At 61.6% G+C, this 57034-nt stretch carries 44 protein-coding genes, 1 tRNA gene and 1 pseudogene; 22 read left to right on the top strand and 24 right to left on the bottom strand.

The annotated features are described in order from the left end of the window. From FYJ85_RS23375 to FYJ85_RS20265, 8 genes and pseudogenes are all read left to right on the top strand, one after another. A pseudogene (locus FYJ85_RS23375) lies at positions 1 to 373 on the top strand (hypothetical protein); the annotation flags it as partial. A 168-nt stretch (positions 374 to 541) separates the two neighbouring features. Then, a complete protein-coding gene (locus FYJ85_RS20295) occupies positions 542 to 1576 on the top strand; it encodes a LacI family DNA-binding transcriptional regulator (RefSeq protein WP_154420543.1) in 1035 nt (344 codons plus the stop codon). A 67-nt stretch (positions 1577 to 1643) separates the two neighbouring features. Next, on the top strand, positions 1644 to 2366 hold the full coding sequence (locus FYJ85_RS20290; protein ID WP_154420542.1) for a type II secretion system protein: 723 nt from the start codon (positions 1644 to 1646) through the stop codon (positions 2364 to 2366). Between the two features lie 57 nt (positions 2367 to 2423). Beyond that, a complete protein-coding gene (locus FYJ85_RS20285) occupies positions 2424 to 3962 on the top strand; it encodes a glycoside hydrolase family 5 protein (RefSeq protein ID WP_154420541.1) in 1539 nt (512 codons plus the stop codon). A gap of 33 nt (positions 3963 to 3995) precedes the next feature. Then, complete coding sequence (locus FYJ85_RS20280; protein WP_154420540.1) at positions 3996 to 4712, top strand: DUF1559 family PulG-like putative transporter; 717 nt, start codon at positions 3996 to 3998, stop codon at positions 4710 to 4712. 153 nt (positions 4713 to 4865) lie between these two features. Next, positions 4866 to 7190 (top strand): discoidin domain-containing protein, encoded by a 2325-nt coding sequence (locus FYJ85_RS20275; protein ID WP_206213350.1) that lies wholly within the window; start codon positions 4866 to 4868, stop codon positions 7188 to 7190. Positions 7191 to 7661: 471 nt separating this feature from the next. Next, a complete protein-coding gene (locus FYJ85_RS20270) occupies positions 7662 to 9008 on the top strand; it encodes an MFS transporter (protein WP_154420538.1) in 1347 nt (448 codons plus the stop codon). 77 nt (positions 9009 to 9085) lie between these two features. After that, the gene (locus tag FYJ85_RS20265; protein WP_154420537.1) at positions 9086 to 10336 is read left to right on the top strand and encodes a hypothetical protein; all 1251 of its coding nucleotides are present in this window, start codon (positions 9086 to 9088) and stop codon (positions 10334 to 10336) included. On the opposite strand, the gene ilvB is transcribed toward FYJ85_RS20265, so the two are convergent. Then, positions 10323 to 12065, bottom strand: a complete 1743-nt coding sequence (gene ilvB, locus FYJ85_RS20260; RefSeq protein ID WP_154420536.1) for a biosynthetic-type acetolactate synthase large subunit — start codon at positions 12063 to 12065, stop codon at positions 10323 to 10325. The genes FYJ85_RS20265 and ilvB overlap by 14 nt on opposite strands. Positions 12066 to 12456: 391 nt before the next feature. Further along, on the bottom strand, positions 12457 to 12768 hold the full coding sequence (locus FYJ85_RS20255) for a hypothetical protein (protein ID WP_154420535.1): 312 nt from the start codon (positions 12766 to 12768) through the stop codon (positions 12457 to 12459). 129 nt (positions 12769 to 12897) lie between these two features. On the opposite strand from FYJ85_RS20255, the gene FYJ85_RS20250 reads away from it, so the two are divergent. After that, positions 12898 to 13788 carry an N-acetylmuramoyl-L-alanine amidase family protein gene (locus FYJ85_RS20250; RefSeq protein ID WP_177995012.1) on the top strand — a complete coding sequence of 297 codons (891 nt, stop codon included), beginning with the start codon at positions 12898 to 12900 and terminating at the stop codon, positions 13786 to 13788. Between the two features lie 73 nt (positions 13789 to 13861). Next, positions 13862 to 14122 carry a glutaredoxin family protein gene (locus FYJ85_RS20245; RefSeq protein ID WP_154420533.1) on the top strand — a complete coding sequence of 87 codons (261 nt, stop codon included), beginning with the start codon at positions 13862 to 13864 and terminating at the stop codon, positions 14120 to 14122. Between the two features lie 45 nt (positions 14123 to 14167). On the opposite strand, the gene FYJ85_RS20240 is transcribed toward FYJ85_RS20245, so the two are convergent. Beyond that, entirely contained in the window at positions 14168 to 14641 is a 474-nt protein-coding gene (locus FYJ85_RS20240) for a MarR family winged helix-turn-helix transcriptional regulator (RefSeq protein WP_154420532.1), read from the bottom strand. Next, positions 14631 to 15953, bottom strand: coding sequence for an MATE family efflux transporter (locus FYJ85_RS20235; protein WP_154420531.1), 1323 nt, complete (start codon positions 15951 to 15953; stop codon positions 14631 to 14633). Before FYJ85_RS20235 ends, FYJ85_RS20240 begins: the two co-directional genes overlap by 11 nt. Positions 15954 to 16156: 203 nt before the next feature. Here FYJ85_RS20235 and FYJ85_RS20230 point away from each other — a divergent pair, with 203 nt between their 5' ends. From FYJ85_RS20230 to FYJ85_RS20215, 4 genes are read left to right on the top strand one after another with little or no spacing between them, the layout of a single operon-like run. Continuing rightward, positions 16157 to 17194, top strand: coding sequence for a LacI family DNA-binding transcriptional regulator (locus FYJ85_RS20230; protein WP_106051623.1), 1038 nt, complete (start codon positions 16157 to 16159; stop codon positions 17192 to 17194). After that, complete coding sequence (locus tag FYJ85_RS20225) at positions 17191 to 20964, top strand: discoidin domain-containing protein (RefSeq protein WP_154420530.1); 3774 nt, start codon at positions 17191 to 17193, stop codon at positions 20962 to 20964. The genes FYJ85_RS20230 and FYJ85_RS20225 overlap by 4 nt, the downstream gene beginning before the upstream one ends. A gap of 11 nt (positions 20965 to 20975) precedes the next feature. Continuing rightward, positions 20976 to 21707: a prepilin-type N-terminal cleavage/methylation domain-containing protein gene (locus tag FYJ85_RS24245; RefSeq protein ID WP_158703662.1), complete on the top strand. Its 732-nt coding sequence runs from the start codon at positions 20976 to 20978 to the stop codon at positions 21705 to 21707. A gap of 2 nt (positions 21708 to 21709) precedes the next feature. Further along, complete coding sequence (locus FYJ85_RS20215) at positions 21710 to 22678, top strand: glycoside hydrolase family 130 protein (protein WP_154420528.1); 969 nt, start codon at positions 21710 to 21712, stop codon at positions 22676 to 22678. Between the two features lie 123 nt (positions 22679 to 22801). Here FYJ85_RS20215 and FYJ85_RS20210 read toward each other — a convergent pair whose 3' ends face one another. Next, positions 22802 to 25879: an alpha-mannosidase gene (locus FYJ85_RS20210; protein ID WP_154420527.1), complete on the bottom strand. Its 3078-nt coding sequence runs from the start codon at positions 25877 to 25879 to the stop codon at positions 22802 to 22804. 373 nt (positions 25880 to 26252) lie between these two features. On the opposite strand from FYJ85_RS20210, the gene cysK reads away from it, so the two are divergent. Then, positions 26253 to 27179 carry a cysteine synthase A gene (gene cysK / locus FYJ85_RS20205; RefSeq protein ID WP_106051637.1) on the top strand — a complete coding sequence of 309 codons (927 nt, stop codon included), beginning with the start codon at positions 26253 to 26255 and terminating at the stop codon, positions 27177 to 27179. Between the two features lie 124 nt (positions 27180 to 27303). Here cysK and FYJ85_RS20200 read toward each other — a convergent pair whose 3' ends face one another. The 18 genes from FYJ85_RS20200 to FYJ85_RS20115 all read right to left on the bottom strand — a co-directional run bounded on the left by FYJ85_RS20200 (position 27304) and on the right by FYJ85_RS20115 (position 46251). Beyond that, positions 27304 to 28854: an ArnT family glycosyltransferase gene (locus FYJ85_RS20200; protein WP_154420526.1), complete on the bottom strand. Its 1551-nt coding sequence runs from the start codon at positions 28852 to 28854 to the stop codon at positions 27304 to 27306. 103 nt (positions 28855 to 28957) lie between these two features. After that, the gene (locus FYJ85_RS20195) at positions 28958 to 30049 is read right to left on the bottom strand and encodes a sialidase family protein (RefSeq protein ID WP_154420525.1); all 1092 of its coding nucleotides are present in this window, start codon (positions 30047 to 30049) and stop codon (positions 28958 to 28960) included. Continuing rightward, positions 30018 to 31298 (bottom strand): hypothetical protein, encoded by a 1281-nt coding sequence (locus FYJ85_RS20190; protein ID WP_154420524.1) that lies wholly within the window; start codon positions 31296 to 31298, stop codon positions 30018 to 30020. Before FYJ85_RS20190 ends, FYJ85_RS20195 begins: the two co-directional genes overlap by 32 nt. Positions 31299 to 31301: 3 nt before the next feature. After that, positions 31302 to 32045: a helix-turn-helix domain-containing protein gene (locus FYJ85_RS20185; protein ID WP_154420523.1), complete on the bottom strand. Its 744-nt coding sequence runs from the start codon at positions 32043 to 32045 to the stop codon at positions 31302 to 31304. 110 nt (positions 32046 to 32155) lie between these two features. Then, positions 32156 to 33517, bottom strand: a complete 1362-nt coding sequence (locus FYJ85_RS20180; protein WP_206213349.1) for an MATE family efflux transporter — start codon at positions 33515 to 33517, stop codon at positions 32156 to 32158. 4 nt (positions 33518 to 33521) lie between these two features. Next, on the bottom strand, positions 33522 to 34349 hold the full coding sequence (locus FYJ85_RS20175) for an Mrp/NBP35 family ATP-binding protein (RefSeq protein ID WP_177995004.1): 828 nt from the start codon (positions 34347 to 34349) through the stop codon (positions 33522 to 33524). 85 nt (positions 34350 to 34434) lie between these two features. Beyond that, entirely contained in the window at positions 34435 to 34770 is a 336-nt protein-coding gene (locus FYJ85_RS20170) for a NifB/NifX family molybdenum-iron cluster-binding protein (RefSeq protein WP_158703667.1), read from the bottom strand. Between the two features lie 105 nt (positions 34771 to 34875). Next, the gene (hpf, locus tag FYJ85_RS20165; RefSeq protein WP_106051651.1) at positions 34876 to 35232 is read right to left on the bottom strand and encodes a ribosome hibernation-promoting factor, HPF/YfiA family; all 357 of its coding nucleotides are present in this window, start codon (positions 35230 to 35232) and stop codon (positions 34876 to 34878) included. Between the two features lie 52 nt (positions 35233 to 35284). After that, a complete protein-coding gene (gene lptB / locus FYJ85_RS20160; RefSeq protein ID WP_106051653.1) occupies positions 35285 to 36028 on the bottom strand; it encodes an LPS export ABC transporter ATP-binding protein in 744 nt (247 codons plus the stop codon). 116 nt (positions 36029 to 36144) lie between these two features. Next, the gene (locus tag FYJ85_RS20155) at positions 36145 to 38691 is read right to left on the bottom strand and encodes an LptA/OstA family protein (RefSeq protein WP_154420521.1); all 2547 of its coding nucleotides are present in this window, start codon (positions 38689 to 38691) and stop codon (positions 36145 to 36147) included. Positions 38692 to 38709: 18 nt separating this feature from the next. Beyond that, a complete protein-coding gene (locus tag FYJ85_RS20150; RefSeq protein ID WP_106051657.1) occupies positions 38710 to 39228 on the bottom strand; it encodes a KdsC family phosphatase in 519 nt (172 codons plus the stop codon). After that, the gene (kdsA, locus tag FYJ85_RS20145; protein WP_106051659.1) at positions 39212 to 40024 is read right to left on the bottom strand and encodes a 3-deoxy-8-phosphooctulonate synthase; all 813 of its coding nucleotides are present in this window, start codon (positions 40022 to 40024) and stop codon (positions 39212 to 39214) included. The genes FYJ85_RS20150 and kdsA overlap by 17 nt, the downstream gene beginning before the upstream one ends. A 1-nt stretch (position 40025) precedes the next feature. Further along, positions 40026 to 40763, bottom strand: coding sequence for a 3-deoxy-manno-octulosonate cytidylyltransferase (gene kdsB, locus FYJ85_RS20140; RefSeq protein ID WP_154420520.1), 738 nt, complete (start codon positions 40761 to 40763; stop codon positions 40026 to 40028). A 47-nt stretch (positions 40764 to 40810) separates the two neighbouring features. Further along, positions 40811 to 41818 carry a bifunctional heptose 7-phosphate kinase/heptose 1-phosphate adenyltransferase gene (locus FYJ85_RS20135; RefSeq protein ID WP_106051663.1) on the bottom strand — a complete coding sequence of 336 codons (1008 nt, stop codon included), beginning with the start codon at positions 41816 to 41818 and terminating at the stop codon, positions 40811 to 40813. Next, positions 41815 to 42276, bottom strand: coding sequence for a hypothetical protein (locus FYJ85_RS20130; protein WP_106051665.1), 462 nt, complete (start codon positions 42274 to 42276; stop codon positions 41815 to 41817). The genes FYJ85_RS20135 and FYJ85_RS20130 overlap by 4 nt, the downstream gene beginning before the upstream one ends. Before the next feature lie 67 nt (positions 42277 to 42343). Further along, entirely contained in the window at positions 42344 to 43033 is a 690-nt protein-coding gene (locus FYJ85_RS20125; protein WP_106051667.1) for a zinc metallopeptidase, read from the bottom strand. Positions 43034 to 43072: 39 nt separating this feature from the next. Next, on the bottom strand, positions 43073 to 43879 hold the full coding sequence (locus tag FYJ85_RS20120; protein ID WP_106055657.1) for an alpha/beta hydrolase: 807 nt from the start codon (positions 43877 to 43879) through the stop codon (positions 43073 to 43075). A 5-nt stretch (positions 43880 to 43884) separates the two neighbouring features. Next, positions 43885 to 46251, bottom strand: a complete 2367-nt coding sequence (locus tag FYJ85_RS20115) for an alpha-L-rhamnosidase-related protein (protein WP_154420519.1) — start codon at positions 46249 to 46251, stop codon at positions 43885 to 43887. 311 nt (positions 46252 to 46562) lie between these two features. Between FYJ85_RS20115 and FYJ85_RS20110 the strand changes: the two genes are divergently transcribed. The 5 genes from FYJ85_RS20110 to FYJ85_RS20090 all read left to right on the top strand — a co-directional run bounded on the left by FYJ85_RS20110 (position 46563) and on the right by FYJ85_RS20090 (position 54938). Further along, the gene (locus tag FYJ85_RS20110) at positions 46563 to 48242 is read left to right on the top strand and encodes a glutamine--tRNA ligase/YqeY domain fusion protein (protein ID WP_106051671.1); all 1680 of its coding nucleotides are present in this window, start codon (positions 46563 to 46565) and stop codon (positions 48240 to 48242) included. A gap of 1 nt (position 48243) precedes the next feature. Beyond that, positions 48244 to 49557, top strand: coding sequence for a YihY/virulence factor BrkB family protein (locus FYJ85_RS20105; protein WP_106051673.1), 1314 nt, complete (start codon positions 48244 to 48246; stop codon positions 49555 to 49557). Further along, the gene (locus FYJ85_RS20100; RefSeq protein ID WP_154420518.1) at positions 49554 to 51866 is read left to right on the top strand and encodes a DUF5060 domain-containing protein; all 2313 of its coding nucleotides are present in this window, start codon (positions 49554 to 49556) and stop codon (positions 51864 to 51866) included. The genes FYJ85_RS20105 and FYJ85_RS20100 overlap by 4 nt, the downstream gene beginning before the upstream one ends. Next, the gene (locus FYJ85_RS20095) at positions 51866 to 54361 is read left to right on the top strand and encodes a PA14 domain-containing protein (RefSeq protein ID WP_154420517.1); all 2496 of its coding nucleotides are present in this window, start codon (positions 51866 to 51868) and stop codon (positions 54359 to 54361) included. The genes FYJ85_RS20100 and FYJ85_RS20095 overlap by 1 nt, the downstream gene beginning before the upstream one ends. Positions 54362 to 54862: 501 nt before the next feature. After that, positions 54863 to 54938 (top strand) — tRNA-Arg (locus FYJ85_RS20090). A gap of 152 nt (positions 54939 to 55090) precedes the next feature. Here the strand turns inward: FYJ85_RS20090 and FYJ85_RS20085 are convergent. After that, positions 55091 to 55417: a hypothetical protein gene (locus FYJ85_RS20085; RefSeq protein WP_154420516.1), complete on the bottom strand. Its 327-nt coding sequence runs from the start codon at positions 55415 to 55417 to the stop codon at positions 55091 to 55093. A gap of 237 nt (positions 55418 to 55654) precedes the next feature. Between FYJ85_RS20085 and FYJ85_RS20080 the strand changes: the two genes are divergently transcribed. Both FYJ85_RS20080 and FYJ85_RS20075 read left to right on the top strand, forming a co-directional pair. Beyond that, on the top strand, positions 55655 to 56299 hold the full coding sequence (locus FYJ85_RS20080) for a YagK/YfjJ domain-containing protein (RefSeq protein WP_154420515.1): 645 nt from the start codon (positions 55655 to 55657) through the stop codon (positions 56297 to 56299). Between the two features lie 19 nt (positions 56300 to 56318). Beyond that, positions 56319 to 56987, top strand: coding sequence for a hypothetical protein (locus tag FYJ85_RS20075; protein WP_154420514.1), 669 nt, complete (start codon positions 56319 to 56321; stop codon positions 56985 to 56987). The last annotated feature ends 47 nt before the right edge of the window (positions 56988 to 57034 follow it).

Genomic DNA, 57034 nt, shown 5'->3' with positions numbered 1-57034 from the left:
CCCGCTGTTCACCGGCGCCGACGCGCTGATCAGAAACGGTTCCGCCTGCTATCCCGCCGAACGCGCCGTCAACCGCGAGTGCCGCGTATTCCTCGGCATGAAACACGGCAGGGTGTCGTGCCGGGAGGCTACCTCCGGCATGCCGGGTGTCAGGCGGCGGATTCTCCTTCGGGGAGTCGCAAACGCACGCGTGGTGTTCCGTCCGGAGGCCGGTCACGTCGACTCGGTCCGCTTCTATCCGCCGGAGCAGCACCGGACCGTGCTTGAGCCATCCGTGCTGAAAGCCCGGCTCGAATATGACGGTGTCGGGCCGAAATATGTGCTCGAAAACGTTACGGGCGACTTTCATATCGCGTGGGCCGAAGAAAATTGAAATCCGCGGGGGAGCGGCGGGAAGGTTTCCGCTTTCCCCGTTCCCCCGTTTCATTTTCACGAAAAAAATCCGGAAATCATTCACCGGGCTCTTGACATTCCGCTTCTTTTTTGGTATAATAAATAACGTGTTCAATAAACGTGTTATCTAAACAGACGGAGAAGCCTGATGCCCGACCCTGCGAAAAAGAGCTGCACCATCCGCGAACTGGCCCGCCATGTGGGTCTTTCGACCTGCACCGTGTCGCGGGTCCTGAACCACCGCAGCGGCGAACTGCCGATTCCGGAAAAGACGCAGGAGAGAATCCGCGAAGCGGCACGGGCGCTGAATTACGTTCCGAACGTGAACGCCCAGCGTTTCTTCAAACGCCGCAGCAATGTCATCGGACTGCTGGTGCCGCCTCAGGAGGAGATGGGACACAACGCCTTCAACGACACACACTTCGTCGAGATCCTCTCCGGCATCGAAAAGGCGCTCTGCCGGACCGGCTACAATCTGCTTCTGCTGTTCAACCGCCCGGAATTTCAGGAGAACAACCACTATGCCGGGCTGTTCCAGTCGGGCTTTCTCGACGGACTTCTGATCTGGGGCGTTCACCGCTCCGACCGCTACTGGAACGAACTTGCCGCATTGAGCGGGCCGCGGATTTTCCTGACTTCGCTGCCCGGAGCGGAAGGCAGCGCCTCGCTTTCGTTCGTCGCAAGCGATTACGAGCACTCCGCCTTCGGCATCGTCTCGCACCTGCGTGAGAAGGGCCGCCGCAGCTTCTGCTGGCTGGCGGGGAAGGAGGACACCTCGATCATTCCGCAGCTCGAAGCCGGAATCCGCCGGGCCGGGGTCCGGATTCCGCCGGAGGCGATCCGTTACAGCGACTATACGGAAGCCGACGGAGAGCGGCTTGCCGCCGAACTGCTGGCAACCGGCCGATACGACGCGGTCGTCGCAACCGCTCCGCAGCTGGCGCGCGGCGCCTCGCGCTGCATCGCCGCCCGGTATCCTGCCGCCGCGGTCGGATGCTTCGACGGCCAGAGCAGCACCCGTCTTGCCACAGACCGTTTCATCACCGCACTGACCAATGATTATGAGATCGGTGTCACTGCCCTTGAAAAGCTCGTCGCCCGGATTGAAGGCGGCAAAGAACCCGTTCAACTCAAAATACCGGTCACATTCGCCTTTTCCGAAACCACCGGCCGTGCGGAGTGAGTTCCGGTATTTTTTTGCCGCTCAAGATAACGCGTTTCCTAAACCACATCGAAAGGATGGGACGAACATGAAAAGAACCCGCTTCACCCTGATCGAACTGCTCGTCGTCATTGCGATCATCGCAATCCTCGCGGCGATGCTGCTGCCGGCGCTGAATCAGGCGCGCGCCCGGAGCCGCGACATCACCTGCGTCAACAATCTCAAGCAGATCGGGACATTTCTGGCCATGTACATCGACGGCAACAACGATGTTGTTCCCGCCTCCAACTGCAATCTCGGGCTTGGCTCCTGGAGCGGCAAATGGCTGGATATGCTGATGTCGATCTACAGTCCGGGCATCGAAATTACAGATTACTGCTTCGCCCCCAAAGACTCCAGCGGCATCAACAGGCCCATCGGACCGTTCGCCTGTCCGAGCAGCACCGAGCCGTATACGCCGAGCACTCTTCAGAACCATTACGGGATCAACCGGGTCGGCGGCTATGCGTCCCTGACCAACGATCCCGGCGGAAACGTTAAAATCGGAGCAATCCGCAATCCGAGCGGCCGCGCCGCGGTCTTCGACGTGAACAAGACCGGCTCGTGGGACGATCCGGCCGCAATCAACCGCGAAAACATGACCAACCGCTACTGGCGTCATCGGAACGGAACAGGCGGAAACATCGGATTTGCCGACGGGCACGTCACCCCCATGTCGGCAAACGACATTCCGGAAGGCGGCAACCTGGCCGAAGACGAAGGCGGCAGCTTCTGGTGTACCTCCTGGAACGGAACCACCGGAAAACCGTGACCGCAGCTCAAGTATTTCAAGCGCAACCAATAGCCTCTCTTCCCGGAAGGATGATAAATGAATCAGATATGCAGGATATTTTTCTGCGCCGCAATCTTTGTTCTGGCAGCAGCGGTTTCGGCGGAGACATGTCATCAAATCGATCTCGGGAAAGGGGGAAGCTGGAACTGGATCGATTCGGCAAGCGTCAGAAATGAGAACGGCTTCGATGTGCTTGCGATCGACGTGCCGGCGTCACTTCGACCGCAGAGCGTCCGCCATGCTGTCTCGATGCCGTTCGATGTTGCGGCATACCGCGGCCGCTCCCTGCGGCTGACGGTTGAATGCCGGGCGGAAAACGTCTCCGTTCCGCGTCACGCCTGGAACGGAGTCAAATTTCTGCTGCATTACCGCAAGGACGGGCGCGACGTCTGGCGCTCTCCCTCCGGTCTTCGGGGAACATTCGGCTGGAAGAAACTGGAAATCTCCTTCCTCGTCCCGGAAGGAGCGACGGGCGGAAAACTGATGCTGGGGCTGGAGGAGAGTTCTGGCAGGGTTGAATTCCGTAACCTGCAGACAACCGTCAAGGATATTTCGGAAATTTTTCCGCCGCAAAAGCTGCCGAACAACTACCGGGTGCAATATTCGGAACAGGTGAAATCCATTCCGCCGCTGCGGGGAGCCATGTCTCCGGCTGCTTTGCGGGAAGGCGACCTGGAAGAGCTTCGCTCATGGGGAGCCGCCCTGATCCGCTGGCAGCTTGTCCGGAACTGGGGCCAAAACGACACAGACCGGGATGTCGCGGAATATCTCCGGTGGGTGGATGCCAAACTGATTGAACTGGAGCAGGTTCTGGATCGTGCGGAAAAGCTCGGGCTGCGGGTGATTGTCGACCTCCATTCTCCGCCCGGAGGCCGTTCGCCCGACCTCGGAATGCTTGACAGCCCGGAACATTTCGATGCCTTTCTGAAAACCTGGAGAAAAATCGCCTCCCGGCTGAAAGACAAACCGGCATTGTGGGCCTACGATCTCGTCAACGAACCGATGCAGTCACGCCCCTGCCGCATTGACTACCTGACGGCGCAAAAACTTGCGGCGGAGGAAATTCGCAGGATCGATCCGGCAACCCCCATCATCGTCGAATCAAACGACTGGTGCTCGCCGCAGGCGTTCCGCTACCTGTCCCCCCTGCCGCTGGACAACATCATCTATCAGCTTCATATGTATTGGCCGGGCGGGTATACGCACCAGGGAGTAAACAACAATTGGGGAGTCGCGGGAAAAGACGGCATGGCGAGCTATCCAGACTCCGCCTGCAACCGGCAGGCGCTGATCGAACATCTGCGACCGGTGCGCGACTTCCAGCAGCGTTACGGAGCGCGAATCTACGTCGGCGAATTCTCGGCGGTCCGGTGGGCCCCCGGCGCGGAACGCTATTTAGAGGACTGCATCTCACTCTTCGAGGAGTACGGCTGGGACTGGACCTACCACGCCTTCCGCGAATGGAACGGCTGGAGCGTCGAACACACCGAGAATCCGCAGGACAACGAACCGGCCCAGACGGATACCGCCCGCAAAAAGGTGCTGCTCAAATATTTCAAACGCAACCAACGGTAAGCGGGCATACTTTGCTCCGCGGAAAGGACAGAAATGAAAAGAACCCGCTTCACCCTGATCGAACTGCTCGTCGTCATTGCGATCATCGCAATCCTCGCGGCGATGCTGCTGCCGGCACTGCAGCGTGCACGAGCGGCCGCCCGGACTTCGACGTGCATCGGCAATCTCAAGCAGATCGGTCTCGGAGTATTCATGTACACCGATGACAACAGAGGCAACATGCCGGCTGCCTCGGAAACGGTCGAACCAGGAAACGGCGGCCGTTTCGAAGGGAAATATCTGATGTTCACCCGATATGCGGGGCTGGGGCTCATTGCCGCCAATGGTTACCTGGGAGCTCCATTGGTTCGGATCACCGGCGGAATTATCATCAATCGGCCCAAAGTGCTCTACTGCGACAATGCCGCTCCTCTCATCCCCTGGAACACCGACAGCGCAAATAACTCCTACCAGGCGCATTACGGCTTTATCCGCGATAATTATTCAGTCAATGCATATGGGCTCAAATTCGACCGGCCGCTCAGCCGTCTTGCCAGCCGCAGCGCACTTTCCTGGTGCCTCTGCGCCGGTTCCTATGGCTTCCTCTACCCCGATGGGCTCCACAACGGCAGTCTGCCGGTCCTGCACGTTTCCGGCGACGTCCGGAACCACAGCTGGAACTCATTCGACGACAAGGATCATCCGATCATCGGCGGAAACGCTTATTACTATCGGACCCAGGTTATTCTGCCGAAACTCGACACACTGTAGGAGCTGAGAAAGATGAATCGACCGTACGTATTGTTCCTGTTTTCTTTGATTTGCATCATTTCCGTTTTTCCGGCGGCGCTTGCCGCCGCCGAAACCGGACCGGCCTGGAACTTCGGAGGCTCCGGCCGTCTTTCCGGCTGGAGCCCGCGAGATATGAATCAAACCCGATTCACCGCTGATGCGATATCATTTGTCAGCGGCCGCGACAGCTCCATCGTCTCTCCGGACGTCATGTTCTCCGCCGCGCAGTTCCCGATCTGTGAAATCGTGATGCGTGCCGACCGCAAAACGGTCGGGGAGCTGTTTTTCGCCGCTCCGACAGAGGTTTTTTCGCAGCAGAACAGTCTGCCGTTCCAAGTGGAGCCCTCCACGGAATTCCAAGTTTACCGGATTGACTGCCGCAACAATCCGCTCTGGACCGGAACCGTCGCACGGCTGCGGTTCGATCCGGCCGCGTCAAACGGCATCAGGATACAGGTCAAGTCGATCCGTCTGCTACCGGCGGACGGCGAAGAGATGCTGTCCGCGGAATATGTCGGCATGGCCTCAGCCACCGCGGGACAGGACGATGACGCATATCGGGAAACCACGCTCACCGGCATTCCGCAGCCTCCCCCCGCCGTGACGTCGAAGCTGCCCAACCAGCTCGGCTTCACGGGCCCGGTCGCCGGGCTCCGGGCGCGCACCTCACGGGAAATCCCTGCCGGAAATATCTTCGGCGCAGCCATCTGCGGCAACGAATTCTTTGCCAATACTCCTGAAACCAAGGGAGCTCTCTGGTCCGCCTGCTGGCTGAACGACGGCGAAGAGCTCGCCGATGTCCACAACACCGTCTACTCCTCCGCCATGCACTACTCCCCCGAAGTCGAAGAGTGGTGTATGATCGAACTGAAAAAACACGAACGGATCAGCCGGATTGCCCTGAAGCCGCGCCACGGCAGCAATCTTGACGGATTCCCCGTCGATTTCCACATTCTCTGCAGCAATGACGGCAGCAGCTGGACCCGGGTCGCGGAGATGGAAAATTGTCAGGCGCTGCCCGCGGGCAAAGATTCCTTCGCATTCGATTTCGAACCGATCCCGGTAAAATTCGTGAAGGTCATTGCGACCCGGCTTCGTGCGGAAGGGGAACGCCGATACTATTTTCAGCTGCGGGAGGTCGAAGCTTTCGGTACGGACGGCGTCAATTATGCGGCAGCCGGCCGCGGCGGTACGGCCACGGCCGGTAATCCGCTCGGAAGCGGCACATTTGATTATCGGAAATTCTATGACGACATCTTCGACAGCGGTGCGCAATGGCTGTTTGTATCCAATAACTCCTTCCTTTCACGACACCGAACCGGAAAGCCGCCCTGCACCCGCGCGGAAATTCCAAATGCGGAGTATCTGCAAAAGAACGGAGTCAAATTGATCTACCGTTTCCTTCAATTGCCTTCGTTCGGCGAATACCGGGCCGCACCGGAACGTGTCGTACGGGAATATGTCGAAGCGGTTGCGGCCGTTGTCGGGGAACTCCGGGGAAAAGTCGCCGTCTGGTCCCTGGCCAACGAGCAGAATTTTTACGGCGACACCGTCTCTCCGGACGATCTTCCCGGTTATCGGGAATACTATGTGGCGCTGGTCGGCGCGGCGGCGGAACGGGTCCGGCAACTCGACCCGCAGACACCGATTGAGATTGAAACGGCTCTGTTCGACTTCGGCTGGACGGAGGCGGTTCTGGCCGCCGGACTGGCCGGCAAAGTGGACCGGATCGGCGTCCATATCTACAAGGAGCTCCGGGGCCGGGACACATTTCCGGAAGCGGCCGGGGCCGTCAGCAAAGACGGAAAACGTTCGTACACGGAGCCATACCGCGATTACGGCGAACAGATCACCGCCTTTCGAAAGCTGCTCGGGAAATACAATCCGCGGCTCGAAATCAACGTCAGCGAAACCGGCGTCAACACCGGAGACAATCCCGCGGGCGGCTCCTATTACGTCTCGGCCAAATCCCAGGCGAAATTCCTGGCAAGGCTCTACACCTATCACCTCTTTTACGGAATCGGCCCGACCTGCTGGTGGTCGCTCGAACCGGTGAAAACCGGCGAATATCAATGGGGACTCATCCTGCCGGACGGACAACGCAAGGAGGCATGGTACGCACTCCGCAATGTTGCAGCCGTCCTCGACAACTCCTGCCGGCCGAGCGAAGAGCTCTCATTCCGGGTGGACGGAGAAACGGACGCCTTCGTCGGCCGAGTCCTGCGCAACGATTCGGGTGAATACATCATCCCCTACTGGGCCGCCGTCAAAATGCGGGACGGCAACACCGGCAAAGCCGTCGATCTCATCGTTTCCGGACCAAAGCTGCGGCATATGGAAGCGGTCGATACGCTTTCCGGAACCGTTCATCCGGTCCGGTTCGAACAGGAAGGCGAAGGCTATCGGCTGAAAAACATGATTCTCCGCGACTATCCGGTCATCCTCCGCATCCGTTGACGAAACAGATCAGGCGGGGAACGAAACTTCCCCGCCGGAAGGAAATTACGGAATCGGTCCGGCGTTGTTCCCCCCCGGGGCCTCCGGAGCCGTTCCCGATGCGGCGCAAGCCGGTCGAGAAAATTGTGCGAGATGGGCGAACCTGGGAATATATTCACTTCAGAGCGGCCCCGGAGTGCCCGGAATATGTTTCTGCCCCGCCACCGTAAGCACAGGGAACAATAACAGGCTTTCTTCTGCGGAAGACCGGCTCCGGTTCCGAATGCGTGCATGGCTCCCTTCCTGTCCCTCCCCGCGATCTCTTTCACGATTCGCCGCGATGAACCGCATGAATTTTCAGCAAAGGGCACCGGCCGGAAATGTGACGGCATTCACATTTTTATCCGGCCCGAACCGCGAAACGCAAATTGACTTCCGGCGCACTCTCCGGTAATATATAAGGCAAAGCAATCCTTATTCCGGAGCCCTGTCATGCACTGGTTTGCAATCAACTGCAAGGCGGAGTCGGTCGCCGCGCCCCTGTCCGCTCCGGCCGAACCGACTCCCGCGCTGCGGCGCAAGGCGGAACGTGCCGCCGTCGTCTCCTCCTGCTGCGGCTTTCTCGGCGAAGTCACGCTGACCGACAGCGCGGTCGTCATCCTCTTCGCCGGAATGCTCGGCGCGGGCGACACCCTTTCGATGCTCACCACCTCCGTCCTGCCGCTGCTGAACGGCTGCTGCCTGATTCCGATGGCCGCGCTCGTCGCGGCGGCCGGAGAAAAGCGCGTGATCCTGACGGCCTGCATCCTGGCGTCTGCGTCCTATTTCGCAGCGGCCTCGGCCCCGTGGTTCGGCGCCTGGAGCGTGACGGTCCTCATCACGGCGATCCTCTGCTTCGCGCTGTCGCTGACCGGATTCATCGCCGGCTGGTTCCCGCTGCTCGACACCTTTCTGACCCGGGAACGGCGCACCGGCTTCTTCTGCAACATGCGCTTCTGCCACCAGCTGACCGCGACGCTCTTCCTCTTCGCGGTCGGAGCCGCAATCGGCGGGCAGCCGTCGGCCGGAACACTGCAGGGCGTCCTTTTCCTCGCTGCGATCATCTTCACCGGCCGCGCCGCCGCCATCGCCCGGATTCCGGATTTCCGAATTCCCGAACGCGGCACGGCCGGATTCCGCACCGGCCTGGCCCGCGCAATCGGCAACAAGGCACTGACCGGTTTTTCGACCTATCTCTTCGTCCTGAATCTCGCCGCCTTCGGGACGGTTCCGCTGATGATCCTCTGCCTGAAAAACCAGCTCGGCGCGCCGGACAACGTCATCGTTTTCATTTCCGGCGCCGCCCTCTCCGGCATGCTGGCAGGCTATCTCTGCGCGGGGAAGCTGCTTCGCCTGGCCGGTCCCCGGAGATTCTATCCGCTCTTTCACGCGCTTTTCTTCGCCGTCAATTTCATGCTCTTCTTCATCGGCCACGGCGGCGCGGCGGCCTGTCCGGTCATCGCGGGCCTGCTCTTCCTGTACAGTCTCGGCATCGCCGCCGTCTCAATCGCGGCTTCGGCAGAAATGATGGCGCTCGCCTCCCCCGGCAACAAGGTCATGGCGATGGCGCTCTCCGGAGCGTTCTCCTGCGGCGGCTCCGGGCTGTCGCGATTCGTCACCTCGCTGCTGCTCGGCGGAGAAATGCTCGCGCCGGAGTGGATGCTCGGAACGATGACGGTCAGCCGTTACCAGAGTCTGCTTCTGCTCTACTGCTGCGGACTCCTGTTCGCTGCGGTCTTTCTCGCGCTCGTCCCGGCCGTCTTCCCGAAAGGAGAATATGTGTATCCCGGCGCCGTCTGACCCGCTCCGGCTTGCAAAACCCGGAAGCACGGGCTATCTTATGCGATACGAGATCAACCGAACGGGAGAAGACGACCTTGGAGGAACAGCCGGAACCCCGGAGTGAAAGCGCCGATCTCTGCCCCTGCTGCGGCCGCGCCTGCGGCGGCGTCAAGGTGCGGCATGTGACCGGATGCGTCTTTCTGCTCTGTGCAGTCGAGTGGAATAAATACCGCATCGCCGGATGTCCGGCATGCGTCAGACGGGCCTTGAAGCGCCATCTGCGGAGAAATCTCCTGACGGCCAACCTGCTCTGGCCGTTTCTGGTCCTGCCCTCCGTCCTGGCGGCGAAGCGCGGGCTCGACGAACCGGGCCCCTCCCCCGAATGGCAGAAGCTCGTCGACGCGGTCGACCGCCTGAAAGCCGGAATCGCCCGCAATGCGGGAGGAGCGGCTGACGAGCTCCCGCCGCTGCCCGTTGCACCGGAGACGCGCCATTCCGGCGGGGAACCGTTCCGGCCGTCACGCGGTCCATTCGGCAAAAAATGCTTCATCGGCCTTCTGCTGTGGATGCTGCTCGTCCTGCCGGCCGGCAGCTTTCTCTATGCGCTGGCGAGTTATGAACTGCCCTGGGCGGCGGTCGGCCTTCTCGCCCTCTTCGTTCTCGCCGCCCTGAACGGCGGAGGGATCTCCGTCATCGCCCGGTCCTGCCGCTGCCGGTCGCCCATCGGCCTCCGGATCGCGGCGCTGGCGCTCGGCGCCTGGTCGGTCTACCTCAGCTGGGTCGGCTGGGTCTGGATTCTGAATGAATTCTGGAGCCTCGGGCTTATCTTCGATCCCCTGAGGCTGTCGCGGGTGATGCGCTTTGTGGCGGAAGACGGCTTCCGCGCCATGGGGGACCGGGTCGTCAGCGCCTGGGAGTGGTATCTGTTCTGGGCCGCCGAAGCGGGCGTCCTGATCCTGACTCCGGCGGCGATGGTCTGGAACACGCTCAAGTCCGCGCCGGTCTGCCGCTGCGGCCGTCCGTTCGTCCGTTTCTTCTCCCTGCGGCAGCTCAATTTGCCCCCCGACCTCAAAGCGTTCCGGAAACAACTTGAATCCGGGGAGTTCGGCGTGCTGACGGAGCTGCCGCTCCGCACGGGGAATCCGTTCCTCGAAACGGAGATCCTGCATTGCGAAGCCTGCAACGACGACTATCTGCCTGTGGTGCGCATCGTCACGGAAACCCTCGACCCCCGGGGCGAAATCGTCCGGAACAGCGCACCGTGCGCCGCTCCGGTCTTCTGCGGCGCGGCGGCCGTCACCCGGCTCGCCGAACGCCGCGCCGCGCCGGACGTCACTCGGTCATGATGTCGCGACAGGTTTTTCCGCCCGGAATCATCGGCAGCACGTGGTCCTGATAGACGGTGTGGCAGTCGAGCAGAAACGGCCCCGGCGTCTCGAGCATCTCGCGGATCGCGTCCTCAAGCTCCGCCGCATCGTACACGTCGCGCCCCGGAATCCCGTAAGAGCGTGCGATGCCGACGAAGTCCGGAAACGGCCGCCCTCCGCCGACACGCAAATCCGTATTGCCGCGGCGGCTGCCGAAAAAACGGTCTTCCAGCTGGGCGACCATCCCGAGATGCTGGTTGTTCAGAATCACCATTTTTATGCCGATCCCCTCGGTGGAAACCGTCCCGAGCTCCTGAATGTTCATCTGGAACGAGCCGTCGCCGTCGATGTTGACGACCGTCGCCTCCGGCAGGGCGAGCTTCGCCCCCACGGCGGCCGGGAGCCCGAAGCCCATGGCGCCGAGTCCGCCCGAGGTCAGCAGCCGGCGCGGCCGCGTATAAGTGCCGAACTGCGCCGTCCACATCTGATGCTGCCCCACGCCGGGGACGAAGATCGCCTCCTCCCCGCAGAGCCGCGAAAGCGCCTCGACGACCTGCTGGCCTTTCAGTCTGCCGGGTTCGCGCCGGTATCGGAACGGCTGCTCCCGCTTCCAGCCGGCGATCGTCTCCAGCCACGCGCTGCAGCCGGTGTCGAACGGCTCCCGGTTCAACAGCGCAAGCGCCTCCTTCACATCGGCGGCAAGGCCGAGGCCGGCACGGACATTCTTATTGATCTCCGACTCGTCGATATCGATATGGACGATGAAAGCGTGTTCAGCAAACCGGTCCGCGCGGCCGGTCGAACGGTCCGCGAACCGTGCGCCGAGCACCAGCAGCAGGTCGCATTCGTTCACCGCGTAATTCGCGTAATACGAACCGTGCATGCCGAGCCACTTCAGCGAAAGCGGGTGCGTCTCCGGAAACGAGCCGATTCCCATCAGAGTCGTTGCCACCGGAATCCGGTATGAATCGGCGAACCGGAACAACTCCTCCGACGCGCCGGCCGCGATGACTCCGCCCCCGGCCACGATGCAGGGGCGTTCCGAACGGCGGATCGCCTCGCGGATCTCCGCGATTCGTTCCGCAGCGACCGGCGGAGGCAGCTTCTCCCGGCGCGGTTCCGGATGATCGTCGAACCGGAATGCGGATATCTGCTGCTGAATGTCTTTCGGGATATCGATCCAGACCGGTCCGGGGCGGCCGCAGCGCGCCAGGCGGAACGCCTCGACCAGGACCGGCGCGATCTCTCCGGCATGAAGCACCAGGCGGCTGTGCTTCACGATCGGGCGAGACATGCCGATGATGTCGGTCTCCTGAAACGCATTCTTTCCGATCAGGCCGCTTTCGACCTGCCCGGTGATGATCACCATCGGAATGGAGTCCATATAGGCATCGGCGACGCCGGTCAGCAGATTCGTCGCGCCGGGACCGCTCGTCGCCATGCAGACGCCGACACGGCCCGAAGCGCGCGCATAGCCGTTCGCGGCGAAAGCGCCGCCCTGTTCGTGGCGCGGCAGGACCACCCGGATTGATGAATCCGCCAGCGCCTGGTGAAACTCGATCGCCGAACCGCCCGGATAGGCGAAAACCGTTTCCACACCAAGCTGTTCGAGAGTGCGGACCGCAATTTCCGCTCCCTTCATCAACCGGGCGGGGGCGGGTTCCGCCGGTCTGAAACTTCCGTCATTGTCATATTGAATCGCTTCCATGGCCGTAACTCCTCATCAGTTCGCCGTTTGTCTGCAGAATGGGTACAATTCCCCCCGGCAAGACACACCGCGACACGCGGGATTCCGGGACAACATGGTCCCAATGGGAAATCAGGAACGAACGCCGGGAGGGGTTCTCAGAAGAGGGTGCAACGGACGTCGCCGCTGCTGCGAGCCCGGCCGCATCTCCGAGTTATGCTGCGGCCGGGCCGGTAACAGTGACTGTTTCGGCCAATAAAAGCTGTGTGCGGAAAAGATTCTTCATGATGGAGTCAATATAATGTCGCGGTGCGGCTTTTGCAAGTCCGCCGCGAAAAAAAATTGAAAACGAAACCGCTTGGCGCACATTTCATGCAAGATCCGGGTTACAGCAGCGCCGCAATCCGCTTCTTCAGCACCTCCGGCCGCATCCTGAGTTCTCCGTAAAGATCGTCCCCGCCGGAGAAATCAAAACCGGAGTGGCTGGATTCGAGGCAGCGGAGAACCGGGCCGCCGATACCGCGGACCGCCTCCGGCTCATACTCCAGCCGAAGCTCCAGCGCTCCGGCGATGCAGCTCGGCGTCCCGCAATCCCGCCGTCGCTCAGGAAAAGCGCGGTTACGTTCTCAAGGCTCTTTCCGAAGAAATGGTTCAGCGCCCACGCTTCGTCGAGGTTTTCCCCGTCCGCCGGGCTGATATCGGACCTGGACGGCGTCTCGCCCATATCCCTTCACCTCTCCTTTCCGGTTTCATGCGGTAACAGCATAAGATAATCCGGCGCAGCCGGTTTTCAAGTTTGCTTTCGCGCCTCCGGCATGATATACTTTATCCGGTCAACCAGATGGAGGATGATATGCAAACACCCGGACCCGGATGCCGCGGCCTCCTGCCGCTTTTTCTCTTCGGACTCCTGCTGCTGTTCCCCGCCGGATGCAGCTCGGACCCGTTTCTGCACAAGAAAGGACGCAACTGCCTGAAGCTCGAACCCGGCAGACGCGAAGGCCGCATCAACGGCACGCTCGTTTATCTGACCACGCCCGCGGGCGCCGGCGGAGAAGTGACCGGGACCGATCGGAAAACCGTCATCGAACCGCTGCTTTCCATGACGCCCCGCCTCAAACGTCCGCTCCGCACCATCGTCATCGACCCCGGTCACGGCGGCCGGGAGATCGGCGCGCCGGGAACGCTGCACCAGGAGAAGGAGCTGAATCTCGCCCTCGCCCGGAAGCTCCGCGCCGAACTGGAGAAGCGCGGCTGCCGGGTCATCATGACCCGCGACGACGACCGGTTCCTGCCGCTCAACGCGCGCGGCGACCTGCCGGGTGAACGCGATGCGGATCTGTTCCTGTCGATCCACCACAACTCCGCGCGCGACAAAACGGTCTCCGGCGCCGAGATTTACCTGCTGACGCCGGACGGCGTGCCGAGCACCAACGACCCGGCGGACAGCAGACCGCCGGCCGTGCCGCAGGCGGCACGTTCGCTCTGGAACGATATGATTCTGGCCCGTGAAATCCAGTCGCGCCTCATCGAGAAATCCGGGCTGCCGGACCGGGGCATCCGGTTCGCCCGCTTCCGGGTGCTGGTCCGTTCCGCCTGCCCGGCCCTGCTGGTCGAAGCCGGATTCATCTCGAATCCCGAAGAGGAGAAAAAGCTTGCCGACCCGGCCGCGCAGCAGCGGACGGCCGAAGCGATCGCCGACGGCGTCGACGCTTTCCGGAACCGCGCGAAGATCGGCGGATAATCGCCTCCCGAACTTGTATTTCACGGAAAGTCATGCTATGATAAAAGCAACCTTTAAGAAGAGGAGGTGCAATATGGTACTGCAGGTTTACGGCTGGGACCAGTGTCCCCATACAAGACATGCGGTGGAATGGCTCAAGGAGCACAACATTCCATTCGATTATCATGAGATTGAGGAGGAATCCCGGAACGTCATCGAAAAAGTCATCGATGTGAACGGCGGCGACGACTGGGTTGTCCCGACCCTCGAATACAACGGCAAATGGCGCCCGGGCGAAGTGTTCAATCCCGAAAAGCTCGAGAAAGACCTGAAAAACCTCGGCGTCATTCCATAAACGGATTCCGGGACCAGGGGAAACGCATCGCTTTCCCCTCCCCGGCTATTCGCCGCTGCCGTTTTTACTTTCGCTTTCGAGGCTCTTTTCGAACGCTTCCTGATACTTCACGGAGTTCTCGACCAGCGCTTCGAGTTCTTCGCCAGTCAGCGCTTCCATCGCCGCCAGCTCGAACCCCGTCACCACATCGAGAACCTCGGCGGCAAACGCCTGCCCTGCCGGAGTCAGCGTCACGATCTTGCGGCGGCGGTCGGTCTTATGCGGTGTGCGGCACAGATAGCCGCGCTTTTCCAGCTGGTCGAGCGTCAGCGTCATCGTCTGGCGCAACATATTGACCTGATCGGCCAGCACGGCCGGCTCCCCGCCCTCCGGATGGCGCTGCAGATGCTCGAGCACCCAGAGCGTATTGATTGAAATATCCCATCTTTTCAGCAGCCGGCAATAGTTGCGGTCGAGCTTGAACCAGCTGTCCATGAACCGCCTGTGCTGCCGGATCGCGTATGTTCTGTCAACACCCATTCAAAACCCTCATGCTGTTCCCTTCCCGGCGCCGCCGCAGGAAGAACAGCAGCAGCCCGAAGAGAAAAATCCGTGACACCGGCATCGCCGCCCAGACTCCGTTGAGTCCGAAAAAGAGCGGCAGCACCAGCAGACACAACGGCAATATACAGAAGGAATCGCCGTAAATCAAGATCGAAGCCGGAATAATCCGGCCCGAAGCCTGAAAATAAACGCTGCCGACCCGGACCACGCCCAGCAGCAGGAACGCGGACGACCCGATCAGAATTCCGTGCGCCGCCTCCTCCGCCGCCTCGCCGGAGAGCCCCATGCTCCACGGCACGAAGCGGCAGGCGACCATGGAAGCGAACATCATCACAATGCCGAGCAGAAAGGCCGAAACCATTCCGTAATTGCCGATCCGGTGTCCGCGTCGGCAGCGGCCGCCGCCGAAGAAGTAACTCACCAGCGGCTGAACTCCGGCCCCCATGCCGGTCATGAGCATCGAACCGACCGATTCGACCGTGCTGATGACCGTGTAGGCGGCGAGCGCCACTACGCCGCCGTAGGCGAGACTCTGCCAGTTGTGGAAGAACAGCATCGCGCCGATCGAAAGCTGGTTGCCGAACGTCGGAATGCCGAGCGAAAGAATCCGGCCGCACTCCCGCGAAAGCCGCATCTCCCGGATGCGCACGCCCAGCCCCGCATAGCGCGTGAAAAAATAGCCCAGCGAACAGAGCATCGCCATCCCCTGTGCGAGCACCGTCGCCACGGCCGCGCCGACCAGCCCCCAGCCGAGCCCGATCATGAAAAGCGCATCGAGCCCGATGTTGCCGACCAGCCCGACCACGACCAGCCACATGGCCAGAATCGGCCGTCCGTCGTTGCGGATCGCGGTCATCAGCCCCATCGCCACCATCTGCATGACGCCCGCGCCGAGCAGGATCGCCGTATAGCTGTACGCCCCCGGCAGCAGCTCCGGCGTCGCGCCGGAACCGGTCAGGATCAGACCGAGCCAGGGAATGACCAGCAGCGGCAGCAGAACCCCCGCGAGCAGCTCCATCAGCAGCATCCGGTTGAAAAAACGGTTCGCCTCGGCAGCATTCCCGCAGCCGCGTTCCCGGGAAATCAGGATTCCCGCACCGGTGCCGATCATGTCGCCGATGCCGTAGACCAGCATCACGACCGGGAAGGCAAGCGAGATCGCCGCCAATCCCTCTTCGCCCACCGCGATGCCGACGAAAAAAATATCCACGATGCTGTATACCCCTGCAATCAGCATCCCGAGCATCGACGGAGTGATGTAACGGAAAAACAGCTTCAGGTCGCTCATGACTTCCTCTCATTCCCAAATAGTAAATTTATTTATTATATCGTTTCGTAATATAATTTAATTGATGATAAAGTCAAGCACAATCAATAAAATAACGATTCTTTATTTTTTTTCGAAAATAAATTTTTTCACACTTGCTTTTTTGACGATTCTGTATCATAATTAATTTACGAAAATAAATCAACAGGGGGTCGCCCGGAATCATGGCCAGACATAAGAAAGAGATCAACATCAAACTCGTGGCGGAAGAGGCGGGCGTTTCGCTCGCCACCGTGTCGCGGGTCATCAACAACCGGACCGATGTGAGCGAAGCGATGCGCCGCAAAGTCTCGGCGGTAGTCGAGAAGTTCAACTTTGCGCCGACCAAGGGGAGCGAGCGGCGGATCAACATCGGCGTCATCGTCGTCATGGACACCTCGCTCGTGAACGAGTATATCTCGCAGGTGCTCGACGGCGTGGCCGATTACAGCGACGGCGGGTTGCTCGACGTCACGGTGATTTTCTACCGGATCACCCCCGATGCGAAGCCTCTGCTGCAGCTGATCCGCGAACGTCGCTGCGACGCGGTCGTGCTGTTCCCGCCGGAACGGGTCACCGACCAGCTGCCGCAGCTCATCGAATCGGAGATTCCGGTCATGCTGGTCAACGGCAGCACGAACGCCCCGAAAATGGGCTTCCTGAACAACGAATCCTACACCGGCGCCGTCAAGGCGATGGAGTATCTCGCCGAATGCGGACACACGAAGATCGGCTTTCTCTGCAACGCGCTCGAGAACAGCGAGAACCACCAGCAGCGGCTGCAGGGCTACCTGGACGTCATGGCGAAGATCAGCCCGGACCGCAAATCCGGCTGGATCATCCCGCACCAGCCGACGCCCGAGACCACCGAGGCCGGTTACAACCAGTGCACGCAGCTCCTGCTGACCTGTCCGGAAATCACCGCGGTCTTCTGCACGAACGACGAAATGGCGGTCGGCGCGGTCAAGGCCTGCTGGGATGCGAATCTGCGCGTGCCGGAGGACATCTCGATCATCGGCTTCGACGATATTCCGTACGGCCGCTACCTGCACCCGGCGCTGACCACGGTCCGGCAGCCGCTGACCGAGTTCGGCTACCGCGCGGTCAAGTACCTCGATGAACTGCTGAAGAACCAGCGTGCCGGTCTGCCCTGCGAAACGCTGGATACAAAACTGATCGTTCGCGATTCCGTCATGAATATAACCGGGGAGAAAAAACAATGAGACCATCCGCATACCTGACTGCCGGAGCGCTTCTGTTCGGAACCGCTCTCGGCGCGGCAGACTTCCTGCTGACCGACAACGAACGTCCGGGCTGGGGTTCGAACACCTTCCCCGCCGGCGAACCGCGCCTGAAAACCGGGGCGACCCTGTCGGTCGTCACGGACGGGGCATTCGCCTCCAGCCCGGAATTCGCCAAAACCGCGGCCCGGCCCGACGGGACCTTCCGGGCGCTGCTGGACGGGCGGCGCGGACCGGAGGGCGACTGTCAGGGATTCGGCTCCTGGCAGCCGAAGACCCGTTTTGAAAGTTTTGTGATCGACCTCAAAAAGCCGTACGGCCTGACCCGGGCGGCGGTCTGGGCGCAGTTCAATAAAACCCAGAAATCCGGCGATGTCGAAATCCTCGTGAGCTCAGACGGCAAAACCTTCGTTCCGGCCGCCTCCGGCGCATTCGCGGACGGGCTGTCGAGCGAAGCGAATAAGCTCGGCATTCCGCTCGAACTCCCATTCTCCGAACCGGTCACGGCGCAGTATGTGCAGTTCCGGGTCAAGGTGCGCGACGGTTCCCCGCAGCAGGTCATCAGCGAAGTTGCGGTCTGGGGCAACGAGGCCGGAAGCGCGCAGGCGGCTGAAGCGATTGCCGTTCCGGTCGCCCCGGATGTGAAGATCAGCGAAAAACGGCTGAGCGGCAACCCGGCCGGCAACACCTTCCCGGCCGGAGAAGCGGCTCTCGCCACCGGCGCGACACTCAGCTGGGTCACAGACGGGCCATATGCGACGAAGTCCGAAGAGATGCTGAAGACCGGTTCGCGTCCGGACGGCACCTGCCGCGTCCTGCTCGACGGACGGCGCGGCACCGACGGGAACTGCCAGGCGTTCGGCAACTGGGGCGGCCAGTACTATGCAACCTTCACGCTCGACCTGAAGGACACCTATCTCATCACCCGCGCGGCAATCTGGTCGCAGCAGACGAAAACGCAGGGCTTCGAGACCTTCGAGCTTCTGCTGTCGGCGGACGGGGCGAAATTCGTTTCGGTCGGCAGCATAAACTGCCCGGAAGGGCTTCTGAACCAAGCTGAAAAACTTGGTGAACCGGTCGAACTCAAACTCGAAAAACCGGCGGCGGCGCGCTATGTCCGGTTCCGGGTCAAAAAGCATCCGGCCCGCATGCAGATGATCCTCTCCGAGGTCGCGGTCTGGGGCGACCGGCTGCCGCAGGGAGCTGACCGGACCGCCTACCTGCCCGAGAACCAGCGTCCCGAAGTCGCCGTGACGGGAAGCGGCATCGGCTCAAGCGCCCTGACGCTCGACTGGAGCGGCTTCGGCTCAGCCTCGCAGGTGAAAAGTTACCGGGTCTACCGCTCGCAGAAACCGTTTTCGAAAATCACCGAAGAAGGCGTCGAACGGATCGGCGAATATCCGGCCGCGACCGTCAGAACCGTCGTCTATCCGCTGACGCCCGGAGAGACCGGCAGCTACGGCGTGACGGCGGTTTACGACGACGGCGAATACCCGGTCGTCAAGCCGTTCACCTGGACGGCGCCGGGACCGATCGACGTGAAAACCTTCGGCGACATGCTGGCCATCAATCACTTCTGGGGCGGCGGCGGAGCGCGTCATGCCAAGCGCACCCGCGAATGGGAAACCGTTGCGCTCGATCTGCTGGCCGAAACGCCGTTCAAAACGATCCGCTGGTGGGAGAGCTACCCGGAAATCCTCAAAATGCTCTACGAGCGCGGCATCGCGGCGACGACCTTCTCCGGCAAGCGCAATTATGCCAACGGCGGCCGGATGGGCGTCCACCTCTACGGAGCGGGTAACGAGCCGCACCTGCACGGCATCCGGGGGGCCGACTATGCAAAGCGCGTCGCCGACATCAACCGGGAGCTGAAGGCGGATGTGCCGCACGCGCTGCTTTATGCTCCGACCGTCTGCCTCGACGGCCGTTCGCTCGACTTTCTCGAGAAGTTCTACGCGGCGGGAGCAAAAGAGCATTTCGACGTGCTCGACATTCACAACTACCTCGGCAACACGGCCGACTTCGTCTATCCGCCCGGCTATCCGTCCGGCAGCCCCGAAGGACTTTTCGAACGCATCGCGAAAGTCCGGGAGATCATGGCGAAGTACGGCGACGCCGGCAAACCGATGATCACGACCGAATTCGGCTACACCGACTGCAACGTCGCCAATCCGGTCGGGGAGATGACGCCGGAACGCAAGGCCGCGTTCCTCGTGCGCGGACTCATCATCCAGCACGTGCTCGGTTTCCGCCGCGTCTTCGTCTACAGTTTCTGGGACGAAGGCGAGGACCCGAACTACACCGAACACTCCTTCGGCATGCTCGATTACAAAGGGCAGAAGAAACCGGCTTACTACGCCAGCCAGGTGCTCGGCCGCGAACTCGGAAAATGCGTTTACGATTTCCCAATGAAGGGTTCCGATGAGGTGAATTACGGTTACGTCTACCGGAATCCGGAAACGGACCGTTTCGTCACCGTCGTCTGGAACGGCGCTTCCGAAATGGCCGGAACCTTCCGCACCCGGCCGGGAACCGTCACCGTCGTTTCGATGACAGGTGAAAAAAAGGAGATCCGGACCGCGCCGGACGGCTCTTTCCGCACGGTCTTCGGCCCCGCCCCGGTCTATCTCGAAAGCGCCGCTCCGGCGGAGCTGGTGAAAACGGTCGCGGTCGAAGAAAAAACCGCCTCCGACCGCGTCGGTCTCAAGCCCGACTCTCCGGTCGTGGTGACCGGGCCGGGCCGGAAGTCCGAAATCGGAGCGACGCTCACAAATCCGACCGCCGAAACGCTCGAGGTTCACCTTTCGCTCGAAACTCCGGAGGGAAAGGCGCTCGCCTCGAAAACCGTGAAGCTCGCCCCCGGCCAAAGCGAACGCGCCGTGCTGGCGGTACCGGCCCCGGCCGGGCTGATTCTCGACCGTTACGAACTTGCGATCAACTATGAGGGAAAGTACGAAAGCCGTTCCGACAAGACCACGCTCTTCGTCCGCCGCCTCGCGGAGAAGCCCGGCGTGACGACGGGAAAGATGTACGGTTATCAAAACGACGTTTATGTGCTCTCTGACGACACGCTTGAAGTCACCGTCGATCCGCAGCGCGGCGGACGCATCCTCGAGATTTTCGACCGGCGGACCGGCGCCAACCAGATCACCGTCCCGTACGACCGCCTCGGCGGACTGCACAACATCGCGTTCTACTACTGCATCTGGGATGAAGTCAGGGCGCCGAACGGCAGCGGCATCGGCCGCAATACGCCGTACAAAGTCCGGCTCCTGCCGGACGGCATTGAAATGTCGGCCGAAAACCCCGGCAATCTCGCAGCAGTCAAGACATTGACCCTGAAGGGAAACGGTGTTCTCGACCTGAAAGTCCGGCTTGACAGCCGCAGCAGCCGGGAGCTGGCCTGCTCGTGGTACATGCACCCGGAATACACGGTCGGAGGCGAAGCGGTCAGCCACTCCGATCTGCTGACGCTGCCGATCGGCGGCAAAGAGCTCGAAATTCCGTACTGGACCGGTCTCGGCGACCGGACGACACCGGAATTCTCCGATGGTTACTGGCTGCTGACCAGCCCGTCGAAACATTACCGGATCCGCCAGGATTTCTCCCTTGACGAATTCCGCAAGCCGCGCCTCTGGTTCGGCATCGGCTGCTGCAACTTCGAAATGGAGAGCAGCAGGGATCTGAAGCTCGCTCCGGGCCAAAGCTGGACCGGTGATCTGAAATGGACGTTTTCAACCCTCAAACAATAAAGGAAGCCGTTATGAAAAAACAATTCACTTTGATCGAGCTTCTCGTGGTGATCGCGATCATCGCCATCCTCGCCGCGATGCTGCTGCCGGCACTCCAGCAGGCGCGTGAACGCGGCAAAAACATCGCCTGCGTCAACAACCTGAAGCAACAGGGGACCGAAGTCACGATGTACATCAATGACTATCAGGGCTACATTGTTCCGGCCAAGACGAAAACCCTGCCGCCCGGTCAGGGCGGCACCAACTGGAATCACAATTATGCGCGGCTTCTCGGCATTCTTTACCAGCAGAGGAGCACAAACGATCCGAACCGGTTCCGCCCCTCCACCTACAGCTGCCCGTCCAACAACGAAAAATACGGGGAAAACGATTACTCGTGGTGGTCCAGGGGATACGGGTTCAACGCCTTCAACAAAGCCGTCAACGGCGAAGCCAATGCGGGACTCATGACCGCCATCGACGGAAGCGGCGCGATCCAGCATTCGATTCCGCGTAAAATCAGCGCGGTTCCCAGTCCGGGCTCCGTTATGGCGATCTGCGATATCCGCAATGACATCGTCTACTATAACAGCGGTTCGGTCAATCCGGCCAACGGCTATATCCGTCACGGACAGGGAGGCAATGTCTGCTACCTGGACGGGCATGTCAAATCGCACAACGCGGCGGCTTATAAGGAACGTCTGCTGAAAAGCGACGGAAAACCCGAGTCCATCGCCTATTACAAGCATACAGGAAACGATTGATCATGAGTATTGAAATCTTCGCGCCCGCCCTCCCCTCGATCCCGTGGCAGGAGCGTCCGGCCGGCTCGCGTGAAACCGTCTGGCGGTACAGCGGCAACCCGGTCATCGGCCGCGACGCGACGCCGACCTCGAACAGTGTGTTCAACAGCGCAGTCGTACCGTTCCGGGACGGGTTCGCCGGCGTTTTCCGCGCCGACGACCGCCGCCGCTACATGCAGCTGCACACCGGTTTCAGCAAAGACGGCATCGACTGGGAGCTCACGCCGGAACCGATCCGCTTCCTCCCGGAATGCCCGTCGGCGGGGAGCTTCACGCAAGGATACGATCCGCGCGTTCTCTGGCTTGAGGACCGCTGGTACGTCATCTGGTGCAACTGCGTGAACGGGCCGACCATCGGGCTCGGGTACACCTTTGATTTCAAGGAGTTCCATCAGCTGCCGAACGCATTTCCGCCGTTCAACCGCAACGGCGTCCTGTTCCCGCGCAAGATCGGCGGGAAATATGCGATGCTGAACCGTCCGAGCGACAACGGGCACACGCCGTTCGGAGATATCTTCTACTGCGAAAGTCCGGATCTCCGGCACTGGGGCTATCACCGTCACGTCATGTCGGCCACCGACGGCTGGCAGGCAACCAAAATCGGCGCCGGCCCGATCCCGATCGAAACCAGTGAAGGGTGGCTGCTCTTCTATCACGGCGTTTTGACCAGCTGCAACGGTTTCGTTTACAGCTTCGGCGCCGCGCTGCTCGACCGCGAAGAACCGTGGAAGGTACTTGCACGCTCAAAGGAGTACCTGCTCGCCCCGCGCGAACTCTACGAGTGTGTCGGCGATGTTCCGAACGTAACCTTCCCGTGCGCCGCCCTATGCGACGCCCCCACCGGACGCATCGCGCTCTACTACGGCTGCGCCGACTCGGTCACCGGCCTCGCCTTCTGCCGCGCCGATGAAGTCATCGCCCGTCTTCTCTGAACTTCCCTTTCTCCATGTTCAAAGGGAGGAACCGCTTCCCGGCCGGCGGAACGCCCGCGCCGGGAAGAAGGAGACGGGGGAGAACCAGGCGCCTCCCCCACTCTCCCCGTCCGCCGTCAATGGTCAGCGAACCTTGAACGTGCGGATTTCGAACGGCTTGAACTCGAGTTCGACCGCGTCTCCACGGAATTCAAAACTGCCGAGCTCCTCCCATTCGATCAGGTTTGTTTCGACCAGCTTCACACCGCTGAGCGTCGTGCGAAGCGTCGCGGCGGTTGCGCTGCCGGCCGTTTCGACGAGGCGGATCACGAGATCGTCGCTCTTCTCGGCTTTCTTGACGACTTCGAGCGAAACACTTCCGCCGGAAACCGAGAACGGAGCGGCAACCTTTGCGGCGCGGCCGGGAAGCAGAATCGGCGCCCGGTTCAGCTGCACGGCCTCGCTCCAGACGTTCGACTCGGTCAGGCTGCCGGTATGCGGCAGATAGGCATAGGTGAAAACCTGCCTGCCCTGGTCAGCTTCCCAATCCGGATATTTCGGAGAACGCAGCAGACACAGATCGAGGTTCCCCTGGTTCGTCCGGTAGCCGTATTTGCAGTCGGTCAGCAGCGCCGCGCCGTAATTCGACGCGGAGAAGTCGACGTACCGGTGGCCGACCACCTCGAACTTCGCCATATCCCAGCTCGTATTGCCGTGGGTCGGCCGCTTCGCATAGCCGTACTGGATCTCGAACGCGGCCTCGGAGGTCTGCACAGCAACCGGGAAGTTGACCCGCAGCATCCGGCGGCTCTCATGCCAGTCCACCTCGGTCACAAAGTCGAGCCGCTTCGAATTGACGGCCAGCCGGACCTTCTGGCGGATAAGCGAAGCTTCGCCGATCTTCCACTCGAACGACATGGTCGACTCAACCGGGCCGGCCGCGACCTTCGAATGCGACACGAGTTCGGCGCCGGTCCGCTGCTCCTGATCGTAGAAAACATCGACGTCCCACGCTTCGAAGGTGTTCGGGCGGTCGACATAGAGATTGAACACGTTGCCGTTCTCGCCGGGACGCAGCGTTTCGCGCCCGGTCTCCTTGTCGAAAGCGCGGACAAGCTCGCCGCGCGCATCGAACTCATAGCGGATCAGCGTGTTTTCGAGGATCAGGCTGCCGTTCTCAAGCACCTGCGGCGACAGCTTCTTCCCGCGTTTCCAGACGGCAACACCGGAGGCCGGAACCGTCCCGAGCGCCCGGAGCCCCTGTACTTCGACCGCATTGCCTTCGGAATCGATGACTTCACAATCCTCCCATCCGGCCGGCAGATCGATCACATTCGTATACGGCGTCGAAACCGTATTGACGAGCGTCAGCGCATCGGCCTCCGGCACGGTCACGGCTTCTCCGGCGCGGCGGATCAGCCGTTCGCAGAGCTCGAACAGCGCCGCATGTTCCTTCTCGGTCACCTCGTAGACCTTGCGGATCGAGGAACCCGGGATGATATCATGGAACTGATTGATGAGAAGCGTTTTCCACGCTTTGTCAAGCTCTTCGGCCGGATAGTCGGCCCGCGGCGCCATCGAGCAGAGGAATTCGGTCGCCGCCAGAAGCTGCTCAAGCTTGCGGTTGTTGCGCTTCGTGCGCGACTGGGTGGTCAGCGTGCCGCGGTGCATCTCGAGATAAAGCTCGCCGACCCAGCGGCAGAGCTTGCGGTTCCTGACCGCATCGCTCGCGGCCAGCCGTTCGAAGAACTTGTCGGCCCGCCCGAAGCTGACCTTCGGCATGCCTTCCATGTTTCCGAGCAGCAGCGCCCGCTCGATATGCTCCTCCTTCGGGCCGCCGCCGCCGTCGCCGATGCCGAAGAGGCTGATGAACTCATCGAGCAGGTCGGACTCCTTGAAGCGGTTCTGCGCCGCAACCAGCTCCTCCGGGACGACGAACGCGTTATAGGTGTCCTCCGGCGGGAAGTGGGTCAACACTTCGCTGCCGTCGATGCCCTCCCAGAAGAAGGTGTTGTGCGGGAAGCGGTTGAACTGGTTCCACGAAATTTTCTGGGTCAGGAAGAAGTCGCAGCCGGACTTGCGGATGATCTGCGGCAGGGCCGCCGAGTAACCGAATACGTCCGGAATCCACAGATTCTTCACGTCGAACCCGAATTCGTCCATGTAGAAGTTCTTGCCGTGCAGGAACTGGCGGACCATCGACTCGCCGGAGATCAAATTGCAGTCGGCCTCGACCCACATGCCGCCCTGCAGCTCCCAGCGGCCTTCGGCGATGCGCTGCTTGATCTTCTCGTAAAGCTTCGGGTAGTGCTCCTTCACAAACGCATAGTGCTGCGGCTGCGAGGCGCCGAACACATAGCCCGGATATTTATCCATCATATCGAGCTGGTTGGCGAAGGTGCGCGCACACTTGCGGACCGTCTCCCGGACCGGCCAGAGCCAGCCTGTGTCGATATGGGCGTGCCCGACCGCGCTGACCTTCAGCGCCGACGCGAGCGCCGGCAGCGCCAGCATCTTCGCGAGCGGTTCACGGGCCTTCGCGGCATTGGCCGGATCGTCGGCATAGAGATTGACCGTCTCGTTCATGGCCGCGAGAAGCCTGCGGCGGCGGTAATCGTTTTCGGGAAGCGTATCGTAGTAATTCAGAAGCAGTTCCATCTCAATGCGCAAATGCCAGAGCTCGGTATTGAACAAACCGATCCGCATGACCTTGACCTTGCCCGGGAAATACCCCGCCGGCTTCTCGATGAGCCGGTGCGGCTCCTCATCCATATAGACGCCGAAGATCGAATTCGCGGCCGCTTCGATCCAGAGGTCGACGGCGCCGCCCCTGCGCAGCGACTCCGGAACCTGGAAGAACTCCTTCGTGTAGTGCGTATTGAAGAGGCTGTTGCCGGTCGTCGCGCAGAGCGGAAGCCCGTCGGCGTCGAAGATCAGGCTTTCGCCGGAGAGGTTCAACTGGAGGGCGACGGGACGGTCCTTCCACGACTCCGGCAGCTGCGCCTTCAGCCGGAACCAGGCGCTGTCCCATGCCTCGCCCCAGTCGCCGCCGACATCGATCGGCCGGTACTCGAGTGTTTCGCGCTCCTCCCAGCGAACCGGCTCGGCGGTACGGGCGAACTCCGCCGCCGGAATGATCGTCTCAGACAAAAGATCGGGTTCGCAGCGCCGCAGAAAACGGCGGCAGCGATCCAGATACAGCTTCATTTCTTCCTGTCGCATCCGACTTTCCTTTCCTTGAAACACAAAAATACAACCGATTGCATTTGTATTTATAACATATCATCGCTTCGAAAAAATACAATCCCCGGAAACAGCGAAAAAACGCAAAGCGAAAGCGGCAATGCGCAACCGGGAAGAATTGGCCGCCCCCTTTCCCCGGCGAAAAAAAACGCGGTCCGGGTGATTGCGGACTGCTGCATCACCGGCAGATCCGGTTTCCTTCAGGACCTCGATCCGGCCATACCGCGCCGGAAGGGCTCCTGTCTGCCGGCCGACGGCGCAAGGATACGGCTCCGGGTTGTAAAAGCGGCGGGGATGCGGTATATTAGAATATTTCCCGAACAGCATTCCACGATTCAAGGAGGGTGAGAAGATGGGGCACATCGCAAACAACGCCGCCGAACTGATCGGACATACGCCGCTCGTGCGGATCAACAAGCTCAACCGCGGCAACGCGGAAATTCTCGTAAAAGTCGAATCCGCCAATCCCGGCGGCAGCGTGAAGGACCGCGTCGGCCTCGCAATGATCGCGGACGCCGAAAAACGCGGGCTCCTGAAGCCCGGCAGCCTCATCGTCGAACCGACCAGCGGCAACACCGGGATCGGGCTCGCCCTCGCGGCGGCGGTCAAAGGATACCGGCTGATCCTGACCATGCCGGACACCATGAGCATCGAACGGCGCAAGCTCCTCGCGGCCTACGGCGCGGAGGTCGTGCTGACCGACGGCGCGCTCGGCATGAAGGGGGCCATCGCCAAAGCGGAGGAGATCCGCGATGCGAATCCCGGCAGCTTCATCCCGCAGCAATTCGCCAACCCCGCGAATCCGGCAGTCCACAAGGCGACGACCGGACCGGAGATCTGGGCTGATGCCGATGGAAAAATCGACGCGTTCATCGCCGGAGTCGGCACGGGCGGGACCATCACCGGAGTCGGCAGCTATCTGAAGGAGCGCAATCCGGCCGTCAAACTCATCGCAGTCGAACCGGACACCTCGGCGGTCCTCTCCGGCCGTCCGGCGGGACCGCACAAAATTCAGGGAATCGGCGCCGGCTTCGTGCCGGATGTGCTCGACCGCAAGCTGATCGACAGAGTCGTCACGGTCAGCGCGGAAAAAGCCGGGGAAGTTGCCCGGGAGTGCGCGAAAAGCGAAGGACTCCTGATCGGCATCTCCTCCGGCGCGGCGCTCGCCGCCGCCCTCGAAATGAGCCGGCAGCCCGAATGGCGCGGAAAAACCCTCGTCGTCCTGCTGCCGGATTCCGGCGAACGCTACCTGTCGACCTGGCTTTTCGAAAACATTTAGAGTTTATCCCTGAATAAGCTCTTAGGCCGGATAAACAGAATTCCGACTCCCGCCAAACGGGCTTCACGCCAGTTCCGGGAATGAACGCAGCAGGGAGGGAAATCCTTTCCTCCCTGTGAGCCTTCTACGGAATCAGCCAGTGATGATCCGCAAACGGCTTGCCTTCCGCACGGCCCGATTTTGAACGGGTAATCAGAACGGCATCGGCCGACGGCGTCTCGTCCCGCCGGATCTCCCGGACATTACGTCTCAAATAGAAATAAGCGGCGCCGCGCGTCCGCTCCGGGGCGGAGAGAAGAACGGTTTCGCGGCCGGAGCGCTCCATCGCCCGGCACACCTCGAACATCGGACGAAGAGAATTTTCCCGATTCAGAAACGGCGCCGAAGCGGTATCGATCGCGACAAAGAAAAACGCCCATGCCGCACCGGTCAGCCAGACGCGCCGCACGCTGCGCGGAGAAAACCACGCCGCCAGAAGAAACGCCGCCGCCAGCAACGGATAGCAGAAGCTCCACCCCTCCGAAATGACAATGAATACGGCGGCGGTGATGCAGAGAAGCACAACCGCCGTGCGCCATACCGCGGGTCGGCCGCCGTACCGGGTCAGAAAACGCCGAACCTTCTCCGGCAACTCCGTCAGAAGCACGCCGCACAGGAGGGCGCACGGAGCATACAGCGGCAGCAGGTAAACAATGCGTTTTCCGGAAGCCGCGGTCAGCAGCAGCAGCGGAACGAACAGGAAAGAGAGCACCAGCAGCATCCCGGCATCGCCGTCCCGGCGGACGCGTTTCACCGCATGCCAGACGGCGAACGGCACGAGCGGCAGCCACGGCCAGAACAGGCTCGGCATCTTAATCAGGTAGTAGTAGAAAGGTTCGGAATGGTCGCCCTGGCTGCCGGAAAACCGGCCGAAATTGTTGACAACCAGCACCGTGTGCAGCATGTCCGCTCCTCCGGCGACATAGAGTCTCCAATACCAGACGGAGACGGCGGCAAGCGCCAGGAGCGTCCCGGCTCCCAGCGCAGCATAAGACGGGAACGAGAAACGTCTTGCAAAACAGTCGCGCCCGACGAGCCAGCAGCCGAGGACGGCAACCGGCAGAACAAGCCCGATCAGTCCCTTGGTCATGACCCCGCCGGCCGCGGCGGCGGCAAAAAGAAGCAGAAAGAGAACCTTCCTCCGTATCGTTCCGGCCTCCGTCCAAAGATAAAACGCAAAAACCGCCAGCAGGATGCAGAAGGCGAGCAGCATATCCACCATGCACTTCCGGCTGTTCCCGAAAAACTGCGCACTGGTCATCAGCATGACGCAGCAGCCGAGCGCACACCACGGCGGCAGCCGGAGTCTCCGGGCGAACAGATAGACGATCAGCCCGCAGCCGAGCGCCGCCAGCGCCGAAGGCAGCTTCGCCGCCCGGTCGTCTATGCCGAAACACGCATAGGAAGCGGCGGCGCTCCAGTAATAGAGCGGCGGATACTCGAGAAACGGCTCCCCGTTCAGCCGCGGAATCAGATAATCCCCCTCGAGATACATCTCGGCGGCGATGCCGGCCACCCGGGTCTCATCTCCGCTCTCGAGTTCGCGGACACCCAGCCCCGCAAGCGTAATCAGAATCCCGAACAGAAGCGCCAGCGCAAACGCCTGACGCCCGCTCAGTGCAAATAATGACTTCATTCCTTATGAACCTCCTCATCCGGTTTATCCGGATATAATATACACCGCGAGATTCAACGGAATATGAAAATCATATTATTTTTTGTTCATATTCACGCCGGTCTCACGCTCCGGGCAGGCGCCAGCGCGACGCGAGCAACGCGCATTGCGCCCCCGGAACCGGCTGCTGATAGTAGACGGTGAACAAAGAACCGTCCGACAGCTCGACCGTGGACGGATAGCCGAGGTCGCCCGTCGGGCCGTCGTCGCGGAGGATGTAATCGGTCTCCCAGCTGCGGCCGCCGTCGCTGCTCAGCATGACACGCTGGCCGCAGCCGTCCCGGCGGCAGCCATAGGAGGAAACGAGCATCCCCGAACTGTGCAGCAGGAGGTGCGGCGGACTGCCGGCGGCGATCCGGGCGGCGGGACTCCAGGTGCGGCCGCCGTCCGCCGACTCGCTCTGCCAGACGGAGAAATACTCCTCGCCCTCGAGCCGCAACTGGCAGAGAATCCGGCCGTCCGGCAGACCGAGCGCGTGCGATTCGCAAAACCGGGTACCGGGCAGCGGATTCGGTATTTCGGCAAGCTCGTCCCAGTTGTCGCCATCATCCGCGCTGCGCAGAACGACCACGCCGCTGCCGCCGAAACGGTCCATTTTGAATTCAAGCGTGCCGTCCGGCTTCGATACGCCGAACCGGGTTCCGATGTAAATCAGGGACCCGTCCGGCAGCAGGGACGGACCGTGCGGAGAGCTTGCGGCAACCGGAATCCGTTTCCCGAACCGGCCGTCCGGCATGCGGCGGCGCAGGAAACTCCCGATATGGCGCGACACGATATCGTCCTCCCACGAGTCGAGCACCGGGCGGAAATCAGCACAGTCCGGCATCGCGGCGCCGGCGGGATAGTAGATGCGCGTATCCGACCCGAAATGGGTCACCAGCAAACTCCCGTCCGGCAGCGCGCAAAGCCCCGCGTCGCGGTCGTCGACCGGAGAGTCGTTCACGATGACCGGGCCACTCCAGCTTCTTCCCTCGTCGGCGCTCGTCCAAAGCACGGTCCTGCCGAACGGGCAGATGTGACTGCTGCGGAATCCGGACGCAGCCGCCGCCAGCGTGCCGTCCGGCAGCTTCGCCACCGTCGGCCAGCCGAAATAGCCGAACGGACGGCTCCCCTCAAATACGATCTCATGGACGGCATTGATTCGTCTGGAGCACATGTTTTCCTCCCCGATTGCTGTTCCAATGAAGTGCGAATACGGTCATGGCGACGGTCAGAAGGGCCGATGCCGCGAAATAATTCCGGAATCTGCCCTCCCCCTCCCCCGGCATGACGGCAAACAGGCCCCCGGCCAGCAGGCAGCCGGAAAAACCGCCGAGCGACTGTTCCAGCGTGAACGCGGCCACATAATGATTCGCGCCGCCGGATTCCGCGAGCCCGGACGAAGCATTCCCCTCGAGATTGCGCAGCGTCAAAGAGAGAAAGCCGTTGTTGCCGTTGTAAACCAGGAACAGAAACAGCGTCAGAAACAGCGCCGACGCAGGCATGAGCGCCCAGCCGAAACTCGCCAGCGCGATGACCGCCGATCCGGCGGCCATCGTTGCCGCATATCCGTAACGGTCGGCCAGCCGTCCGGCCCGGGAAGCGCCGGCCGCCGCAGCGAGCGACAGCCCGAGTTCGAGCAGAATAATCCAGAAAGGCGGGAAGTTTTTTATTTTCAACAGAAAAACCACGAGATAAGTCGAGAGCAGGCCGGTCCACAGCGCATGTAGAAAACCGAACCCGAGCAGCGGTCGGAAACGCGCATTCCGGAACGGGCGCAGCCAGGCCCCGAACCGGACCGGCTCCCGGCGCGGCCGCTCCGGGATGCGCACCCGATAGACCGCCGACATGGCCGGCAGATCGGCCGTCAGCGTGGCCAGCTGGAGAATCAGCAGCAGCCGGAAGAAGCCGTCGCCGTCGAGCCCGTCGAGCAGCCAGGCCCCGCCGAGGGCGGTCAGCGCCGACACCGGTCCGGGCAGCGCCGCGAGAATCGCCCCGCGCCGGTTGAACTCCGCCGCCGGCAGCGCACTTTTGTAAATAGCCAGCAGGCTGTTGTTTGCAAACAATGCAAACGTATAACCGCCGGAAAAGACGATCAGGCAGACGGCGAACAGAATCCTGCCGTCGTCAGTGAGCAAAGCGGCGGCCGGCATGGCCAGCGGCAGAACCGCCCGGGCAAAATAACACCAGAGGCAGACCAGACGGTCGCAGTTCAGCTTCCGCAGCAGCCCCGCCGCCACCCAGTACGCGAGAGCCGGCAGCAGAAACATGCTGCTCTTGATCACGCCGAAACGGGACAGGTCGAAATTCATGCGCAGCAGGATCATATCGGTGATGACCCAGTTGGCGCCGAGGGCGATCGCCACCGCATTCAGAGCTTGAAACTCCGCGAGCCTCCGGAAATTGTAATCGGAAGAGCGGCGCATGAGTCACCCCCTCACCGACACGGGCGGAACGCCGTAATACCGCTTGAAAGAGTTGCAGAAATAGAACGGACAGCTCCAGCCGGTCAGCCGCGCCGCATCCGAAACCAGGTAGTTGCCGGATTCGAGAAGTTCGCGCGCCTTTTCGAGCCGGATCGCAATCAGCTGCCGCCGGATGCCCGAGCCGCCGTTGCGGCGGAACAGCCGGTTCAGATATTGCGGCGTAACGCCGATGAAGGCGGCCAGATCCTCCACGCCGAGTTCGCGCTTATAATAGTTTCGCTTCAGATAGTCAAGGGCGAGCGTGTACCGGTCCTCCGGCGCATCCGGCACCGACTCGAAGCTTCGCGCGAGGGTCCGCACCGCCTCGAATGCCGCGCGGAGCAGCTGGCCGCGCAGCCGCTCCTCCTCCGCCGGAATCCGGGCCAGCAGCGCGAACAGCTCCGGCAGAAAGTTATTCCGGGGTCCGGCCGGCCGGTTGAGAAACAGAAACCGCCCCTCGAACAGAAGGGTCATGCCTCCCGCTCCCGCTTCGAGACTCAGCGGACAGATGCCGGTCGCCTCATGCGCAACGCCGGGCGGAACCAAATGGAGCTCCCCGGAGCCGAGCAGCTTCAGCTCCCACCCCGCATGCACATGCGGATTGAACTCGGCTCTCAACGCGGAACGCTCCGTCTCCGCCACCACCGTCAGGGGCGGCGGAGATGCGAGCCACTCTTCCAGCCGCCGGTAAAAATCAGAACCATCCACGAGATCCACCTCATCCTGTTGCCTGCCGTCAATTATACTCCGGATTCCGGCGAAACGCAACAGGAGAACGATGTATTTTTATAATCGGCCTGTAAAAACCGAACCTGTGTTCAGCGGTTTGCGGCCTGTTCGCGGCTCATCTCCCGCAGCAGGCTGCATTGAAGCGGAATCGCGATGGCGAAGGAGATCAGATCCGACACCGGCTGCGCCGCCTGAACGCCGAGAATGCCGATCAGAGGCGGCAGAAGCAGAACAAACGGAACCAGGAAGATGCCGCGCCGCGCCAGGCCGAGAAAAGAGGCCCGGAACACTTTCCCGGTAGTCTGCATCATCATGTTGCTGATCGTCACCCACGACGCCAGCGGAAACGTCAGGCATTGGAGCCGCAGCGCGGTGCTGCCGATGCGAACCACCTCCGAATCCCTGCGGAACAGCTCGATCAGGAACGGCGCCGCAAAGAATTCGGCGACGGAGAGCACGACCAGAAAAACCGCCGTGACTTTGACGCAGAAGCGGAACGCCCGCTTGACCCGATCGTAAAGCTTTGCTCCGTAATTGAATCCGCAGACCGGCTGAAACCCCTGCCCGAAACCGATCAGGATGAAGTTCGTGAAATGCGAAAGGCGCGAAACGATCGCCATCGCCGCAATGGCGGCGTCCCCGAACGGCCGCGCCGCCGTATTCAGCGCGAGAATCGCCACGCAGGCGACTCCCTGGCGGCAGAGCGACGGCGTGCCGCCGTTCGCAATCATCCTGTAACACGCGAAGGAGGGGCGGAAATTCCGGAGGCGGATCGGCACGTTCCCGCTGCGGGCGCAGCCGAGGAACAGCAGCGTAAAACTGACGAACTGGCTGATGATCGTCGCCAGCGCGGCCCCCGCGATGCCCATATCGAACACAAAGATGAAAAGCGGGTCGAGCCCGATGTTCAGAACGGCTCCGGACGCAAGCCCGATCATGCCGTAAAACGCGCTGCCTTCGAAACGGAGCTGGTTGTTCAGCACGAACGATGCCGCCATCCACGGCGCCCCGATCAGAATCAGCCGCATATAGGCGGTCGAATACGGCAGGACGGTCTCCGTTGAACCGAGCGCCCAGGCCAGCGGCTCCAGAAACAGAAGCCCGGCCGCCATGATCACGCACCCGGCCAGCAAAGCCGAAAAAAAACCGACGGAGGCCAGCGTCGCGGCGCTCCTCTCGTTCTGTTTCCCGAGCTCCTTCGAGATGTTGTTTCCGGAGCCCTGTCCGAAAAAGAAGCCGACCGCCTGAATCACGGCCATCAGGGCGAACGACACGCCGACCGCCGCCGACGCGCTTGTGCTGATTCTGCCGATATAATAGGTATCCGCCATGTTGTAAAAGGTGGAGACCAGATTGCTGATGATCGTCGGAACCGCCAGCCGGCAGATCAGCGGTTCCACCGGACTGCGGGTCATCAGCAGAAACTTTTCGGCCGCGTCAACCGAACTCACGGGATTACTCCGCCGCAACCGCCCGGACGACTTTGTCCAGTTCGCCGCGAACCGCGGACGATTTTTCAAGCCCGGCCGGAAGTTCGCCGAAATCGCAGCTTTTCAGAAAAGCCGGATCAAGCGGAATCGAGGCCAGCAGAGGCACTCCCTCTTTTTCCGCCAGGCGCGCCCCGCCGCCGGTCCCGAACAGCTCGTGACGCGCCGAACAATCCGGGCAGACGAAGCCGGACATGTTCTCGACAATGCCGATCACCGGCACCTCGAGCCTGCGGCAGAAGTCGACGCACTTGCGGCAGTCGGCCAGCGCCACTTCCTGCGGCGTCGTCACCACGATCGCCCGCTTCGGAATCGGCAGCAGCTGGCAGCCGGCCAGCGATTCGTCGCCGGTCCCCGGCGGAAAATCCATGACCAGGCAGTCGAGCTCGCCCCAGTCGGTCTCCTCAAGCAGCTGCTTCAAAGCGCCGGTCTTGGCCGGACCGCGCCAGATCACGGCATGATCCGGATTGTCGAGCACCAGTCCGACCGACATCAGCCTGATCCCGGCAACCTCGGCCGGGACCAGTCCGTTCGGCCCCTCTTCGAGCCGCTCATGCTGCAGCCCGAACAGCGTGGGCTGCGACGGACCGTGAAAATCGACATCGAGCAAACCGACCTTCTTCCCCTGCTTCGCAAGCATGACCGCCAGCGAAGCGGCGACGGTGCTCTTGCCGACGCCGCCCTTGCCGGAGAGCACCAGCACGGCCTGCTTCACATGCTTCATCCGGTTTTCCATCTGGTTCTCGCAGCCGCCGGAAGAAGCGCAGCTGCCGCAGTTTCCTGAACACGAACTCATTTGCATCATTCCTTTCCGTAATCCAAAAGACGGAACAGACGGAAAACGCGCCGGTTTCACAGTCACGCGTCTTTCGTCTGCGCCGCTATCCCTGCAGTTCCTCATAATCATTGAAATCCGCCGCCGGCTCAAGCGCGCCGTCCATATAGGAGGCCATCACCTGATCGACCCGCCCGGAGACGCCGCCGAAAAACTTGATCCCCTCATCAACCAGACTGCGCTGCGACGCGGAACCGATCCGCCCGCAGATCACCAGGTCAACGCCGCGGTCGCGCAGAAAGCGGGCCGGCCCCTCGCCGCCCGGCGCTTCGACGGCCGGCGAACCGATCTTCCCGAACTCCACCTCGAAAATCGTGAATTCCGACGCGCGGCAGAAACGCGGCGAAATCCGGTCGCCTTCACAGGCCAGCGCAATAATCACACCCGTATTCCTTTCATGAAAACCGGCCCGGATCGTCAGATTCGGGCCGGGCCGGAGAACCCGGAGACCGCTCCGGGCCTCCGCTTCAGCGTCTGTCGGCGGACGTTACTCCGCCGAATCGGCGGCAGCCGCCTCCGACTTCGACTCGGCCTCGCGCAGCGGTTCAGCCTGGTGGTTGTCGCGGAGCTTCTCCTTCAGCTTGGTCAGCTGGACGTTGATTTTGTCCGCCGCGGCGTCGAAGGACTTGTAAAGATCGAAATCCTCGACCGTCGCTTCGAACACATGATACTTGCAGTTCAGCACGATATTCGTCTGGAACCGGGTTTTCTCACGGTCCATCACCACATTGACACTGGTGATATTCAGCGTTTTGTCTTCGGTGACCGCCGCAATGCGGGCTTCCACATATTCCCGGATGGACGGGGTAATGTCGAACTGACGACCGGTTAAATTAAGATTCATAAAATACCTCCTTCTCTGTAAATCGGCCGGAAATTCCTCCGGCCGAAGCCTCCTACATCGAAAACTGCGGACCGAGATAAATCTCGCGCGCCCGCTCGTCGTTGACCAGAAAATCGCTGGAGCCTTCCACCAGGATTTTCCCCTGGCACATCAGGTAGGCGCGATCGACCACGGAGAGCGTTTCACGCACGTTGTGGTCAGTGATCAGAATCCCGAGATTGCGCTCCTTGAGCTGCAGAATGATCTGCTGGACATCGTAGACCGCCAGCGGGTCGACGCCGCTGAACGGCTCGTCAAGCATGATGAATGACGGATTCGTGACCAGCGCCCGGGTGATCTCGAGCCGCCGCCGCTCCCCGCCCGAAAGCGTCATCGCCTTCTGCTTCGCCAGCCGGGTCAGCTCCAATTCGTCAAGCAGCTCCCGGCAGCGCTTCTTCCGCTCCGCCGACGAGATCGCCAGCGTCTCGAGAATCGCCATGATGTTCTGCTCGACGGTCAGTTTGCGGAAGATCGACGGCTCCTGCGCCAGATAGCCCATCCCCATGCGGGCCCGCTTGTACATCGGCATATGCGTGATGTCCACATCGCGGAAACGGATATCGCCGGAGTCGGGGCGGATCAGCCCCATGACCATATAAAAACTCGTCGTCTTGCCCGCGCCGTTCGGCCCCAGAAGACCGACGACTTCACCGGCGCGCACCGAAATCGAGACGTCGTCGACCACCTTGCGGCCATGATAACTCTTCGCCAGGTGGTCCGCCCTGACCAGCGCTTCGCCGCTTTCGTTTTCACTCATAATGCTGTTGATTCCTCTCGCCTCCGAAACAGGACTCATCCGTGTGCCTGCACAAGTAGTATATCACATTCCCGGATGAGTTCAAGCTTCAAATCCCGTTCCTGTTGAATTTTTCTCTAATTCTCCGCAACCGTCGAGGTATTTCCGACGGCGTTCATGGTTTCATTCTCGACGTTGACGATGATCCGGTCAGCGTACATGCGCCGCCCTTCGGCGCTCATCCACGGCTGTTTGCCGGGTTCGCCGGTCACGACCATGACGCGGTCCGCCACGACGTAGTCGGCCTGGTGGCCGCCGGCGCGCTGAACCTGCCCGTCCGACGTGCGCCGGACGAAGAGCACGTTGTTCTGACAGAGCACCCGCTTCAGGTCCAGCGTATCGGTCAGGCTGATCCGGGCCGGGACCGTCTCCGCACCGGGCAGCGCGAACGGGTCGTCGTCGATCCCCGCCTTCGGCGCCTCTCCCTCTTTGCCGGAGCCTGCCGCGGGCTTCCCGGCATAGAGATACATATCGTCGCACTTCAGCGAGTTCTCGTCGTCCCGCACATGGACATTCCCGTGAAACTCCGAAAGATGTTTCGTGAAATCGACCCGGCCGCGGTCGGCGCTGATCGTGCGCGGCCCGGCCGAGCCGCCCTTCATGAGTCCGCCCAGATTCCGGCCGATTCCGGTGGCGGCAGCCTGCTGCTGCTCTCCCGGCTCGGGCGTGTTGACGACCACCAGTTTGCCGTCCGCTTCGATCAGAGCCAGTTCGGTGCCGTCCGACTGGAACATGCCCGGAGGCGCTCCCGGAGCCTGCGGGCGGAAGGTCAGCGTCAGCTTCTCGCTGCGCAGATCGCTGCCCGGATCAACCGCGTGAACCCGGCCGGTGCAGACCACCTTCGACAAACTGCGGTCGCCGCCGTTTTCGAGTTCGAGCACATCCGCCGCGCTTTTCTTCTCTTTTGCCCCGGCCGGATTCTGCTCCAGCAGGAAGATCTCCATCCGGTCGCAATCGAGCTTGAGCCGGGCGTCGTCGACCTTCACATTATCGTTGAAGGTCAGCAGGTTCCCGCCGTAGTTCAGATCGCTGGAATCCGAAAGGATCACGGTCTGCCCCGCTCCCGCCGCGGCCGCGGCGGACTGCGCCGGACCGGCCGAACGGGCGCCGAGCACCACCTTGCTGCCGTCCCGGGCGCAGATGCGCTCCCCATCGACCCAGATCTGCAGTTCGCGGCCGGAGAGCGAATCGGCATTGCGCGTCAGAGTCGGATTGTCCCCGGTCATCGTGATGATCCGGGTCATATAATCGAAAACCGCCTCCTTCGAGGAGCCGCGCTCCCCGGGAAGAAGCCTGCCCATCTCATCGCGGCGGACGACTTCGACGCCGCCGGTGCAGGTGACGCGGTCCAGCTCCCGCTTGCTGCCGGCATCGAAAGAGGGCATGCCGGAGAGCGTCGACTCCGCCTCCTTCGGCAGCGCCGCCTTCGCCTCGGGCAGCTCTTTCAGGTCGATTCTCATGTTCGCACACTTCAGCTGCATGCGCGGATCGTCGATCACAACGTTGCCTTTGAAATCACCGTAGTTGCGCAGATAATCGAACTCGGCGTCGTCGGAATGAACCGTGATGAAATTCTCTTTGTCGCCCGGCTTCTCCGGCGGCTGAATCACAATGACTTTGCTTTTTCCGTTGATGACCGCACGCTGCTCCTCGCGATGCAGCGTCATGGTGCTGCCGGACATCGATTCCCGGCCGCGCTTCACGACCGGCAGCTGCCGGTCGCCGGTCAGCGTGACCGTTCCCATGGCGAGGTCGTAGACCAGGTGGTCCGCGAACGCCTTCTGCTCCCCGCTCTCGACGATCTCCTCCGGCGACAGCTTCCGCGTAACGACGACGTTGCCGTCGCAGAGCACCCGGCTCACACCGCCCATATCCGAGCCGCTGCCGAGTTCGCCCCGGTCGTTGGCCGCCTTCAAGGCCGCGTCATCCTTCCGATTCAGGAAGATGGTCATGCGGTCGCAGTTCACGATCGAACGGTCCTCGTCAACCACGACATTGCCGACCAGCAGAATCTGGTTGTTAGCCATGTCGATCCGCATCGAGTCGGAGACAGCGCGGACGAATTCGTATTTCTCCGGCTGCTTCGCCCCCGGCGCCAGCAGCTCCCGAGGGTCGCTCGACTGCATGCGCAGCACGATATTCACATCCTCCTTGACGAGAACGGTCCGCTTGTCGAAATCCGCCTCGAACCCGATGCCGTTCAAATCCAGCAGCGGAGAGCGGAAAAACACCGGTTCGTCGCCGTACGCCATGCGGGTCTCCTGATCCACGTCCGCCCGGGCGGTAATGATGACGCCGTCGCTGTAAAGCCGGTCGCTCCAGAACTTCAGCACCTCCGGCAGCTTCGCATCGAGCGGATACGGCCTGAGCCCCCAGCCGTCGCGGATCGAATCGACATCCGCATCGCGCCGGATCAGGTCGAGCACCGCATCGGTGCCCACCATCATCCTGCCCTGCCGTTCGACCTCGTTGCAGAAGACCATGATCTGCAGCGTCTGCTTGTTGTAGACCGGCAGCTTCGCGTGGGCCAGCACCAGTCCGCGCAGCTCTTCAAGGCCGCCGGCCGCGCCCCACGCCGCAAGCGCAATCGCCCCGACCGCCATCGCCATTACGATTTTTTTCATGAATCCCCCTGCCGCGGTTCAGCGGCGGTAACGTTCGAGAACACCGTCGAGCTTATCCTGCCCGGCGAGAAGAATCCGGATCACCTCCGCCACGGCGCCGTGTCCGCCCGGCGTTTCCGTCCGCCAGAGAGCGACTTCGTCGAGCTCCGGCACACCGTCGGCCACAACCACCCCGACACCGGCGCGGCGCATGGGCGGCATATCGATGACGTCATCGCCCATATAAAGGCACTCTTCGGCCGAAAGCCCCTGCTCGGCGAGCATTTTTTCGAACGCCTCGAGCTTGTCCTTGCAGTTCTCATAGCAGAACGACAGTCCGAGCTCTCCGGCCCGCTGCCGGTTCGCCTTCGCCCCGCGGCCCGACAGCAACCCGACTTTCAGCCCGGCCCGGATGGCCAGCTTCATCCAGTGTCCGTCGCGCAGATGGAAAAACTTGATTTCGTTCTCACCGCCGAATCCGGCGCGGCCGTCGGTCAGCACCCCGTCGACATCGAGAACGACCGCCTTGATTTTTCTGAGTTTATCGGATCGCGTCATGAAGCTGTTTCACCACAGTTAAGATTTCCCGGACCTGATTGAAATCGAGCGAATTCGGCCCGTCCGAAAAGGCTTCGTCCGGACGCGGATGCACCTCCGTGAACAGCGCGTCGATCCCGACCGCCGCCGCCGCCCGGGCCAGCGGGAAAACGAATTCCCGGCGGCCGCCGGACGCATTGCCGAGTCCGCCCGGAAGCTGAACCGAATGCGTCGCGTCGAACACCACCGGCACGCCGAACGAACGCATGGTCACCAGCGAACGCATGTCGACCACAAGGTTATGGTAGCCGAACGTCGTGCCGCGCTCGGTCAGCAGCAGCTTGTCGTTGCCGGTCGCCCGGACCTTTTCAATGGCCCCCCGCATATCCTCCGGCGCCATGAACTGCCCCTTTTTGATGTTGACCGCCCGGCCGCTCCGCCCGGCCGCATGCAGCAGATCGGTCTGCCGGCAGAGGAAGGCCGGAATCTGGAGGATGTCGGCGACCTCCGCCACCTTCGGGACCTCCACCGTCTCATGCACGTCGGTGATGACCGGCACGCCGTAGCGCTGCTTCACCGCCGCCAGGATTTCGAGTCCCCGCTTGAGCCCCGGCCCCCGCACGCCGCCCTCACTCGAGCGGTTCGCCTTGTCATAGGAGGCTTTGAACACATATTGTACGCCGGCTTCGGCGCAGAGTCCCTGCAGATATCCGGCCACCTCGCAGCAGAGCTCAAGGCTCTCCGCCTGGCACGGGCCGCCGATCAGAACCAGTTCGCCGCCGCCGAAAACGACATTGCCGACCTTCACCTCTTCCATGTCACCTGCCCTCCCGCAGTTTCTTTTCCGCCCGGATCAGGTCTTCGGGCGTGTCGATTCCGATGCTCTCGAGCTCCGAAAGAAGCACGTAGATCCGGATTCCGTTCTCCAGCGCCCGAAGCTGTTCGAGTTTTTCGCAGTTTTCGAGCCTCCCCGGCGGCAGCGAAACGAACCGGTCGAGCGCGCTTTTGCGGTACGCGTAAATGCCCCAGTGCAGATAGACCGGCGCCTCCTCCCCGCCGCTGCGCAGGAACGGAATCATCGAACGGCTGAAATAAAGTGCGAAGCGGTCGCTGCCGAACACGACCTTGACATTGTTTTCGGTCATGCCGTTCCGGTCGCCCGGCACGGCCACGGTCGCCATTTCGATGGCGGGGTCGCTCTTCATGATGACGATCAGCTCATCGATAACCGAAGTCGGAATCAGCGGTTCGTCCCCCTGGACGTTGACGACGATATCGATTTTCTCACCGAGACGGGAAACCGCCTCGGCGATCCGGTCCGTCCCGGACGGATGCGACTCCGCCGTCATGACCGCCCGGCCGCCGAACCCGGCGACCGTGTCGTAGATCGCCTGGTGGTCGGTCGCGACCACGGTCAGATCCGCCGTCGACGCCGCCGCCTTCTCATACACATGCTGAACCATCGGTTTGCCGCACAGCATCGCCAGCGGCTTGCCGGGAAAACGCGAACTCGCGTAACGCGATGGAATCACCACCGCAACCCGATCCTGACTCATGAATTCCATCCTTATCTTGGGAGCCGCGGGGAAGCGGCCGCCCGGTTTCAGGCCTCTTCCAAAGCCTTTTCAAGTTCCTCATAGTGAATGGGGGCCGTTCCGACCTTGCCGACAACGACGCCGGCCGCGCGGTTCGCCAGCTCGGCGGCTTCGACCGGCGTCGCGCCGGAAACCAGCGAAAGCGTGAAGGTCGCAGTCACCGTGTCCCCCGCGCCGGAAACGTCGAACACCTCCCGCGCCCGGGTCGGAATCACGTCGACCCCGCCGTCGCGGCCGAAGAGGGCCATCCCCTGCGAAGCGAGCGAAATCAGCAGATGTTCCGGTTCCCACGTTTCAAGGAGACGCCGTGCGACCTCGGCCAGATTCCGGTCTTCAAGCGGATGAACCGCCTCGGAAGTATCGGCCATGCCGGCCAGCGCGAACGCCTCCGACCGGTTCGGTTTCATGATCGAAATCCCCTTCACGGGAGCGACGCTGCCGGGCTTCGGATCGAGCGCGGTCACCACTCCGGCTTTCCGGGCCTCGGCGACGAGCTCCTCGAGCATCCAGCCGGTCAGGAGTCCCTTCTTGTAATCTTCGAAAATGACCGCATCGACGCCGCCGCCGCGAATCAGCCCGGCAATCCGGTCGACCATGCCCCGGCGGATTTCGTCCGACGCGGCATGAACATCCTCATAATCCTCGCGCAGCAGCTGCTGCGCGCCGGCGATGACCCGCCGCTTTTCGGTCGTCCGCCGCGAATCGTCGCGCAGGACGCCCTCCGTGCCGATACGGTGCCTGCCGAGTTCGCCGGAGAGTTCATCCCCGGTCTGATCCCGGCCGACGACGCCGAAAGCGAACGCGCGGGCGCCGAGCGTCGAAACATTGCGCATGACATTGCCCGCCCCGCCGAGACAGCAGGTGCGGTTCACGACATTCACCACCGGCACCGGCGCCTCCGGCGAAATCCGGCTGACCCTGCCCCAGAGATAGACATCGAGCATGAGGTCGCCGAGCACCGCGATCCGGCGCTCCGGAAAGGACCGGATGATTTCGGCCAGCGACGGAGTTTTCATCGGGCCTCCTCCGGCAGAAGCGGCTCCAGATAGATCGCGGTGTCGAGCGTCTGCTCGCGGCAGAATCCGCCCTGGTCGCGCAGGCGGGTCATGATCCGGGTGAACTCCGTCACCGAAGCCTGCAGACCGGCGATCTCGTCGGAAGTCAGAGCGCCGGAGTGTTCCCGCAGATAGGGAGCAAGCGAGTTGAGTCCCCAGGCGACCAGCCGGGCTTCCAGCTCCGCCGTCTCGCCGCCTTTGGGTTTCAGCTTCTCCGACATGCCGCGCGCGCCGTCGAACGAATCGAGCAGCTGCAGCCTGCGGACCTCAAGCGCCATGGCGTTTTCCCGCTTCAGGTAGGCTGGTATGCTGATGGCGAGCGCGATTTCAGCTAGAACGATCGCGATGAAGATCACAACCGCCGACGCCGCGACATAATCGCGCTTGAACTTTGCCGAATAAGTGATTTGCTGAGCCACTCGGAACCTCTTCTCTTGCTCGTTGCGTTGATTTACGGTTTCAATATACCACGCCGGAACGTGTTTTTCAATCCCGCCGGCTCAAAAGCCCCGAGCGGTAGAGGTAATAAAGCAGCGTCAGCAGCGCAGTCACGGCAGCGGCGACGTAGGTCAGGAACGCGGCCGAAAGCACTTCGGATGCGCCTTTCGCCTCGTCGCCGGAGACGATGCCGGACGAAACCATCAGCTTCTTCGCGCGCTCGCTCGCATCGTATTCGACCGGCAGCGTGACCAGAGAAAAGAGCACCGCCAGCCCGAAGCAGACAATGCCGATCCAGATCAGCGGCTGCATGTGCAGCAGGAACCCCGCAAAGAAAAAGATATACGCTCCCGGACTCGCCAGGTTGACGGCCGGAACCAGCGCGCTGCGCAATCCCAGCGCCCCGTAACTCGTCGCATGCTGGATCGCGTGGCCGGCCTCGTGGCAGGCCACGCCGATCGCGGCGATCGAATCCGAACGGTAGACGCCCGGCGACAGCCGCAGAACCTTCGCGGCCGGATCGTAATGATCGGAAAGAAAGCCGTCCGTCTCCTCAATGCGCACATCATGGATTCCGGCGCCGGACAGCAGCCGGGACGCGGCCTCCGCTCCGGTGATCCGTTTCGCACTCTCGACATGCGAATATCGGTCGAACGTGGTCCGGGTCTTGAAGGTCGCCCAGAGCCCGAGCAGAATGCCGGGCATGACGAACAACAGGTAAACAGGATCAAAAAACATACAGACCTCCTCTTCTACCGTCGGGTTCCGCGCCGGAAATTACCGGGCCGTGAAGCCGCAGGTCGTCTTCAGGAACGTCGCGGCCAGCTCCGGCCAGCGCTTCGCATCGGGATAATCCGCCGCGAGCCCGATGCCGTGCGGCCCCTCCGGAAACACGTGCAGCTCCGCCTTCACGCCGTTGTTCCAGCAGGCCGTGGCGAACTCCATGGAGTTGCGGATCGGAACCGAGCCGTCCGTCGCGGTGTGCCAGAGGAACGCCGGCGGCGTCTCCGGCGTCACGCGCGTTTCCAGCGAATACCGCTCCCCGAGATCCCCCAGGCGCTCGCCGAGCAGGTTGATGCCGCTGCCGGAATGCCCCCACTTGCTGAATGAAATCACAGGGTAGCACGGAATGATCGCATCGGGCCGCTGCGGATATGCGTCGGCTTCATCGCCGGCATTCGCGTCGATCTCGTTGAAGAGCGTTCCGGCACAGGCCGTCAGGTGGCCGCCGGCCGAAAAGCCGAGCACGGCAATCTGCGAGGCGTCGACGCCCCACTCCGCCGCCCGGCTGCGGATCAGCTTGATCGCCCGGAAAATATCGCGCTGCGGCGCCGGAAAGCGGTATGGCGCGACCCGGTAGTGCACGACGAAAGCGTGGAACCCGAGCTCGTTGAACTTGAGCGCGATCGGCGCAGCTTCGTGCGGAGCGCGGCAGGAGTAGCCGCCGCCGGGACAGACGACGACCGCCCCGCGCAGCGGCTGCGATTTGTCCAGCAGATAGGTTTCGAAATACGGCTCGAAGTCGTCGGCCGGATTCCCGGTGTTCGCGCTTTCCGGATGGTTCCAGAGTTTGATGGTTTCCATTTTCTTCATCCTTTGATTTCATTGCGCCCCGGGTTCAGGGCGACCGCCCGCCCGTCCGGCGCATAATAAGTTCCCGACAGATGCTGCGGCAGCACGACAGTCGCGCCGCCCGGTCCCGCTTCGACTTCGACGGTTCCGCCGGCGGGGTGAACGACCCGGCCCTTCAGCGTCCGTCCCGGCGGAAGCTGCGGCCGGACTTCGACCGCGCGGAATCCGAATCCGACCGGCCGGACACCGAGCATCGAAGCGTAAAAGTGATAGAGAATATGCGCGCTCCAGGCATGGCAGTCGGAACGGCTCGGTTCCGGTTCCTCAAGCAGCGTCGCCAGCCCGAGACGCTCCATCTCCCGGAACACATCGAGGCGGCGGTCGAACAGATCCGGCCGGTTCAGCTTCCGGTACGCCTCGAACAGATAAAAGGTAAAATAGACCGTGGCCCGCACCAGATCTTCCGCTTCGCAGAGCGCGCGGCCGCACGCCTCTTCGATCTCCGGCGGCAGCGTTCCGGCGAGCAGCATCATCGCCTGCATGTGCTCCGAATATTCATTCCCCTCCGCCGTATCGGCGAAGAGCCCCCGTTCCGGGCGCCAGAACGCCTTCACGACCGCATCAGAAAGCCGGCGGGCGCGGGTCCGGAAATAGTCCGCCATCACTGCATCTCCGGTCAGTTCATAGAGTTCCGCCAGCGACGACACGCCGTACAGATGGATCGCATTGACGATTCCGGACGCGCCGCCGTCGGCTTCGGGCGGCACGCCCATCGGCCAGCCGGTCCAGTCGACGAAGTTCCAGCTGCGCGGAATCCGCACCAGCCCGTCGACGCCGATCCAGCGCTCGTACGCATCGGTCACCCGCCGCGCGGCCGGAAGCAGCTCCGCGACCAGCGGGCCGCCGTGCCAGCGGGCGTAATCCCCGAGCATCGCAATGAAAAACGGCGAAAAAGTCGGAATGATCTGCCGGATGCGCGACGGATAGCGCGACTGCATGAGCCCGGATTCGAGCTGGCTCGCCGCAAACATCCGCAGCGCCTTTTCGACCAGCCGGGCGTCGCGCGAGACAACCAGCGTCAGCAGCGCCTGAATCCGCGTATCCCCGAGATACATCAACTGTTCGTAATACGGACAGTCCATGAAAGTGTCGTGCGAACACATCTCAAGCGTCCGGCGCGCCATTGCGGCAAGGCGGCCGAGCTCGGGCCGGTCGAATTCGAGCGAACTCTCAAAGCTCACCGGGTAGCGGAACTCGTTCAGCGCCAGACGGTCGATGCGAAGCACCTCCTCCGCCGTCTCAATCTCGAGCGAGACAAACCGTCCGGCCCGGTACCATGCGGTGTAAAACCGCATTCCGTCGCGGCCGTCCGGCAGGAAGCGGTCGTAAATGCCGAAGAAATAACGGTCCCGCCATTCGGTGCGCCAGCCTTTCGCGCGGACTTCCTTCTCCTCGGTCATCAGCGTTTCGGCCCAGCCGAGTGAAATCCGCGCCCCGCGCCCCCGCGACACGACCAGTTCAGGGCGTACGCAGTAATAATCGTCCAGCTCGATCAGGAATTTCGTCTTCGTATGCGGCGGAACGCGGAGTCCTCCCGCCTTCAGCTCCGCTTCGGCACGGGCGGCCGCCTCACTGCAATGGTCGGCAATGCGGAACTGACGGCCGCGGTCCGGACCGGCGTAACGGATGGTCCACCCGCGAACCGGAGTCGCCAGCATATCCGGCAGCGCGGCCGGATAAAGCAGCGGCTGCGGCGCAAATTCGTTGCGCAGCTCCGCATCGCCGCCGGGCCAGAGTTCGGTGACCGGAAGCCAGCCGTCCCCCTCCCCCCGCTCGACCCCGTCCGGGTAACCGGCGGCATCGAATATGAGCTCCTGCCCGACGCTGCCGGGCCAGCCCGGAATCTGCGCGAAACGGTGCCCGGGGACCGGGCGGGCCTGCCAGTTCCGCGCATTCGTCTCGAGCTGCGCGGCGCAGGCGCCGTCGACGGCGGCCAGAAAGCCGTGGCGGAATTCGATTTTCGCATAGGGCCCGCGGCCGCCGAAGCTCGAAACGGCGGCGACCAGCGCATGAGGGCCGGCTTCGAGTGCCAGTTCATACGTATCGACATAGGTGTGTTCGACATCGCCGAGTTCGGGACCGGTCGCGAGCTCTTCGCCGTCGAGCCAGAGCCGGTAGACGGCATCGGCGCAGACGCCGAGCATGAATTTTTCCGGGGCGGCGAGAGTGAAACAGTTCCGGTAGGCGACCGTCCGCGCCGCTTCCGGCTCCCCGGGCAGCGCGATCCACTTCGCCGGCCAGACGCCGGCATCGACCCAGCTGCCGATCGCCTGCCGCCGCCAGAACGGAAGACGGCCGACCGTCACGCGCCTGAAATTCGCCATATCGAAAATCCTCCTGTCGGTTCCGGCCAACCTGCCGGAACCGCATTATTTTCCTGCATTCCGGTAAAATACATCTTTCCCCGGCGATATTCAAGATAAATCCGCCAAAAAATCACAGCCGGAGACTGGCAAAAAACCACGGACGTGGTATGTTAATTTCGAAGTTATCTCTTTTGGCTAAGACGGAGCAGAACGGATGAATCCCGGATTTTACACGGCGCCCCGACAATGAAGTTCGACGGAACGTTTTCATGTCGATATGGTTATATGATTTGCATTCAACAATATTTTTCTGGAGTAGACAAGTAAAAATGGCGGAAAATTCCGAAAACAACGCCCCGCTGGATTTCATCCGCGAAATCGTGGCGGAGGATCTGCGCAGCAATAAGAACGGCGGGAAAGTCATCACCCGCTTTCCTCCCGAGCCGAACGGCTATCTGCATATCGGCCATGCCAAGGCGATCTGCCTCGACTTCGGCGTCGCCGCCGAAAACAACGGCCGCTGCCATCTCCGGTTCGACGACACGAATCCGACCAAGGAGGACACCGAATACGTCGAGTCAATCATCAACGACGTGAAGTGGCTCGGCTTCGACTTCGGCGAACACCTCTATTATGCGAGCGATTATTTCGAGCGCATGTACGAGTGCGCGGTGACGCTGATCCGGAAAGGCCTCGCCTACGTCTGCGACCTCTCCCCCGACGAATGGGACGAATACCGCGGCAACCTGAGCGCGCCGGGCCGGGAGTCCCCGGGCCGCAGCCGCAGCGTCGAGGAGAACCTCGCGCTTTTCGAACGCATGAAAGCCGGTGAATTCGAAGACGGAGCGATGGTCCTGCGCGCCCGCATCGACATGGCCTCCCCGAACATCCACATGCGCGACCCGGTCATCTACCGGATCCGCCGCGTCCACCACTTCCGCCACGGCGACAAGTGGTGCATCTACCCGATGTACGATTTCGCACATCCGCTCGAGGACGCGTTCGAGGGGGTCACCCATTCGTTCTGCACGCTTGAGTTCGAGATTCACCGCCCGCTCTACGACTGGGTGCTTCAGGCGCTCGACTTCAAGAATCCGCCGGTGCAGACCGAGTTCTCCCGGCTGAATCTGACCTACACGGTCATGAGCAAGCGCAAGCTGCTGCAGCTCGTGAAGGAACATCACGTCTCGGGCTGGGACGACCCGCGCATGCCGACCATCTGCGGGATGCGCCGCCGCGGCATCCCGGCGGCGGCGATCCGGAAACTCTGCAGGACCGTCGGCGTGACCAAGTTCGAAGCGCTGACCGATATCGCGCTGCTCGAACACTGCGTGCGCGAGGAGCTCAACGCCACTGCTCCCCGCTATCTCGCCGTGCTCGACCCGCTGAAAGTCACGATCACGAACTATCCGGCCGAAGGAGTGCCGGAGCTCGACGCGGTCAACAACCCGGAGGACCCGTCCGCCGGCAGCCGCAAGCTCGCCTTCACCCGCGAGCTCTATATCGAAAAAAGCGACTTCATGCTTGAACCGGTCAAGGGTTACTTCCGGCTTGCGCCGGGCCGCGAGGTCCGGCTCCGCTACGGCTACTTCATCAAATGCGAAGAGGCGGTCACCGATGCGGACGGCAACGTCGTCGAGCTCAAATGCACCTTCGACCCCGAAACGCGCGGCGGCTCAGCTCCTGACGGGCGCAAGGTCAAGGGAACCATCCACTGGGTTTCCGCCGAAACCGCGATCCCGGCGGAAGTGCGGCTCTACGACCGGCTTTTCACGGTCGAGCAGCCCGGCGCCGACGGCGCCGACTTCCTGACCCAGCTGAATCCCGGCTCGGTCAAAATCGTCGAAGCGCTGATCGAGCCCGCCCCGGCCGGCCTCCCGGCCGGCAGCAGCGTTCAGTTCGAACGCAGCGGCTACTACTGCGTCGACCCGGATTCGAAGCCGGGGCGCTCGGTCTTCAACCGCACGGTCACGCTGAAGGATTCGTGGGGGAACAAGCAGGGGAAATAGAATGCAGAGCGGCAGGCTGAAACAACTGTTCGTCCATTATGTGACCGGCTCCGACTGTTCGTATCGGGAACTCGGTCCGGTCGGCAAGCTCACGCGGCTGCTCTGGATTTCGGGACTGCGCTACACGGTGGACCGGAACAGCCTGCGCGCCGTTGCCCTCACCTATTACACGCTCTTCGCGGTCGTGCCGATGCTGGCGCTCGCCTTCGGCATCGCCAAGGGGTTCGAACTGCAGAAAAAGCTGCAGGAGATCCTTGTGGACAAGCTCGCGAACCAGCGTGAAATCCTGGAGTGGATCTACCAGTTCGCCGATACGACGCTGCGCCAGACCCAGGGCGGAATCATCGCCGGCGCCGGCGTCATCGTCCTCCTGTGGACGGTCATGTGGCTGGTCAACAATGTCGAAAAATCGTTCAACGCGATCTGGAACCTGCCGCCGCGGGGGAATCTCTTCCGCCGGTTCAGCGACTATCTGTCGCTGATCCTCATCACGCCGTTCCTGATCATCGTGCTGTCCAGCGCCGGGCCGGTGCTCCGGAAGCTTCTGGACGACGGCGGACGCCTCGGCACGGCGGGCACGGCGCTCTTCAGCCTGATGTCCGAAATCTTCCCGCCGCTGCTGATCTGCGTGACCTTTTCGCTGATCTACTTCATCGCGCCGAATACGAAGGTCAAGTTCCGTTCGGCGATTCTCGGCGGAATCATCGGCGGGCTGCTGTTCCAGCTCTTCCAGGACGGTTTCATCATCCTGCAGACCAGCATCTACCGTTACAACAAAATCTACGGCAGTTTCGCCATTCTGCCGCTGTTCCTCGTCTGGCTCAAACTCTCATGGCAGATCGCGCTGTTCGGGGCGGAGGTGTCGTTCATCCACCAGCACATCGGCAGCGGGCTCTTCGACCGGCTCGGCAAGGAAAAGCTGAGCCTGAAACTGCGCCGCGAATACCAGCTGCTGATTCTCGGGAAAATCTTCCGGACCTTCGACCGGGACGGGGGAGCGGTTGAAGAAGAGGAGCTGCTCGGAACGCTGCCGCTGCCGCAGGTGCTGACGCTTTCGATGCTCGACGAGCTTGTCGAAGCCGGCGTCATCTACAAGCTCGAAGGGCTCGACGACAACCGCTACCTGCCGGGGCATCCGTCCGAACATTACACGATCTGCGACGCTCTCGGCAGACTCGGCGAATCCGGCCTCGTGAATCCTCCCACCGGCAATACGCCCGCTCTCGAAAGGGTCATTCGCAGTCTCAAAACCATCGACCGGGATGCGTCCCGGAGTCCCGGCAACCTTCCGCTCAAGGAGATCGATCCGTCATGAAGCTTTTTCTCCCGGTCCTTGCCGCCTTTGCGTTCACCCTGATTCTCTCCGCCGCCGACGGCATCTGGCGCGCCGACGGCGCGAAGCTGCTGAAACCCGGCGAACCGAAAATGGAGGTCGGCTTTCCGGGAGGAGCCCAGCTCTATCGCGAGCCGGACCGGCTGACTTTCCGGCCGCAGCGGGCCGCGTTTGACGCGCAGTCGCTCGAAATGGAGATCAAAGTGGAGGCCGACACGCCGGAACCGGTCAAGGGCGTGGTGTTCTTCAAGAATAAGGACGGGCTCTGGTTCCAGAGCATCGAAGAGTTCAGTTTCACACCCGGCGAATGGAAAAAAATCGGCGTCCGGCTCGACCGCTCCGGCCGCAACTGGCGCGGCGTCGGTCACGGCGCGGTCTTCGACGCCGAAGCCGCCACGCAGATCTTTTCGGCCGGAATCTCCGTCTACGGCAGCGAGACGAGGACTTTCACGCTCGAATGCCGGAATCTCCGCTTTGCGGGAGAGCGCGAAAAACAGCCGCTCTCGATCCGCGACTGGAAGCTGCCGCCGCTCGGAGAGGTGAACCGCCGGGTCGACAGCCGGTTCCGGCTCGACCGCGAATTCTTCAATCCGTACGATCCCGATGAGGTGACGGTCGATTTCGAGCTGAAAACACCGGACGGAAACGTCAAACGCTACCCGGGCTTTTACTCCCGCGATTACACGCGGACGCGCCATTTCACGCGCGAAATCATCCGTCCGGAGGGCTCCGGCTTCTGGGAGATCCGGTTCACGCCGCTCGTTCCCGGCGACTATCAGCTGCGGCTCGTCGTCAACGACCGCATGGCGAAGGAGGAGACGGTTTCGGAGTGGCGGAGCTTCTCGGCTGCGGCCTCGAACCTCCCCGGGGCAGTGCGGGTCTCGGCGAAAAACAACGGATTTTTCGAGCTGACCAGCGGCGAATTCTTCTTCCCGATCGGATTGAACATCCACACCAATACGGACCGCCGCAGCGAAATCGGCTTCAATTTCGGCCACCTGCCGGACCGCGGCACCTATGACTACGACGACTATCTCACGGCGTGCGGCAAGGCCGGAATCAACGCCGTCGAGGTCTGGATGGCCGGCTGGACCATGGCGCTCGAACACGACGCCGGGCGCAGCGGCTACTACGGCGTCGGCCGTTACAACACCGATGCCGCCTGGCGGCTCGACCACGTGATCGACACAGCCCGCGAAAACGGCATTTTCATCAATCTCATCATCGACAACCACGGGCGTCTCTCCGACAGCTCCGACCCGGAGTGGCGCGAAAACCCGATCAACGCCAGGGCGGAGTACGCCGCTGCAAACGGCGGCTTCCTCTCGGACCCGGCGGAGTTTTTCCGTTCCGAAGCGGCCATGAAAAACAACTCGAAGCGCGCCCGCTACATCGCGGCGCGCTGGGGCGGTACGCCGAACATCATGGCGGTCGAGCTCTGGAGCGAAGTCGACCTCACTTCCCAGATGCGCGAGCGTTACGCGGACGGCAGTGCGCTCAAGTGGCACCAGGCGGCGGCGGAGGAGCTGCGCGGCTACTCCCAGATCGGCTGGCCGGTCAGTACGCACATCTGCAGCGAATTCCATAATCTGCTCGGCCTGATCAAGCTGTTCCAGCAGCCCGCCATCACCCATATCGCCGGCGACGCCTACCGGAATCCGGACATGCATTTCGCGGACCATCTGCGCGACTACGGCAACCATATGAAGAATCACGGCAAGCCGCAGCTCATCACGGAGTTCGGCGGCAATCCGAACGGAAGCGCGCCGGAGCAGATCCTCGGCGACATCCACTCCGGGTTGTGGGGGTCGCTTTTCTCCCGGCTCTCCGGAACCCCGTTCCTCTGGTGGCACGATTTCGTCCATCTCAACGACCACTACGACCACTACCGCGCGTTCGCGGATTACCTGAAGGGCATCGACCTGCGGAGCGAAAAGCTCGACTACCTGCTCTCCCCGGCGGTCACCGTTCCGGCTCCGCCGAAGGGCCAGACCTACCAGGCGCTGGCGCTTGCCGCGCCGGACGCATTTTACGGCTGGCTCTACAACCGGGCAGCGACACAGCGCTATCCGGCCGACCCGGCCGCCTTCCCGGAAGTGAAGGAGGTTTCGATCAGGCTCGAGAGCGCGCTGCCCGCGCCGGGCGAATACCGTCTCCGCTGGTTTTCGACTCTGCCGTGCCGCGAGGTCGCCTCCGGGACGGTCAAGGTCGAAGCGGGCAAACCGGTCGTGCTGACCGCGCCGCCGTTCCGGATCGACCTGGCATTCAAACTCGAGCGGGAGAAGAAATAATGCGCAACAAATTCATCCTCGTCGCCGCCGCTTGCTGCACCCTTCTGGCGGCATCGGCCGCCGGAAGCGCCGGCTCCGGCGAAGCCTCCCCTGCCCCGGCGCCGGAAAAGAAGTGGCTGGTTCCCGAGGCGGAGTACCGGCTGAGCGTACAACCGGAACTCCCGGCAGAAGCGACCAGCGTGGACATGCGCCGCCAGGTGCTGCCGGTGCTGCCGGAGAACGGCGTGCGGGTGTTCGACGACGCCGGCAATCCGGTTCCGTTCCAGTTCCACGACAATTATTCGCTCTCCATCGCGCCAGCGCCCAAGGCGAAGGCGTTCGACATCTATTTCGGCTTCAAGGAGAAGCAGCCGGCCGACACCTGGAAGCCGGAATCCGGAGTGCGCCCCCCCGCCCAGCGGCTGCTGCTGGCTTTCTACTGGGGCGGGAACCGGCCTTGCACACCGGAGGAGTTCCTCGACTGGCGGAACCGTGAAATCGAGCGCCAGAATCAGTGGCACGTCCGGAATTTTCCGAACCGGACTTACATGATCCTGCGCCAGCGGTATCAGGGAGTGGAGACGGTTCCCTGGGTTCCGAAATTCCCGCAATACTGGAAAAACCGCAAAAACCAGTGGAAGCGGCTCGTGACAAAGAATCGCAATCAGCGGATCAGCGCGTTCGCCGAGCTCACCGGCCGGCCGCGCATTCAGCGGATGCAGTACTTCAATTACTCCTGGCAGCAGCATATGAAGAATCACTTCGCCTACATCAAGCGGGAGCAGACCCGGATCGCAAACCTCTACGCGCAGGCCCGCAAGGATATGGTGTTCGGCGCCGAAAACAACCTGCTCGGCATGGCCGGCTGGCGGAATCCGCGCACCTTCATCGCAACCGAAGTGCAGCTGCTGGTCCGGCCGCCGGAGACGCAGGAGCACTACTCCGCCCGCTTTTCCGGCTTCCTCGAAGTGCCGGCCGACGGGGAGTACGAATTCGAGCTGATGTCGAACTCGCTTGCGGTCATGCGCCTCAACGGACAGATCCTGATCCGGAGAACCGACGCCAACGGCTCGCAGCCGCCGACCCGGGAGGTTGCCCGGATCAGCCTCAAAAAGGGCAGTGTTCCATTCGACCTCTTCTACCGGCTCAACAGCGGCTACGGCCAACTGACCGCCCGCATGCGGCCGGCGGGGACGGGGGAATTCGAGCTGCTGGCGGCCGAACATTTCACTCCCGCCCGCGCCGGGATTCCGAAAGAGCTGGCGGACCGTGAAAAACGGAACTACCCGCTCCTCGCGCGCCGCAGCCACTATCTGCTGTATACCGGCAAGCGGGAGAGCACTCCGATCGAGAGCTTCCAGTTCCAGACGCCGCCGGAGCAGCTGGAGTGGCGCCTCGGAGAAGGCGCCTGCCGCCCCATATCGGAGCTGCCGCCGACGGTCGTCCTGCCGGATGAGCCGGAGAAGCAGCTCTCTTTCCGGCTGAAGGAGCGCCCGGAGACGGAACTGCCGGTCCTCCGTCCGGATTACCGGGCCGACCTGGTTGAACTCCGCCCGGACCTGTCGCTGAGACTCTGGGCTCCGGCGGTCGTCTACGAAGACGAAACGCTTTCCGTCATGGCAGAAACCGTCTCTCGGCTGCCGTTCGAGGTCGAGGCGGAGCTCGCCGTCCGGCTGGACGGCGCCGATGCGGAAAAACGGACCATCCGTCTCGCAGGCAAGCCGGATGAACGGTTCAACCGCGCGGCTGCGGACATCTACCGCAAGGATGCGATCGAGCTCCCGCCGTCTCCGCCGAAGGAGGGCGCGCCGAAGGAGAGGGTGCTTGATGCGGAGCTCGCCATCACCGGCTTCACCTTCGACCGCAGACGCCTGACGATCGTGCAGGTGGCTTCCGGCCGCAATTTTGAAGAGCTCGCGGGAGAAGACGGCGCAGTTCTGGTGCTGCGCCGCCCGAAACTCAGCGACATCCGGAATTGGGAGCTGCCCCGGAAAATCGGGGAAGAGCTGATTCCGTACCGCCGCCTGCTGGTGATCGGCGAAGCGGCCGACGGCGTCGCGGAGACGGCCTCCGAAGCGTTCAAGGCCCAAAAGCAGACCGTCGAATTCGTCCCCTACGACGACTCCGAGAATCCGCTGGAGTCGAGCCTGTTCCGGCTGCTGGACCGGATCGCCGCCAGCGATGCGGACCGGGCCGTGCTCATCCTGCCGTGCCTCCGCCATATGGGGACGCTCGAGCCGTGGATGCGCGACCGTTACATCGCGGTCCTGCTCGAAAAACTCCGGGCGAACCGCAAGCTTCACGCCGTCTATCTGTCGCCGGGTCCGGCGGCTTCCGGCGAGGAGGATGCGATGGGCGGACTGCTCGACTCCCTGCGCCGTCTGGCGCGGGAGTATGACGTGCAGCTGCTGGAGCCGCTCCAGGCCTCCCCTGCCCCGGCAGCGGGAGCCGAGCGAACAACTCATACCGCCGGCGAACTGACCCCGCTGTTCGACGTGCTGAAACGGAAGCTTTGACGACAAGCCGGAAAAAAATCCCGTCTGTTCGGCCAGCTCAAGGCGGAGATTCAGAAGCCGGGTTCTTTCTCGCAATGACGCTGTTCGGGAATCTCTTCCGCAGCCAGACGGTGTTTTCCTGCCGGTCGCCGAATCGCTCGGCCTGACGGCATTGATCGTCCAGCTTCTCATGACGCTTGCGGTGAGAAGGGCGTACTGCGGAATCAGCGAAGAGCAAAAAGGAGACGCCTCCGGACCCCGAACAGGAAGCGGCGGAGAGAAAACCGTACAGCCCGAACCGGGAACGGAATCCCCGTAAAAAGGGTCCTCCTCCGCCCACTTGCCGAAGGCCCTGACCGTCCATGGCATTTCGGCCGGCCGGAGTTCCGAATGTCAGAAGCGGATCGCCGTCCAACACCACGGCAGTACGTTGAAAAACGCCGACCGGATAAAATCGGCAGATATCCATTGCTTTCCGCTTGAAAAAAATGAAGTTGCAGGTATTTTATATACAGTCATAATGGCCCGGTAGCTCAGAGGATAGAGCAGCTGCCTTCTAAGCAGTTGGCCGTGGGTTCGATTCCCGCCCGGGCTACCATTTTAACTCCCTAATTTCAAGCAAGAAGCAACACAAAACCAACTTCTCTGCCTCATCCTGAATCAAGCTGATTTTTATTGCTTTTAGAACACGAATTAGAACATTTTTAGAACATCATTTTGGTTCTTATTCCATTTGTAACGTGCTCTTTTTCAAAGCAGGGCTGCACCAGCCGCAGAATGTCTGAAAGAAAATCCCAAACAATTCCACTGTTTCTCTCTGTTCTCTCCTTTGAAAGAACATCCCCCCTCCCCTGCCAACGATGCAAATTCAAAGTTCAACTTGGATTTTGCATAAACCATCCTTGAACCCAGACCAGCACAACCCGGTAAAAACTTACTTCTCAAATATCCAACTCCCTGCATAAACAGGATGAAAATCAGCGAAGCCGTTGAATGAGATGATTCTGTTTCGTTGTGAGTTTGCCCCCTCCCGCGCTCTGAGATTCCGCTGTTCTGCGTGAAATTATGCTTGCACATATCATTTATTTATCTCCGTCATCTTATGCGGGGGAATAATCCGGTCAAAGCGCCATCTACGCTACGCAGGAGATCGCGGATCGAAAGCTCCTGCGTCAGCAGGCATGTTTCACGCTATCAAAGGCAGGTTAATTGGTAGTACCTATATGAGCCCCCTGTGAGGGCTTTAGACATCACAGGGGGCTCATCCCTACACAAAGAGAAACAGAATAAACAGTAAGCAAGAGAGACAGCAGCATGAGAAATGAAAGAATCACCTACGAGGAGCAATATCAGGGACATCCTATCATGACCGACAAAGAGAAACAGCTTGGCTGTAAAGAAGCGATATTGCAAAAGATTGATCAGATCATGACCGATATGAGCAGCCGTCACAGCAAAGTCTACTTCATGCGGTATGATGTCCGATTCCCCAAAGGCTACGGGCATCCGAATGACAACGAACTCTTCAGCCAGTTTCAAGAGACCTTCATCAAAAACCGTAAGAGAGCAGGTTACGACCCGGCGTATATCGCAGTCCGGGAGTGTTCCCGAGAGAAACACCAGCATTATCACGTTGCATTGATGATGAACGGACATAAGACCCAAAGCATCCACGATCACATCCAGACGGCAGAACGGTTGTGGGAGAAGACGCTGAACCTGTCACCGAAGCATGATGACGCAGGACGGGCAACCAGCTACGGACTGATTGACGATTGTATGAGGAACCGGCAAGGTCAACCGCAGGAGAACGGCGTCATGCTCCGCAAGGATGACCCGAACTACAACAGCCAATACGATCAGTGTTTCCGACGTTGCAGCTACCTTGCCAAAGTCAACCAGAAAGATTCCTCACCCAAGCACCAGCGGGAAGTATTCTCGTCCCGCATCCCCAAATAACCAATGAAAGGAAATCGCAATGACCGAACAAGAACTGAATGTCTTCCTCGATCTGGAATGGAACTGCGCAGCTTTTACTCCCGAAGAGCCATCTGTTTCCGCTCCGCTTTCTCCGAAGCAGTGGGCACGCATCGTCTCCCGACACCCGGAGCTTCAGGAACTCTGTCCATTCTCCGAGTTTACCCCGGACGAGTGGCTCATCGTTCTTGAGAAGCAGCAGTCGCTTGCATGGCGGTGTACGTGCTGGAAAGATTTCACCCCGCATCAGTGGCAACGACTGTTACAACACCAACCGACTTTGCTCCATTACTGCGAAATACCGGATCATCCGGCTGTAAGGAGCGGATTACTGGCAAGTGACAGTTATTTCAGCACAGATATCGATATGCATGATTTCACTTTGGGAGACTGGTTCTGGGTCGTCAAGCATAATCCGGGCATTTGGTATAACTGCCCCTGTCAGGAACAGTTCACGAAGCCAATGTGGTGGAGCATCCTTTACAGTTCCGCTGAATTGTTGACGGACTGCCCGTGCCTTGACCAGTTCAGCGATGAAGACTGGCGCAGGCTCAACCTCCTTCCGAAGTTGAAGTCACGGATACGCAACGGCGAGCAGTTCCGGAAGCTGATCGATCTGGTCAGGCATCCGTTCCATCATCTCAAGTTCGATGACGACCTGTCGCTGTAGTTCCGTAAATGGGGCGATATGATCCCTGTCCCAGCAGGGATCTGAAC

Origin of the sequence: Victivallis lenta (assembly GCF_009695545.1) — a bacterium.
GTDB lineage: Bacteria > Verrucomicrobiota > Lentisphaeria > Victivallales > Victivallaceae > Victivallis > Victivallis lenta.
Note: the sequence above shows the minus strand (reverse complement) of the source record. Positions and strands in the feature narration are given on the sequence as shown.

Bases quoted from the DNA above. Each gene is read 5' to 3' on its own strand.
- FYJ85_RS20295 (WP_154420543.1), top strand. From the start codon at position 542: ATGCCCGACCCTGCGAAAAAGAGCTGCACCATCCGCGAACTGGCCCGC.
- FYJ85_RS20290 (WP_154420542.1), top strand. From the start codon at position 1,644: ATGAAAAGAACCCGCTTCACCCTGATCGAACTGCTCGTCGTCATTGCG.
- FYJ85_RS20285 (WP_154420541.1), top strand. From the start codon at position 2,424: ATGAATCAGATATGCAGGATATTTTTCTGCGCCGCAATCTTTGTTCTG.
- FYJ85_RS20280 (WP_154420540.1), top strand. From the start codon at position 3,996: ATGAAAAGAACCCGCTTCACCCTGATCGAACTGCTCGTCGTCATTGCG.
- FYJ85_RS20275 (WP_206213350.1), top strand. From the start codon at position 4,866: ATGAATCAAACCCGATTCACCGCTGATGCGATATCATTTGTCAGCGGC.
- FYJ85_RS20270 (WP_154420538.1), top strand. From the start codon at position 7,662: ATGCACTGGTTTGCAATCAACTGCAAGGCGGAGTCGGTCGCCGCGCCC.
- ilvB (WP_154420536.1), bottom strand. From the start codon at position 12,065: ATGGAAGCGATTCAATATGACAATGACGGAAGTTTCAGACCGGCGGAA.
- FYJ85_RS20255 (WP_154420535.1), bottom strand. From the start codon at position 12,768: ATGGGCGAGACGCCGTCCAGGTCCGATATCAGCCCGGCGGACGGGGAA.
- FYJ85_RS20250 (WP_177995012.1), top strand. From the start codon at position 12,898: ATGCAAACACCCGGACCCGGATGCCGCGGCCTCCTGCCGCTTTTTCTC.
- FYJ85_RS20245 (WP_154420533.1), top strand. From the start codon at position 13,862: ATGGTACTGCAGGTTTACGGCTGGGACCAGTGTCCCCATACAAGACAT.
- FYJ85_RS20240 (WP_154420532.1), bottom strand. From the start codon at position 14,641: ATGGGTGTTGACAGAACATACGCGATCCGGCAGCACAGGCGGTTCATG.
- FYJ85_RS20235 (WP_154420531.1), bottom strand. From the start codon at position 15,953: ATGAGCGACCTGAAGCTGTTTTTCCGTTACATCACTCCGTCGATGCTC.
- FYJ85_RS20230 (WP_106051623.1), top strand. From the start codon at position 16,157: ATGGCCAGACATAAGAAAGAGATCAACATCAAACTCGTGGCGGAAGAG.
- FYJ85_RS20225 (WP_154420530.1), top strand. From the start codon at position 17,191: ATGAGACCATCCGCATACCTGACTGCCGGAGCGCTTCTGTTCGGAACC.
- FYJ85_RS24245 (WP_158703662.1), top strand. From the start codon at position 20,976: ATGAAAAAACAATTCACTTTGATCGAGCTTCTCGTGGTGATCGCGATC.
- FYJ85_RS20215 (WP_154420528.1), top strand. From the start codon at position 21,710: ATGAGTATTGAAATCTTCGCGCCCGCCCTCCCCTCGATCCCGTGGCAG.
- FYJ85_RS20210 (WP_154420527.1), bottom strand. From the start codon at position 25,879: ATGCGACAGGAAGAAATGAAGCTGTATCTGGATCGCTGCCGCCGTTTT.
- cysK (WP_106051637.1), top strand. From the start codon at position 26,253: ATGGGGCACATCGCAAACAACGCCGCCGAACTGATCGGACATACGCCG.
- FYJ85_RS20200 (WP_154420526.1), bottom strand. From the start codon at position 28,854: ATGAAGTCATTATTTGCACTGAGCGGGCGTCAGGCGTTTGCGCTGGCG.
- FYJ85_RS20195 (WP_154420525.1), bottom strand. From the start codon at position 30,049: ATGTGCTCCAGACGAATCAATGCCGTCCATGAGATCGTATTTGAGGGG.
- FYJ85_RS20190 (WP_154420524.1), bottom strand. From the start codon at position 31,298: ATGCGCCGCTCTTCCGATTACAATTTCCGGAGGCTCGCGGAGTTTCAA.
- FYJ85_RS20175 (WP_177995004.1), bottom strand. From the start codon at position 34,349: ATGAGTTCGTGTTCAGGAAACTGCGGCAGCTGCGCTTCTTCCGGCGGC.
- hpf (WP_106051651.1), bottom strand. From the start codon at position 35,232: ATGAATCTTAATTTAACCGGTCGTCAGTTCGACATTACCCCGTCCATC.
- lptB (WP_106051653.1), bottom strand. From the start codon at position 36,028: ATGAGTGAAAACGAAAGCGGCGAAGCGCTGGTCAGGGCGGACCACCTG.
- FYJ85_RS20155 (WP_154420521.1), bottom strand. From the start codon at position 38,691: ATGAAAAAAATCGTAATGGCGATGGCGGTCGGGGCGATTGCGCTTGCG.
- FYJ85_RS20150 (WP_106051657.1), bottom strand. From the start codon at position 39,228: ATGACGCGATCCGATAAACTCAGAAAAATCAAGGCGGTCGTTCTCGAT.
- kdsA (WP_106051659.1), bottom strand. From the start codon at position 40,024: ATGGAAGAGGTGAAGGTCGGCAATGTCGTTTTCGGCGGCGGCGAACTG.
- kdsB (WP_154420520.1), bottom strand. From the start codon at position 40,763: ATGAGTCAGGATCGGGTTGCGGTGGTGATTCCATCGCGTTACGCGAGT.
- FYJ85_RS20135 (WP_106051663.1), bottom strand. From the start codon at position 41,818: ATGAAAACTCCGTCGCTGGCCGAAATCATCCGGTCCTTTCCGGAGCGC.
- FYJ85_RS20125 (WP_106051667.1), bottom strand. From the start codon at position 43,033: ATGTTTTTTGATCCTGTTTACCTGTTGTTCGTCATGCCCGGCATTCTG.
- FYJ85_RS20120 (WP_106055657.1), bottom strand. From the start codon at position 43,879: ATGGAAACCATCAAACTCTGGAACCATCCGGAAAGCGCGAACACCGGG.
- FYJ85_RS20115 (WP_154420519.1), bottom strand. From the start codon at position 46,251: ATGGCGAATTTCAGGCGCGTGACGGTCGGCCGTCTTCCGTTCTGGCGG.
- FYJ85_RS20110 (WP_106051671.1), top strand. From the start codon at position 46,563: ATGGCGGAAAATTCCGAAAACAACGCCCCGCTGGATTTCATCCGCGAA.
- FYJ85_RS20105 (WP_106051673.1), top strand. From the start codon at position 48,244: ATGCAGAGCGGCAGGCTGAAACAACTGTTCGTCCATTATGTGACCGGC.
- FYJ85_RS20100 (WP_154420518.1), top strand. From the start codon at position 49,554: ATGAAGCTTTTTCTCCCGGTCCTTGCCGCCTTTGCGTTCACCCTGATT.
- FYJ85_RS20095 (WP_154420517.1), top strand. From the start codon at position 51,866: ATGCGCAACAAATTCATCCTCGTCGCCGCCGCTTGCTGCACCCTTCTG.
- FYJ85_RS20085 (WP_154420516.1), bottom strand. From the start codon at position 55,417: ATGTGCAAGCATAATTTCACGCAGAACAGCGGAATCTCAGAGCGCGGG.
- FYJ85_RS20080 (WP_154420515.1), top strand. From the start codon at position 55,655: ATGAGAAATGAAAGAATCACCTACGAGGAGCAATATCAGGGACATCCT.
- FYJ85_RS20075 (WP_154420514.1), top strand. From the start codon at position 56,319: ATGACCGAACAAGAACTGAATGTCTTCCTCGATCTGGAATGGAACTGC.